Genomic DNA, 56921 nt, shown 5'->3' with positions numbered 1-56921 from the left:
GTCGTGACCTGACGGCCCGATGTGGACGGCGACCACCCAGGCGCGTGGCCAAGGGCCGTGAGCCAAGCTCCGCGGTCCTCGGCGTCAGCTCTTAGAGCGCGCGAGCTTTCCAGGCGCGCCGACGCGTCAGCGCATATCGAACAGCTCCTGGTGGAACCTTTTTTCCACCGGAATGCCCTGGGCGGCGAAATCGGCGCGCAGGGCGGAGCCGAAGCCGGCGGGGCCGCAGAACCAGATGCTGGCCTCACGCCAATCGGGCACCACCTCGCGGATGCGCGCGCCGGTCAGGCGGCCGTCGCGCCCGCTAATGAGCAAGTGCAGGCGCACATTGGCGGCCTCGGCATCCCCCGCCAGCCGGGCGAGCGCATCTTCGTCCACGTCGCTGGTGGTGTGGAAGAGGTGCGCCACCTGCCCCTGCGGCCAGTCGGGGGCATCGGTGTGCATGGCCATGTGCTTCATGCGGGCGAGGAATGGCGTGATGCCAATGCCGCCGCCGATCCAGATCTGGGTGCGGCAGTCGTCGTCGAAGGTGAAGCAGCCATAGGGGCCTTCGATGCGAACTTCCTGGCCCACGCGCAGCTTGTCCTTGAGGCGGCCGGTATGGTCGCCCAGGGCCTTGGTCACGAAGGTGATGCGTGGCTGGTCGGGGTGCCAGCCGGAAGCGATGGTGTAGGGGTGGGCACCCTCCGAGGCATCGGACATGGCGAAGGCGAACTGTCCCGGGCGGTGGCCCGGCCAGCCGTTGGGCACGTCGATGATGGTCTCGAGCGCCTTCACGCCGGGAAAATAGGTGAGCTGCGCGATGCGCCCCTTCACCTGCCGCGCGGCGCCCACACGGCGCAGCAGCACCACGACCGCCGCATAGGTGCCGCCGGCGAGCAGCAGGGCCATCACCACGCCCAGCGGCGTCATCCAGTCGGCGAACGTCAGCAGCACCACGGCATGGAACGCCAGCACCAGATAGGCCACGGCGAGCAGCCGGTGGATCTTGTAGAACCAGCGGTAGGGAAAGGCGCGGATCAGCGCCAGGACGATCAGCGCCACGGCGGCGTAGAAGGCCCACTCGCCCACGCTCTCGGCCGTGCCGCGCAGGGTTGAGAAGAAGGCTTCCACGGGGTTCTCAATGGGCGGGCGCGGGCCGCGCGGCGGGCGCTCCAGCAGGCCCCAGCCCACCGCCCATTTCGGGCCCTGGGTCCAGAGCCAGTGGACGACCGAGACGACGAGGGCGGTGATGCCCAGCCATTTGTGCAGCCGGTACATCTTGTCGAGGCCGCCCAGCCAGCGCTCGGGCCAGCGCGGGCGCAGGGCGAGCATCATGGCCACGCTCATGACGGCCATGGCGAGCACGCCGGTATATTGGACGGCCACGGTGCGCACCGGAAAAAGGCCCCGGAGCTGGAACGCTCCCGGCTCGGCGGCGATCCAGAGCACCGACATGAGGACGAGGATGCCGAAAAGGGCCAGCTTGATGTGTCGCATGTCTGCGTGTCTCAATCTCCGTGGGCGCGCGAGTCGCCTTTGACCGTGGGTCAGGCATAACCTCAAGCCACGACACCTGAAAGCACCTGATGTTGCATTGAGGGCGCTCAAGTCCGGTACCGATGCCGGGTCCTGTGCCTCGGTTTGCGCTGTCGGGGCCCGCCTCCTCGTGCCAGCTGGCGCCGCGCGTAACGGTGTCGCGCGGGCATTCAAGCCGAGGTCCGGGCGCGGGGCCTCGCATGGCCCGCGCCACCGGCCGAGGGGCTGGGAACGCCCTTGGCGGAGCGGGGTTACCGCGCGGGGCCCCTCGGCCCCGCATCGCCGCGGCCGCCGTCGGGCCATGGCGTACCGGCCATCGGTTCCGCCGCAGCCTGCGCCATCCGCATGCGGTGATGGTGACCGTCGTCATCCGCGCGGACGTGATCGTGGTGACGCGGGGCGTGGCCGCGCTCACGCATGGAGCGCGCGTCGGCGTGGCGGCTTGCGTCGGCGCGCGTGGAGGCCCCCCGCTGTCCGTGCTGCCCGCTCCGCTCATGCCGCTGCTGCCGCTCCTGGCTGGCGGGCGCCGGGGCGGTGATGTCCGATCCGGCGAGGGCGATGCCGCTGCCCGAAGCGAGGAGAAGAACACTCGCGCCGATCAGCGTGCGGGTTTTCACGTAGGTCTTCACGCGGGTCTTCATGGAAAGCCTCCCGGTTGGCGGTGTTCGGCGGCATCCTTGCGCCCGCACCTGACAGCGACCTGAACCCGGTGCCGAGGACCGTTCAGCTTCCCGTCAGCTTGGCGGTGGGAAAGCGCACGGTGGCCCGGAAGCCATCGGAGCGGCCGGGAACGGGCGAGGCCAGCTCCAGGCTCAGCCCCGCCCCGCGGCACACGGCGGCGCCGATGGCGAGGCCCAGGCCCGAGCCGTCGGCCTGGGTGGGGCCACGCTCGAAAGGCCGGGTCAGACGCTCGAGTTCGCTGGCCGGCACCACGGCGCCGGCATTGGAGACGTCCAGCACGTCCTCGGCCAGCCGCACCGTCACCGGCGTGTCGGGGGCGCGATGCTTGAGGGCGTTCTCGATCAGGTTGCGGGCCAGGATGGCGAAGGCGTCGGGATCGATGTCGGAGACCGGGCCCCCCTCGGTTGGGATGAGCACGTCAAGGTCGTCGGCCTGCTCGCTCTGGCGCGAGATCTCCTCGATCACGTGGCGCAGCACCGGGGCGAGGGGGGCGGGGGCCTCGGCCAAAAGGCCGCCGCCTTCGGCCTTGGCGAGCTGGAGCAGCTTTTCCGACAGGCGCGAGAGGCGTTTCAGCGCCGTGGCGATGGCCCGTGCGCGCTCGCGTTCCGGCCCTTCGTGCAGCTCCGCCATCAGGCGCTGGGTCTGCGCCAGAGCGGCGGCGATGGGAGTGCGCAGCTCATGGGCGCTGTTGGCGGTGAAGCCGCGCTCCGCCTCCAGCGCGCCGCGCAGGCGCTCCAGCAAGGCGTTCACCGAAGAGGCGACCGGCGCGATCTCCTCCGGCAGCCCGGACGCCGCCACGGCGGACAGGTTCCCCCGGCCCCGGGCCTCGATGGCGGTGCGGAAGGCCACCACCGGCCTCAGGGACAGGCGGATGGCGAGCCAGACGGCGACCAGCGCGATGGGCACCAACGCCACCAGCGGCCAGATGAGCGCCATTACCGCGCTGCGCACCGCGTTCTTGCGGTGGCCGAGATGCTCGGCCGTGGTGACCGAGATGGTGCCCTGCACGGCGGAGATGGTGAAGGTGCGCAAATGGTGGGTGGTGTGGAAGCCGGGGGCAAGCGCACGCGGAATGTCCATCAGGTCGGCGTCGCTGGATTGCAGCAGCTCGCGCCCGGCCGCGTCGCGCACCACGTAGGAGATGTATTCGCGGTGGGTGCCGATGGGCGCCATGCGCTGGGGGGCGTCGCCGTCCTCGCGGGAGAGGAGTTCGGAATAGGCGAGGGGCAGCACCCGCTGGGCCACCTCTTCGAGGGCGCTGTCGAACACGTCGTCGATCTCGCGGCGCAGCACCAGGCCGGCCACCGTCGCCGCCGCGAGCCAGAGCGCGGTGACCGAAACAGCGAGCCAGAGCCCCAGGCGCCGGCCCAGGCTCCAGCGGCGGGCGGGGCGGGCTGCGTTCACGCGCCCGCTCCCGGCGTGCCCAGGCGATAGCCCATGCCGCGCACGGTCTCGATGGCGTCCGCGCCCAGTTTCTTACGCAGGCGGGCGATGTAGACTTCGATGGTGTTGCTCTCCACTTCCGCGTCGAACGAATAAAGCCGCTCTTCCAGCTGGGGCTTGGACATGAGCTGGTTGGGCCGCTGCACCAGCGCCTCGAACAGCGACCATTCGCGCGCGGTGAGCGAGATGGCGCGCCCGCCGCGGCGGACCGAGCGGGCGGCAAGGTCGATTTCGAGATCGCCGACGGTGACGAGCGGGTTGGGATTGCCCGCATAGCGCCGCCCCACCGCGCGGATGCGGGCGGAGAGCTCGTAGAGGTCGAACGGTTTCACCAGATAATCGTCGGCGCCCGCGTCGAGGGCGGCGATGCGGTCGGAGATCTGGTCGCGGGCGGTGAGGACGATCACCGGGGTCACATCGCCGGCGGCGCGAATGCGCTTCAGGAAATCGGACCCGCGCCCGTCCGGCAGCATGAGATCCAGGAGCACGAGCTCGAACACGGCGGCATGGAGGGCGGCATCGGCCTCGCCGAGGCGGGTCACCCAATCGGCGCCGTGTCCATCGGCCACGAGCTGGTCACGCACGGCCGTGCCGAGAATCGGGTCGTCTTCCACCAGCAGAATGCGCATCTCTCACCTCGGCGCGGAACAGGCCAACCCGGAGCGCCCTTCGCCATGCCGTGCAGCGGGCTCTCGGCGGAACCGCGAGGGCGTGAAAAGGCTGGAGGATGTCCGGTGAATGGCCGCCATGGCATATAGTGTAGCCCGGCGGGCCGGCCATGGGGCGCGCGAATGCGCCGCGTCGTTCAGGTGGCCGTCAGCTCCGCGTGCTTCTGCTGGACGCGGGGCGTGCGAAGGAGAGTGAAGGTGAAAAGCGCAGCGTTCGCGGGCGGTCTCGCCATGGTCTGCCTCGCCACGGTGAGCCTGGGCGCCGTGGGTCTCGGCGCGGGCCCGGCGATGGCCGGACCCCATTGCGATGTGCCCCTTGCTCAATGGCAGCCGCGCGCCGCCCTTCAGAAGAAGCTGGAGGCGGAGGGTTGGACCGTGCTGTCCATCCGTTCCGACGACGGCTGCTACAAGGTGCGGGCTACCAATGCCCAGGGCCGGCGGCTCAAGGCCAAATACGACCCCGCCAGCCTGGAGCCCGTGGCCCGCGCGGATGACGCCCCGGACGACGACTGAGGTCGGCCGGGGCGGGTTTGCGGGAGTGCGTCAGCGCTGGCTTTCGGCCATGTGGGCGCGGTAGCCGCCCTGGCGCTCCAGCATCCAGCCGGGATATTCCGGCGGCAGGGCGCTCGCCGCATCCAGCGCCGCGAGCTCCTCGGTGGACAGGCGCACGCGGGTGGAGGCGAGATTGTCGGCCAGCTGGTCTGGCCGCTTCGCCCCGACGATGACGCTGGTCACCACGCTCTGGTGCAGCAGCCAGGCCAGGGCGATCTGCGCCACGCTCACCCCATGGGCCTCGGCGATGGGCCGCATGGCGTCGATCACCCCATAGCCCCGGTCGCGGTTCACGGGCGGGAAGTCGAAGGCGGCACGGCGGCCGCTGCCGGAGGCTTCGTCCGAGCGGCTGTACTTGCCGGAGAGCAGACCGCCGGCGAGCGGGCTCCACACCATCAGCCCCAGCCCCTCGGACTTCAGCATGGGCACGATCTCGCGCTCGAGGTCGCGGCCCGCCAGGGTGTAATAGGCCTGCAGCGACAGGATGGGCGCCAGCTGGCGGGCGGCGGCGATGCCGATGGCCTTGACGATCTGCCAGGCCGCCCAGTTCGACAGGCCAATGTAGCGGACATGGCCCTGGCGCACGAGGGTGTCGAGCGCCTCCAGCGTTTCCACGATGGGCGTGGCGGCGTCGAAGCCATGGATCTGGTAGAGGTCGATATGGTCGAGCTGGAGCCGCTGAAGGCTCGCCTTGCACTGGTCGAGGATGTGCTTGCGCGAGGCGCCGCGGGCGTTCGGGCCTTCGCCCATGGGGCCCAGCACCTTGGTGGCGATGACGAGATCATCGCGCGAGAGCCCCAGATTGCGGATGGCGCGGCCGAGGATGCGCTCGCTCTCCCCGCCCGCATAGACATTGGCGGTGTCGATGAAGTTGACGCCGGCCTCCACGGCGGCCTTCACCAGCGCGTCGGCTTCTTCCTGGTGGAGCTGGCCGATCTGGGCCCACATGCCCTCATTGCCGCCGAACGTCATGGTGCCGAGGCAGATCTCGGAAACGAAAAGGCCGCTGGGGCCGAGCTGACGATAACGCATGGTCATGCTCCTTATGGCGGGACAACCCGTGCCGATGACATAGGCCCGCCGGCCGCCCCGGCGCGACGCGGATCCTCGCGCTCTCTTGCCCGATTCTCTCAAAACGCCGGGCGGGGCTTTTCCCGCCCGCGCGGTGGCCTACTTTAGGGCCATGAGTGATGATCTCCTCGACCGGCCCCGCGAGCTGCTCTGGCGGCAATGGCAGCGCTTTGGCCGCGAGACGCCGCTGGAAGGGCTGCGCCTGATGGTGGCGCAGGAGCCGTCCGGCCTGTTGCACTCGGTGTATCAGGCGTCCTTCTGCGGCGTGCTGCAGGGCGCGAAGATGAGCCTTCTGGGCGAGCGCGCCTTTCGCTACGACACCGGCAAGTGCCTGATCGCCTCAATGGACCTGCCCATTACCGCCCAGATCGTCGAGGCGAGCGCGGAGCGGCCCTACATGGCGTTCAGCCTTGCCGTGGACCCGGCCATGATCGCCGACCTGCTGCTGGATGCCGTGGAGGAGCCGGCGGCCGGAAGCTTCGCCTCCATCGCGGTGTGCCGGATGGAAGCCGACCTGCTCGACCCTCTGGGCCGGCTGCTGGCGATGCTGGATTCCCCGCGCGACCTCGCGGTGCTCTCGCCCCTGATCCGGCGTGAGATGGTGTGGCGGCTGCTCAACGGCCCCCATGGCGCGATGCTGCGCCAGGTGGGGCTTGCCGACAGCCGGCTGGCGCGCATCGCCCGCGCGGTAGCCTGGATCCGCGATCATTTCGCGGAAACGCTGCGTGTGAGCGATCTGGCCGCCCTGGTGGGGATGAGCCTCGCCAGCTTCCACCGCCATTTTCGCGCCGCCACCGCCATGTCGCCCATCCAGTTCCAAAAGCAGATCCGCCTGCAGACCGCCCGGCGCATGCTGCTCTCCGACGGGGTGGAGGTGGCCAATGTGGGGTTCTCCATCGGCTATGAGAGCCCCTCCCAATTCAGCCGCGACTATCGCCGGCTGTTCGGCGAGCCGCCGGGCCGCGACGGCGCGCTGATGCGCGGCGGCGTCCTCTCATCCCTGGAGCTCTAGGGCGCTTCGAGTGGAGGGGCGCCGGTTCGGGTAAACGCAATGCGCTCGGGGGAGGCTCTGCCCCATTGCCCTCGCGTGAGAAATGGGGGGAAAGCGCTCAGCCTAAGGTCGTCCCCCTTCTGTCGCCTGATTATGCTAACCCCATAGGGCGCCTTGGATGGCGGCGAGGCGCAGGGAGCGGGCGGATGCGGGTCCTCATTACCGGAAACATGGGCTATGTCGGCTCTGTGCTCACGCGCTACCTCAAGGGAGCGAACCCGGACATCGAGCTGATCGGCTATGATGCGGGCTTCTTCGGCCATGCGTTGACGGGGGCGGAGCGGCTGCCCGAATCCGTGCTCGCGCGCCAGCATTTCGGCGATGTGCGCGCGTTTCCCGCGGAGCTGCTGGAGGGCGTGGACGCGGTGGTGCATCTGGCCGCCATCTCCAACGATCCCATGGGCAAGGAGTTCGAGGAGGTCACCGGCGCAGTGAACCGCGACGCCAGCGTGCGCATCGCCCGCCTGGCGGCGCAGAGCGGCGTGCGGAATTTCGTCTTCGCCTCCTCCTGCTCCATGTACGGCGCCACCGAGGGCAGCCCGCGCAAGGAGGGCGACCCGACCAACCCGTTGACCGCCTATGCCCGCTCCAAGATCGGCACGGAAAGCGACCTGCGTGATGGGCCGCTCGGCGACATGGTGTTCACCTCCCTGCGCTTCGCCACCGCCTGCGGCATGTCCGACCGGCTGCGGCTCGACCTGGTGCTGAACGATTTCGTGGCCTGCGCCCTCACCCGCGGCGAAATCTCCGTGCTCAGCGACGGCACGCCCTGGCGGCCGCTGATCGATGTGGAGGACATGGCCCGCGCCATCGCCTGGGCCATCGGCCGCACGCGGGAGAATGGCGGGCCCTGGCTGGCCGTGAATGCGGGCCGCGACGAGAATAACTACCAGGTGCGCGACCTGGCCGAGGCGGTGGCGCGTCATGTTCCCGGGGTGAAGGTGAGCATCAATACCGACGCCCCGCCGGACAACCGTTCTTACCGGGTGGATTTCGCCCTGTTCCGCGCATTGGCGCCGGACAACATCCCGCAGGTGTCCCTCGACCGCTCCATCGAGCGGCTGGTGGACGGGTTCCGGCGCATGGATTTCAGGGACGCGAATTTCCGCGAGTCGCCTTATATGCGGCTCAACATGCTGCGCCGGCACATGGCCGCCGGCCGGCTCGGCGCCGATCTGCGTTGGGTGGCCGGGCAGGCCTGACCGGTGATGCCGGCCGTGCCATGGCGCAGAGCGGGGCTGCACCAGGGCACCACGGGCGCGAAAGCGCCGGGCCGGATTGTTCTTCACTCTCCCCGATCACAGGGCTCGCCGATGAAGTGCCGCCACTGCTCCGCTCCCCTGGCGCACACCTTTCTCGATCTGGGCTTCGCGCCGCCGTCCAACGCCTATCTCTGCGCGGCGGACCTGCACCGGCCGGAGGTCTATTTCCCGCTGAAGGTGAAGGTGTGCGACCGCTGCTGGCTGGTCCAGACCGAGGATTATGCCGCCGCCGACGCGCTCTTCACCCCGGGCTATGCCTATTTCTCCAGCACCTCTTCCAGCTGGCTCGCCCATGCGGCCCGCTATGTGGAGAAGATGATCGGCAAGCTTGAGCTCGATGCCGGCAGCTTCGTCATCGAGGTCGCCTCCAACGACGGCTATCTCCTGAAGAACTTCGTCGCCGCCGGCATTCCGTGCCTGGGCATCGAGCCCACGGCGAGCACCGCCGACGCGGCCGAGAAGCTGGGCATTCCGGTGCTGCGCAAGTTCTTCGGGGCGGCGGTGGGGCGCCGGCTGGCCGCAGAGGGGCAGCAGGCGGATCTCGTCATCGGCAATAATGTCTATGCCCATGTTCCCGACATCAATGACTTCACCGCCGGCCTTGCCGCCGTGCTGAAGCCCACGGGCACCATCACGCTGGAGTTTCCGCACCTCATGCGGCTGATCGATGAGGCGCAGTTCGACACCGTCTACCACGAGCACTTCTCCTACCTGTCGCTGCGCACCGTCGGCCGGCTGTTCGCCAGCGCCGGGCTAAGGGTGTTCGACGTGGAGGAGCTGCCGACCCATGGCGGAAGCCTGCGGATTTTCGGCTGCCATCACGAGGATGCCCGGCCCACCAGCGCGGCGGTGCATGACCTCTTGGCCCTGGAGCGGGAGCGCGGCCTGGAGGATCTCGCCACCTACAGCGCGTTCCAGGCGCGGGCGGACCGGATCAAGGACGACCTTCTGTCCTTCCTCATCGCGCGGAAGCGGGAAGGCCGGCGGGTCGCCGCCTATGGCGCCGCGGCCAAGGGCAACACCCTGCTGAACTATGCCGGCGTGAAGCCGGACCTTCTGCCCTTCGTGTGCGATGCAGCCCCCTCCAAGCAGGGGCATTTCATGCCCGGCAGCCATATTCCGATCCTGCCGCCTTCCGCGCTGCTGGAGCAGCCCGTCGATGACGTGCTCATCCTGCCGTGGAACATCGCGGATGAGGTGCGCCGGCAGAATGCGGAGCTCGCTGCGCGCGGCACCCGCTTCGTCACGGCGGTGCCCCGGCTGCAGATTTCATGAGCGCCGCGGACGCCGGACCCGCGCAAGGTTCGTCCCGTAATCCTCGATCTCCGCGCGCGGGCGCGGCCGTTGCGGGTGCGGGGCGCACCCGGGGAAGGGCGGGGTGATGAAGGCGCTATACGAGCAAACCGGGTTGCCCGTGCTGCAGAACCGTGTCTATGCCACCGTGCGGGAGGCGCAGGCGTGCCAGCTGGGTGACGTGCGGCTGGTGCAGGATCCGGCCACCGGCCTCGTGTTCAACGCGGCCTTTCGGCCCGAGCTCGTCATCTACGACAGCAATTACCACAACGAGCAGTCCCTCAGCTCCGCCTTCGTGCGGCATCTGGAGGAGGTGCGCGAGATCATTGCCCGCCGGCTCGGCCGGGAGCGGCTGGTCGAGGTGGGCTGCGGCAAGGGCTTCTTCCTGGAGATGCTGCTGGCGGCCGGGTTCGACATCGTCGGCTTCGATGCCGCCTATGAGGGCGACAATCCCCGGATCCAGCGGCGCTTCTTCGAGCCGGGAATGGGCATGTCCGGCGACGGGCTCATCCTGCGCCATGTGCTGGAGCATATCGCCGACCCGGTCGCTTTCCTGCAGAATCTGAAGGTCGCGAACGGTGGGCAGGGGCTCATCTATATCGAGGTGCCCTGCCTCGACTGGATTCTGGAGAATCGCGCCTGGTTCGACATCTTCTATGAGCATGTGAACTATTTCCGCCTGGCCGACCTGAACAAGATGTTCGGCACCGTGGTGGAGAGCGGGCGGCTGTTCGGCGGGCAATATCTCTATGTGGTGGCCGATCTCGCCACCGTTCAGGCGCCCGCCTTCGTGCCCGGTGACGCCGTCACCGTCCCCGAGAACTTCGCCGCCTCCCTGGCGACCATGGACGGCGCGGGCGGGGCGATCTGGGGATGCGCCTCGAAGGGGGTGATCTATGCCCTGCTGCGCGCGCGCGCCGGACATCCGGTCGATCTCGCCATCGACATCAATCCGGCGAAACAGGGCCGGCACATGCCCGTCACCGGCCTGCGCGTTCATGCGCCGGATGAGGGACTGGCCCTGCTGGCACCGGGATCCACCATCTACATCATGAATCCGAACTACGCGGACGAGATCCGCGCCATGTCGCACCATGCCTACCGCTATGTCGAGGTCGGAAATGACTGAGTTCGAACAGGAAAGAGAAGCCCGCATCGCGGCCCTCGGCACGGACGCCCAGCTGCGTCAGGACACCGGGCGCTTCATGCTCAGCTCCATCAACGCCAAATATTCCTACAATTTCTCCTGGATGGGCCGGCCGATCATCCAGTATCCGCAGGATATCTGCGCGATGCAGGAGCTGATCTGGTCGGTACGGCCCGACCTCATCATCGAGACCGGCATCGCCCATGGCGGCTCGCTGATCTTCAGCGCCTCCATGCTGGCCCTGCTCGACCTGACCGATGCCATCGAGGCGGGCACGCCGATGGACCCGCGCGCGAGCCGGCGCAAGGTGATCGGCGTCGACATCGACATCCGGGCCCATAACCGCGCGGCCATCGAGGCCCATCCCATGGCCTCGCGCATCGAGATGATCCAGGGCTCCAGCATCGCCCCTGAGATCGTGGCCGAGGTCAAGCGCCGGGCGGAAGGCCACGCGCGCATTCTCGTCTGCCTCGACAGCAACCATTCCCACGACCATGCGCTGGCGGAGCTGGAGGCCTATGCCCCGTTGGTGAGCGCCGACAGCTATTGCGTGGTGTTCGACACCATCGTCGAGGACCTGCCGAAGGGCCTGTTCCACGATCGCCCCTGGGACGTGGGCAACAATCCCAAGACCGCCGTCCATGCCTATCTGAAGGGGCATCCGGAGTTCGAGATCGACGTGGCGATCCAGAACAAGCTCCAGATCACCGTTGCGCCCGACGGCTTCCTGAAGCGCGTCAAGGCCTGAGCTGACGGGGCGCCGCGGCGCCCATCCCACACCGGGGGCAAGCGGCTGGCGTCTTGGTCCCGGTTCAGGATCGGGCCCGCGTATCAGGCTCCGGCGCCGCAATGGGCCAGCAGCAGCTCGGTGAAGGCGTCCGCCTGCTCCACATTGGAGAGGTGGGCGCAATCGAGCTTGGCCACATGGGCGCTGGCGATGGACTGGGCCAGACGCAGCCCTTCCTCGGGCGGCGTGGAGGGGTCCTGGGTGCCGACGATCACCAGGGTTGGCGCGCGGATCAGCGGGGCGGTGAGGCGAAGGTCCATGTCGCGGATGGCGGCGCAGCAGCCGGCATAACCCTCGGCCGCGGTGGCGTTGAGCATGGCGCGCACCGGCGCCACGCGCTCGGGATGGGCGGCGAGGAAAGCGGGGGTGAACCACCGCATCAGCACGCTTTCTGTCAGGGCGGCCACGCCGCCGTCCAGTACGGCGTTGATCCGCTCGTCCCATACCGAGGCGAGCCCCATGTGGGCGGTGGTGTTGGCGAGCACCAGCCCCGTTACGCGCTCCGGCACCCGGGCGGCCAGCCACTGCCCCACCATGCCGCCCAGGGACAGGCCGCAGAAATGCACATGCTCGACGCTCAGCGTGTCCATGAGCTCGACCACGTCGCGCCCCAGCCGGTCCATGCCATAGGCGCCCACCGGCACGTCCGAGCGGCCGTGGCCCCGGCAGTCGTAGCGCAGCACCCGGAAGGTCTCGGCGAGTGCGGGTATCTGCGGGTCCCACATCTCCAGCCGCGTGCCGAGGGCGTGGGACAGCAGCAGAACCGGCGCGTCCGCCGGCCCGTCAAAACGGTAGGCGAGGCGGCATCCGTCTCCGAGGGTCACATGACCCAGGCTCTCATAACCCAGGCTCTCATAACCCAGGCTCTCATGGCCAATGGACTCGTCTGCCGCTGGGGGCGTCATCGTCATCCTCCACCTTGCGCCTGGGCTTCGGTGCGGACCGGAGCAGGCTGGTACCGGGAGGAAAACGCATTTTGCCGCCCGCTCCAACCCTTTTGCAGGGGAATGCGTCAGGTGGGCTTGCCGGGGTGCCGCTCGGCCGCCAGGTGGCGGTGCAGGGTCGAGCGGTGGATGCCGAGCCGCCGCGCCGCCATGGAAATGTTGCCGTTGCAAGCGGCAAGGGCGGCCTGGATGGTGGCGCGCGTCACCGTCTGAAGGTCATCCTCGCGGAGGGTGTCCGCTACGTCCGCAGGGGCATCGCGCGGGCCGTCGCGCAGATCAGCGCGCAGGTCCGCGGGCAGGGCTTCAGGGCCCAGAATGCCGCCGGGTTCGGCCAAAGCATGCAGCACCTTGAGCGTGCCCACGAACTGCCGGAAGTTGCCAGGCCAGGAATAGCGCGCCAGGGTCGCGACGCATTCGGGCGAAAGGGCGGGCGCATCGCCCTCACCCGCCAGCTCCCGCCAGAAGTGCCGCACCAGGGCCTCGCGCTCGGGCAGGTGTCGCAGCGCCGGCAGCGCCACCGTGTACTGGGCGATGCGGAAATAGAGGTCGGCGCGGAAGGTGCCGGCATCCACCAGCTGCTTCAGGTCGCGGTGGGTGGCGCAGACCAGGTGGAAATCGACGGGCACGGGCTTGCCGCCCCCCAGTGGCGTGACTTCCCGCTCTTGCAGCACCCGCAACAGGCGGGTCTGGAGCGCCAGCGGCATGTCGCCGATCTCATCCAGGAAGAGAACGCCGCCATCGGCCTCGCGCAGCAGGCCCTTGAAGCCGGCCCGGCGGGCGCCGGTGAAGGCGCCGTCCTCATAGCCAAACAGCTCGGACTCGATGAGCCCCTCCGGCAAGGCGGCGCAGTTCACCGCCGCGAACGGCCGCTGCGCGCGCTGCGAGCGGGCGTGGATCTGGCGGCTGAAGACCTCCTTGCCTGAACCGGTTTCGCCCTGGATCAGCACCGGCACGCCAGCATCAAGCAGGCGCACGGCGCGGCGCAGGGCCTCGGCGGTGGCGGCATCGAAGCAAGGCTCGGGCGACTGGCGTGACAGGGCCGCGGGCAGCGGTTCCGCCGGCGTCGCTGTCGGAGCCGGGGCGCTGACCGCGCGGCTGCCGTCCGGCTGCGCGGCGGAGGTCCGGGATGAGGCCTGGCGGGACGGCTGCTGCTCCACGCGGGCATGCAGGGTGTCGCCGCGGGTGCTGCGCACGCGCCGTACCTCCGCGCTCCGGCCCAGGCTGCCCTCGAACAGCTCGCTGTAACGGCAGGTTCCCAGGGCATCCCAGCCGAGGCTGAGCTGGGCGAGGCCCCAGCGGTTGGCGGCCACCAGGCGATAGTTCTCGAACACCAGGATGCCTTCGCGGCTGGTGCCCAGGAAGCTGGCATCGGTGTGGAAGCGCACCACGGTATGCCCGGGGAAGGCGCCCTCGAACAGGCGGTGCTCCACCTGGTTCACGGCCAGCTGCACCAGCCCCAGAGCGTGCATCTGCGCCACCGCCGAGGGGCCGGACAGGTCCAGCAGGCCCACCACCTCGCCGAAGGGATCGAGAATGGGTGCCGCCGCGCAGCTCAGGATGCCGTGGGCCTCCGCATAATGCTCGGCGCCGCGCACCTCCAGTGGCCGGCGCTCCACCAAAGCGGTGCCGATGGCGTTGGTGCCGATGGCGGTTTCGCTCCAGTTCACGCCCGGCAGCAGGGAGACCTGGGCTGCGCGATCGGCGAATTCCGCCGAGCCGATGGTGTCCAGCACCAAGCCTGAGGGATCGGTGAGGATAACGATGCTGCCGGTGACGGCGGCATCCGCGTGGAGCGCCTCCAGCTCCGGCCGGCAGCGCCGGCGCAGGGTTTCCGCCCGGTCACGGTGCTGGCGCAGCTCGCCCGCGGTGACGGGCTCGGGGGCGACGCGTCCGCCCGGCGGCAGGCCGCGCGCGGCGCAGCGCGTCCAGGAGCGCAGGATCGGCTCAGCCACGCCAGTGCAGATCGCTTCCCCGGAGAAGAAGCGCTGGCGCGCGGCAACCAGCGCCTCGTGCGAGAACAGGTGGGCGTCGCGGGACGGGATGGTCTGCAGCATCGGCACCTCGGGACGTTTTCGCTCCCAAATGACGGGTGTTGCAAAATGCGACACCTGTCGTTCCGTGTTGTTCTTATGGGCGACAGTCTCGCACGACTGTTCATGCCGCGTCCAGCTCCGGCCAAAGTGGAGTGGATCCAGCCTTGACCTGAAGTGCAGCCGCACAACAACTTACCGCACTGCAAGAATAAAAGTTCCGCATCCGGCCGGCAATTGGCACGAGGGCTGCGATAGGATGCGCGACCCACAGTGGGAGGAAACCATGAACAAGCCAGAATTCCTCAATCAGGACAAGGCCTCGCCCTTCAAGGCCCGGTATGGGAACTTCATCGGCGGCACCTTCGTGGAGCCGGTGAACGGGCGCTATTTCGAGAACATCTCGCCCATCAACGGTAAAGTGATCTGCGAAGTGGCGCGCTCCGATGAGCACGACATTGAGAAGGCTCTCGACGCCGCCCACGCCGCCAAGGACGCCTGGGGCCGCACCCCGGCCGCCGAGCGCGCGCTGATCCTGAACCGCATCGCCGACCGGATGGAGGCGAATCTCGACCTGCTCGCGCTGGCCGAGACCTGGGACAACGGCAAGCCCATCCGTGAGACCACGGCGGCGGACATTCCGCTGGCCATCGACCACTTCCGCTATTTCGCGGCCTGCGTGCGCTCCCAGGAAGGCGCGCTCTCCGAGATCGACCACGACACCATCGCCTATCACTTCCACGAGCCGCTCGGCGTGGTGGGCCAGATCATTCCCTGGAACTTCCCGATCCTGATGGGCGCGTGGAAGCTGGCCCCCGCCATCGCCGCCGGCAATTGCGTGGTGCTGAAGCCGGCCGAGCAGACCCCGGCCTCCATGCTGGTGCTGGCCGAGCTGATCGCCGACATCCTGCCCGCCGGCGTTCTCAACGTCGTGAACGGCTTCGGCCTGGAGGCCGGCAAGCCGCTCGCCTCCTCCAAGCGCATCGCCAAGATCGCCTTCACGGGTGAGACGGGCACCGGCCGCCTCATCATGGGCTATGCCAGCCAGAATCTCATCCCGGTCACCCTGGAGCTGGGCGGCAAGTCGCCGAACATCTTCTTCTCGGATGTGGCGGCGGAAGACGACGACTTCTTCGACAAGGCGATCGAAGGCTTCGTGATGTTCGCCCTCAACCAGGGCGAAGTGTGCACCTGCCCCAGCCGCGCTCTGATCCAGGAAAGCGTCTATGACCGCTTCATGGAAAAGGCGCTGAAGCGTGTCGCCGACATCAAGCAGGGCTCGCCGCTCGATCCCTCCACCATGATCGGCGCCCAGGCCTCCAGCGAGCAGATGCACAAGATCCTGAGCTATATCGAGATCGGCAAGGCGGAAGGCGCCAAGGTGCTGATCGGCGGTGAGCGCAACGCCCTGGAAGGGGACCTTTCGGAAGGCTTCTATGTGAAGCCCACCGTGTTCCTGGGCAACAATTCCATGCGCATCTTCCAGGAAGAGATCTTCGGCCCCGTGGTGTCGGTGACCACCTTCAAGGATGAGGCGGAGGCGCTCTCCATCGCCAATGACACTCTGTTCGGCCTGGGCGCCGGCGTGTGGACGCGCGATGGCTCTCGTGCCTATCGCTTCGGCCGCGCCATCGAGGCGGGCCGCGTGTGGACCAACTGCTACCACGCTTATCCCGCCCATGCGGCGTTCGGCGGATACAAGCAGTCGGGCATCGGGCGCGAGACCCACAAGATGATGCTGGACCATTACCAGCAGACCAAGAACCTGCTGGTGAGCTACAGCCCGAAGAAGCTCGGCTTCTTCTGAGCGGATCCGCGCCTTCTGGTGAAGGCGCGGCGCCAGACGTGGCCGGCGGCGGGGCGGGGATGCCCGGCATCCTCACTTTCATCCGTCCCGCCGCCGGGAACAAAGGATCACCGGCGCCGTTCTTGGGGCAGTGGACTCCATCCTGTCCCAAGGCGGCGTCTGAAACGACCCGCGGACCGGCCGCGGACAACCGCTCAAGGAGGAACGAACGGCCATGATCGAGGCCGGAGGCCAGTTTCCCCCTGGCTTCCGGCGGCCGTCGATTCGTGCCTGTCGTTGATCCGGACATCGACAGCGATCTCGCAGCCGTGGCGCTCCTTGCCGTGAGTGGTGCGGTTCGGTCTCCCCCTCACTCGGCTGCGCGCCAGCCATCCCCCACATGCCAGCCCGCGCCCGAAACGCTTGAGCACCGGGCGCTGCCAGCGGAATGACCAATTGCCGTGTTTCCCGCGCCAGGGCGCCGGTTCATGTCCGGGCCGCTGCTGCGGGGGCCTGGGGCGCGAGCGGCGGGGCCGGCCGTGCATCGTCGCGCGCGTTCCCTGTCAAAGCCGGGGGTGCCGGGGGCCTGGCCTTCGGGCCCGTCGGATGGGAACGAAAGGGAAGAGCATGACGAAGACCATGAAGGCCGCTGTCGTTCACGCGTTCGGAAAGCCCCTGTCCATTGAGGAGGTGCCGGTGCCGACGCCGGGCGCGGGGCAGATCCTGGTGAAGATCGCGGCCAGCGGCGTGTGCCATACTGATCTTCACGCCGCCGAGGGCGACTGGCCGGTGAAGCCGAAGCCGCCTTTCATTCCCGGCCACGAGGGCGTGGGCTATGTGGCCGCCGTCGGCGCGGGTGTGAAGCATGTGAAGGAAGGCGACCGGGTGGGCGTGCCGTGGCTCTACACCGCCTGCGGCCATTGCAAGCATTGCCTGGGTGGCTGGGAAACCCTGTGCGAGGACCAGCAGAACACCGGCTATTCCGTGAATGGCGGCTTCGCCGAATATGTAGTGGCGGACCCGAACTTCGTGGGCCACCTGCCGGCCAACATTTCCTTCACGGAGATCGCCCCCATCCTGTGCGCGGGCGTCACCGTCTATAAGGGCCTGAAGGTGACGGACACCAAGCCCGATGATTGGGTGGTGATTTCCGGCATCGGCGGCCTCGGGCACCTCGCCGTGCAATATGCCAAGGCCATGGGCCTCAACGTAATCGCCGTGGACATCGACGACACCAAGCTCGACCTTGCCCGCTCGCTGGGGGCCGCGCTGACGGTCAACGCCCGCACCACCGATCCGGTGGCCTTCGTGAAGAAGGAGGTGGGCGGGGCCCAGGGCGTGCTGGTCACCGCCGTCTCGCCCAAGGCGTTCGAGCAGGCGCTGGGCATGGTGGGGCGCGGCGGCACCGTCTCCCTCAACGGCCTGCCGCCGGGCGACTTCCCGCTTTCCATCTTCGATACAGTGCTGAACGGCATCACCGTGCGCGGCTCCATCGTCGGCACCCGGCTCGACCTGCAGGAGGCGCTCAACTTCGCGGGCGAGGGCAAGGTGAAGGCCACTATCCACACCGACAGGCTGGACAACATCAACACCATCTTCGATCGCATGCATAAGGGCGACATCCAGGGCCGCATCGTGCTCGACTTCGAGGGCTGACAGCGGGCGCGCCCCGGCCTGCGTTCAGGCCGGGGCGGCTCTCCGTCGCGGGGCCGTGCTGTGCATGCCGGCTGCCGGGCACTTGCCTATTTTTTGACCTCCGGTGCGCAATGGCGGGTTTTCGCCTGAAAACTGGCCTTGTCCTTGCTCCCTCCCCATCGGCTTAAGGTCCATGGAGAGTTTCGAATGTCAGACGATGCCCTGCACCCGGTCGTCGTAGCGAAGAAGACGGTCGAGGCTAACAATATGGTCTCGCTGGAGCTGGTGGATCCCGCAGGCGCGGAGCTGCCCGGCTTCACGCCCGGCTCGCACATTGATGTGACGATCCCCGGCGGGTTGGTGCGCCAGTATTCGCTGTTCAACAGCGCCGACGAGCGCAACCACTATCTCATCGGCGTGTGGAAGGATGCCAACAGCCGTGGCGGCTCGCTGGCCATGTATGAGAACGTGAATGTGGGCGACACCCTGCAGGTGAGCGCACCGCGTAACCGCTTCGCGGTGCCCAAGGGCACGGCCCGCGCCGTGCTGATGGCGCGCGGCATCGGCATCACGCCCATTCTCAGCATCGCCGATCACCTGAAGAAGAAAGAGGTTCCCTTCGAGCTGCACTATGTGTTTGCCGGCGGTTCTCCGGGCTCGTTCCAGGGCACCATCGAGGCGTCCGCCTTCGCGGAGAACACCACCTTCTATCTGGAAGGCGCGCAGCCGCCCTTCAATCCGGCCAACATCCTCGCCGATCGACCCGATGACACCGAGCTGTTCCTGTGCGGCGTGGACTGGTGGATGGACCCCATCGCCAAGACCGCGCAGCAGAAGGGCTTCGGCGTCAATCGCATCCACATGGAGCGGTTCGGCGGCAAGGCGCCCGCGCCGCTGCTGGACAAGGTCTTCTCGGTGAAGATCGCGTCCACCGGCAAGACCTATGAGATCCCCGGCGACAAGTCCGTCTCCGGCGCGCTCGAGGAAAGGGGGGTGAAGATCCGGACCTCCTGCGAGCAGGGTGCCTGCGGCACCTGCAAGGTGAAGGTGCTGGAAGGCGAGGTGGACCACCGCGACAAGCGCCTCTCCGCCGCCGAGCGCGACGAAGGCTGGATGCTGGCCTGCGTGTCGCGTGGCAAAGGCGACCTGCTGGTGTTGGACTTGTGACAGTTTGAGGAGACGCGGTTTCGCCGGCCGTGCGCACCTCGCGGCGGCCGGCCCGCATCGGTATTTCGCGACCGTCCGAAGCTGGCTGCCCGTGGTGAAAATGCGCGCGGGGGCCGGGGAAATTTTGGGCAGCGGCTCTCCCGCCGGGGCGGCCGCTGCCCCTCCCTCTCGACGACCCGGTGAGCGAGGAGGCGGCTATGGCGAGCGACGAGGACCTGTGGCAGACCGCCTGGATCATCGCGGATCAATATGGCGCCGAAGGCGTGGGCTTTGCCGCGACCATGGCGCAGAGCTTCGAAATCGGCGGCAAGAGCGAGGAGCAGCAGACCTGGCTCATCATCATGCAGCGCGTGGATGAGCTCACCCGCGACAGCGCCGGACGGCAGTAGAGCGCGCGTGGGTGCGGACGGGGCCCGATGTGCTCAGCGCGCGGCGCGCCCCTCATTGGCATTCAGCAGGGCAAGCAGGCCTTGGAGCAGCGCGGTGGGCGTGGGCGGGCAGCCGGGAATGCGCAGATCCACCGGCAGGACCGCCTCGACACCCCCCATCACCGCGTAGCTTCCCGCGAAGACGCCGCCATTGATGGCGCAATCGCCCGCCGCCACCACCCATTTGGGCGCCGGCGTGGCCTCATGGGTGCGCTGGAGCGCCTCGGCCATGTTGCGGCTCACCGGGCCGGTGACGAGCAGAACGTCGGCATGGCGGGGGGAGGCGACGAACTTCAGGCCAAACCGCTCCAGGTCATAGAAGGCGTTGGACAGCGCATGGATCTCCAGCTCGCAGGCATTGCAGGAGCCGGCATCCACCTCCCGGATGGCGAGGCTGCGGCCAAGCCGGGCCTGCGCCGCCGCCCCCACGGCTGAGCCGAGCGCCGCCACTTCGGTGGCGTCGGGCACATCTTCAGTGAGGGGGCCTGTCAACAGGCTCTTCAGCAGGATTTGGCGCATCACTCATTCCCTTGAGCGCCCGGCGATCACCTCAGGTTCGCGCCGGTCGCCCTACACATATACAATTGCACATGTTCAGCCCGTATACCCAAAATTGCCCGCTTCACCCCGTAGTTTGAAGCCGTTCCAAACAGGCGCATGGCATTTCATAGGCGGAACCGACGATGCGACATCAGGGGCGGCCCGCCGGCCGGTTGGCTCTTCCGCTCCGGCGCTAGAGGTCATGGCCCGCATAGGAACAGTTGAACGATTTGTTGCACAAGGGGAAGTCGGCGACGATGTTGCCCTCGATGGCGGCCTCGAGCAGTGGCCACTGGAACCATGAGGGGTCCCGCAGGTGGGCGCGCGCCATCCGCCCCTCGCGGTCGAGCCGCACATAGGCGAAGATATCGCCCCGGAACCCCTCCACCATGGCCACGCCCTCGCCGGGGCCGGGCTCCACGGAAGTCTGCGTGGGGCCGGCGGGCAGGGTGTCCAGCAGCCGGGTGACGAGGGAGAGGCTCTCCTCGATCTCCTGAATGCGGATCCAGATGCGCGCGTTCACGTCCCCGTCCTGGCGGCTGGGAATGGTGAAGGGCATCTGGTTGTAGGGCGGATAGGGCAGGAAGCGGCGGGCATCGAAGCTCCGCCCGCTGGCGCGCCCGACGAAGCCGCCGGCGCCGAACCGGCGCGCCAATGCCTCCCGCACGATGCCGGTGCCGACGGTGCGGTCCTGGATGGAGGTGGTGTCGTCATAAAGGCGGATCAGCTCGGGGAAGGTGGCGCGGGCGGTCTTCACCAGCGCGCGCACGGCGGCGATGCCGTCGGGCGTCATGTCGTTCGACAGTCCACCGGGGATCACCACATCCATCATCAGCCGGTTGCCGAAGGCGGTCTGCGCCGCGCGCAGGGTCCGTTCCCGCAGCACGCCGCAATGGGCCAGCATGAGGGCAAAAGCGGCGTCGTTGCAGATGGCGCCGACGTCGCCGAAATGGTTGGCCAGCCGCTCCAGCTCCGCCGCCAGGGCGCGCAGCCAGATGGCGCGCGGCGGCACGCCGATGCCGCGCGCGGCTTCCACCGCGCGGGCAAAGGCGAGCGCGAACGCCACGGTGCTGTCGCCGGAGCTGCGGCCGGCAAGGCGCGCCGCCTCCTCCACTGAAGCGCCCACCATCAGCCCTTCAATGCCCTTGTGCACATAGCCGAGCCGCGCTTCCAGGCGCACCACTGTCTCGCCATGGCAGGTGAAGCGGAAGTGGCCGGGCTCGATGATGCCGGCATGCACCGGCCCCACCGGAATCTGGTGCAGGGCGGCGCCCTCGGCGGCCAGGAAGGCATAGGGCTCACCCTCGCCCGCGGCCTGGGCCGCGCCCAACGGCGCGTCGATGCCCCAGCGGCCGTGGTCCAGCCAGGGCCGGGTGTCGGGAGCCGCCTCGGGCACATGGCCGTAGAGGTCGCGGACCGCGCGTTCCAGCCGCTGCGCCGGCGGGTGCACCTGCCCGACGGAGGGAAAGCGCCCCTCGGGGCACAGGCAGGTGGCGATGCCGGCCTCGACCGAGGCCTCGTCCAGCAGCGCCATGTGCACCGCATCCACGTCGCCCCAGAGAGACACCAGGGTGAAGCGCCCCTGGGCCAGATGCGCCGCGAGCGCCGACCACGCGCCGGGGTCGAGGACCGCGCGTGGCCACGGCCGGCAGGTGAAGCTGCGCGTTCCGGCGGCGAGGAGGGAGGTGAGAGACTGCATGCCGTGCGCTACCCCAGAAGCTTCGCCACGTGCTGGAACCAGGCCACCAGCGGCGCCGGCAGATAGAGGCCGGCGGCCAGCACCAGGGCAAGGTGGACCACCAGAGGCCCGTAGGAGGCCTTCACCGGGGCGGTTCCGGGAGTCGGTTCGCCGAATGCGATGCCGCTGAGCTTCAGCACCAGGGCCCCGAAGGCGATGAGGAGGCCGGCCACCAGCGGCAAGGCCAGCAGCATCAGCGGGAACGGCTTGGCGAAGGTGGAGGTGACCAGCAGGAACTCGCTCATGAACACCCCGCCCGGCGGCAGCCCCGCAATGGCGAGGACGCCGATGACCAGGGCCCAGCCGAGCGCGGGATGGGAGGTGGTGAGGCCACGGATCTCCGACAATTTCTGCGTGCCCTTCACCTGGGCCACATGGCCCACTGCGAAGAAGATGGCGGATTTGGTGAGCGAATGCATCACCATGTGCAGCAGCCCGGCGAAATTGGCCAGCGGCCCGCCAATGCCAAAGGCGAAGGCGATGAGCCCCATATGCTCGATGGAGGAGTAGGCGAACAGGCGCTTGATGTCCCGCCGCCGGTAGAGCATCACGCCCGCCAGCAGCAGCGAGGCGAGCCCCATGCCCATCAACAGGGGCCCCGGCGCCAGCGCGCCGGGATTGAGCGCCAGCAGCAGCTTGAAGCGCAGCACCGCATACAGCGCCACGTTCAGCAGCAGGCCGGACAGCACGGCGGAAATGGGGGTTGGCCCTTCCGCATGGGCGTCCGGCAGCCAGGCATTGAGGGGAAACAGGCCCACCTTGGTGCCGTAGCCGAGCAGCAGGAACACGAAGGCGAGGTTGAGCAAGGCCGGATCGAAGGCCTGAACGCGGGTGACCAATACGCTCCACACCATGCCGTCCTGGCCCTCGCCCACCACCGGCTGGGCGGCCATGTAGACGAGGATGGTGCCAAACAGCGCCATGGCGATGCCCACCGAGCCGAGCATGAAGTATTTCCACGCCGCCTCAATGGCTTCCGGCGTGCGATAGAGCCCCACCATGAGCACGGTGGAGAGGGTCGCGCCCTCGATGGACACCCACATGACGCCGAGATTGTTGGACACCAGCGCCATGTTCATGCCGAACAGCAGCACCTGGTACATGGCGTGGTAGACGCGCAGGTTGGCGGGCGTCATGCGCCCGGTCTCCACCTCGTGGGCGATGTAGGTGGCGCTGAACACGGCGGTTGTGAGGGCCACGAACGTGTTCAGGACGATGAACACGATGTTGAGGTCGTCCACCAGGATATAGGGCCCGCTGTCCGGCCGGTGCACCACCAGCCCCAGCGCCCCGGCGAAGGCGAGGGTGCAGGCGAGGACGTTGACCCACGCCCCCGAGCGCCAGGACGGCCACAGCGCCAGCAGCGCGGCGGCGAGCGCCGGGGTGGCGAGCAGCAGAAGGATGCTGGGAAGGCTCATGCCCGCCCTCCCCGGAACCGGTCGAGGGCGTCCACGTCCACCGTGTCGAACCGCTCACGGATGCGGAACAGGAACACGCCGAGGATGATGAAGGCGATGAGCACCGAGAACGCCACCGAGATTTCCACCACCAGCGGCATGCCCTTGGCGCCCGCGGCGGCGAGGATGAGGCCGTTTTCCATGGACATGAAGCCGATGATCTGGCTCACCGCATTGCGCCGCGTCACCATCATCAGGAAGCCCAGCAGCACCACCGAAAGGGCGAAGGCGAGGTCCTCCCGCGCCAGCGGATCGGAGGTGGCTGTCACCGGCAGCATCACCACCAGAGAGAGGCCGACGAGGCCGATGCCGGCCAGCATGGTGGGTCCGGTGGCAAGCGCCGTTTCCACCTGCCGGTGAATGCCGAGCCGCGCGACCATGCGGTGCAGGGCCACCGGAATGACCAGCCCTTTGAACAGGATGGCGATGCCGGCGGTGACGTAAAGGTGTGGCGCATCATGGGCATAAGCCTGCCACGCCACCGAGGCCGCCAGCGCCACCGCCTGCAGCGCGAACACCTTGATGAGCGCAGGCAGGCGGTCCTGGTACAGCATCATCAGGCTTATGAGCACCATGGCGCCCGCCAGGAGGTGGGCGATGTCGAACACGAAATGGGGGGACATGGGCTGCGGCATGGATCAGAGCCCCCGAGACACAAACAAGAGCAGGGTGCCGAGCAGCCCCAGCATGAGCGCCGCGCCGAGGAAGTCCGGCACCCGGAACACCCGCATCTTCGCCAGCGACACCTCGAACAGCGCGAGCAGCGTGGCCCCCACCGCCAGCTTGCCGAAATATGCGAGCAGGCCGAGCGGCATATGGGTCAGCCCCGCCCCCGCGGGCGCCAGCCCCCAGGGCACGAACACACAGGCGATGAGCGAGATGTAGAGCGTAAGCTTCAGCTGCGCCGACAGCTCGATGAGGGCGAGGTGGCGACCGGAATATTCCAGCACCATGGCCTCGTGCACCATGGTGAGCTCAAGGTGGGTGGAGGGATTGTCCACCGGGATGCGGGCATTCTCCGCCACCGCCACGATCATGAGGCCGATCAGCGCCAGGGCCAGCGACACGCGCAGGCCGACGCCCTGCAGCATCACCCCCGCCACCGTGGACAGCTGGGTGGAGCCCGCCACCAGGGCCAGGGAGAAAACCAGCATGATCATGGCCGGCTCGGCGAGGGATGAGATCATCATCTCGCGGCTGGAGCCGAGGCCGCCGAAGGGCGTGCCCACATCCATGCCCGCCAGCGCCAGGAAGAAGCGGGCGCTGCCCAGAAGGGCGGTGATGGCGATGAGGTCCGCCGACCAGGAGAACAGCAGCCCGGTGGCGAAGGTGGGCACCAGCGCCGCCGCCACCCAGGTGGCCGCGAAGATGAGGTAGGGCGCGGCGCGGAACAGCCAGGAGGCGCCTTCCGCCACCACCGCTTCCTTGCGGAACAGGCGGGCGAGATCGCGATAGGGCTGGAGCACGCTCGCGCCGCGTTTGCGGTAGAGCCGCGCCTTCAGCTTGCGCACCACGCCCGTCACCAGCGGAGCCACGGCGAGCACCACCGTCATCTGCGTGCCCTGAATGAGGAGATCGCCAATCAGGGCCATATCGCCAGCACCAGCAGCAGGAGGATGAGCGCCGAGAAGACGATGCCCAGATATTGGCGGATGGTGAGGTGCGGCAGCACATTGGCGCGCGCGGACAGCGCGTCCACCATCGTCGTGAGCGGCGCGTAGATGAGCCGCCAGGCCGGGTCGTCCCCACTCAGGCGGATGCGGGCGGGGGAAAGGTCGCCCGGCGGCGGCATGGTCACGTCCTCGCGGGCGCGGAACAGGCCGCTGGCAAACACCCTCCGGATGGGCTGGGCGAAGCTCGAGGCCGAGTATTGGGTGCGGGGATCGTTGAGCGGGAAGCCGCAATCCCAGGCCGGCGCCCGCCGCAGGGCGCGGGAAGCGAAGCGGTGGATCAGGACCGCCGCCAGCCCCGCCGAGATGAGGATGAAGACGAACACCAGGAGGCCGTTATAGCTGGAGCGGCTCTCGCCCACCGGGATGATGGAGAGCCACGCCACGTCGCCCTGCACCGGCATGCGCGCGCCCATCAGCGGTGACACCACCTGCTGCAGCGCGTCGATCACCGGCCCGGGCAGGATGCCTGCCAGCACGCAGAGCGTGGCGAGGCCGATCATGGTCCCGCGCGACCAGCGGTCCACCTCCCGCGCCTCGGCGGCGGCCCCGGTGCGCGGGCGGCCCAGGAAAGCGATGCCGTAGAGCCGGACGAAGCAGGCCGCCGCCAATGCCGCGGCGAGGGCCAGCAGCGCGCCCACCGCCGGCACCAGCAGCTTGAGGCCCCAGGGCGCCAGCTCCGGGCTCAGAAGGATGGCCTGGAAGGTGAGCCATTCGGAGGCGAAGCCATTGAGCGGCGGCAGGGCCGAGATGGCGGCGGCGCCCACCAGCATCACCGCCGCCGTGGTGGGCATGCGATGGATGAGCCCGCCGAGCTGTTCGAGGCTTCGCTCGCCGGTGGCGTTCAGCACCGCGCCGGCGCCGAAGAACAGGAGGTTCTTGAACAGCGCGTGGTTGAGCACGTGGAACAGGCCGGCGGTGAGCGCGAGCGCGCCGGCCGCCTCCAGCCCATTGCCCTTGAAGGCCAGGGCGAGCCCCAGCCCGACGAAGATGATGCCGATATTCTCGATGGTGGAGAAGGCCAGCACGCGCTTCATGTCCGCCTGCAGCATGGCCTGGAGCACGCCCAGGGTGGCGGTGATGCCGCCCGCCGCCAGCACCGGAATGCCCCACCACCAATCGGGCGGACCAGCTAGCTCGAACACGATGCGGATGAAGCCGTAAATGGCCACCTTCGTCATCACCCCGCTCATGAGGGCGGACACGTGGCTGGGCGCCGCCGGATGGGCCAGCGGCAGCCACACATGCAGCGGCACCAGGCCCGCCTTGGAGCCCGCGCCCACCAGCGCCAGCCCCAGCACCAAGGCGGTCACCAGGGCGCCATGGGGCGCGCGCTCCATGTCCGCGAAGGCATAGGCGCCGGAGGGGCCCGCGAGCAGAGCGAAGGCCAGCATCAGCATCAGCGTGCCGAAGGTGGCCATGACGATATAGACGAAGCCGGCCTTGAGGTTTTCCGCGGACTTGTCATGGGCGATCACCAGCGCCCAGGAGGCCAGCGACATCAGCTCCCAGCCGAACAGGAAGCTGTAGGCATCAGCCGCGACCAGCACCAGGTTCATGGCGCCGAGAAAGGCGGGGAAGAAGGGCAGCACCCGTTCCGGCGCATGCTCGTGCCGGCCATAGCCGATGGCATAGAGGCTCGCCGCTGCGCCGCCGAGATTCACCACCAGGGCGAATAAGGCGGAGAGCGCATCGAGCCGGAAATGGGCGCCGATCCAGGGCAGCCCCAAGGGCAGCACCAGCGTTTCGGGTGCACAGACAAGGCCGGCGAGGGCGCTCAGCAGGCCCAGCGTCGCGGCGATGAAGCTTGCGCCATAGACGAGAGCGCTGCCGCCGGGCCGCCGGGCGAGGCGCGGGGCCGCCAGCGCGATCGCCGCGAAGGCGACAATCAGGAAGAGAAGGCCGCTCAGGGGCCCGGTGGGCGTGGAGCCCAGCGCCGCCGCGGCGGCAGTTGCGCCGTCGGCCACGTCTCAGCCCTCCGTCCCTGCCAGGGGTGTGCGCGGGGTGGGCTCCTTCAGCCGCACGCCGCGCCCGCCCGCTTCGCTCGCCATATTGTCTCCGATGAGCTCGATGCCGGCGCTATCCAGGGCCGCCACCAGCTTCATGAGCGAGTCCACATTGCCGCGAATGACCCCCTCGCTGGCCTCCATCCGCTGGATGGTGGGCACCGAGAGGGTGGACAGGGCGGCCAGCCCCTTCTGGTCGAGGCCAAGCAGAGCGCGGGCGGCACGGAGCTGTGCGGCAGTGATCACGGAGGGCCGAGGCGAGTGTTGTTGAATCTATCTATATTCAACGCTACGCCTCGCGAACTCAGATTTCAACACCAATTAGTGATGTTTAAAACATCACCGGCCTTCCGCTGGCGCCCCGCCCGGAAGGAGGGGCGCCAGGGTGGTCAGGCGATCAGGCGGTAGGCCGGCAGGGTGAGGAATTCCTCGAAGCTGTCGGCCAGGGACATGTCCGAAAACAGCTTGATGGCCTCCGGGAAGCGGCCGGCGTCATAGGTGGCGGCGCCCAGCACCCCGCGCAGCTTGGCCATCTCGTCGGTCATGAGGGCGCCGAACAGCTCGCCGGTCACCGTGCGGCCGTCCTCCAGCCTGGCGGCGAGGTGGATCCATTGCCACACCTGGGCGCGGCTGATCTCGGCGGTGGCCGCATCCTCCATGAGGTTGTAGAGCGGCACCGCGCCGCGCCCGCGCAGCCACGCCTCGATATATTGCACGCCCACCCGGATGTTCTCGCGCAGGCCGGCCTCGGTGCGGGCGCCCTTGTGCATCTCCAGCAGGTCGTCGCGGGTGACATTGCAGGCAGGGCGCGAGGCGTCGCGCTGGTTGGCCTTGGGCATCAGGCGGTCGAACACCTCCAGCGCCACCGGCACGAGGTCGGGATGGGCGACCCAGGTGCCGTCGCAGCCCAGGCCCGCCTCGCGCTCCTTATCGGCCTTCACCTTGGCGAAGGCGGCGGCATTGGCCTCGGCGTCGCCCTTCACCGGGATCTGGGCCGCCATGCCGCCCATGGCGAAGGCATTGCGGCGGTGGCAGGTTTCCACCAGCAGCAGGCAATAGGCCTTCAGGAACGCCTCGCTCATGACCATGCGGCCGCGATCGGGGGTGAGGAAGCGCTCATTCTTCCCCAGCCGCTTGATGAAGGAGAAGATGTAGTCCCAGCGGCCCATATTGAGCCCGGCCATGTGGTCCTTCAGCTCGAACAGGATCTCGTCCATTTCGAACACGGCCGGCAGGGTCTCGATGAGCACGGTGGCCTTGATGGTGCCGTGCGCAAGGCCCAGCTCCTGCTCGGCGAAGGTGAAGACCTCGTTCCACAGCCGGGCTTCCAGGTGGCTCTCGGTCTTGGGCAGATAGAAATAGGGGCCGGAGCCCTGGGCCAGGGCCGCCTTGGCATTGTGGAAGACGTAGAGGCCGAAATCGAACAGCGCGCCGGACATCTCCTCCCCGTCCACCAGCACATGGGCTTCCGGCAGGTGCCAGCCGCGCGGGCGGATGATGAGCACGGCGGGCTTGGGGCCGAGCCTGTAGGCCTTGCCGGTGGTGGCGTCGGTGAAATCGATGGCGCCGGCCCAGCGGTCCTTCAGGTTGAGCTGGCCCTCGATCATGTTCGCCCAGGTGGGGGCGGAGGCGTCCTCGAAGTCTGCCATGAACACCTTGGCGCCGGAGTTCAGCGCGTTGATGATCATCTTGCGGTCCACCGGGCCGGTGATCTCCACGCGGCGGTCGAGAAGGTCGGCTGGCAGGTCGGCGATGGTCCAGTCATCGGCGCGGATGTTCGCCGTCTCGGGCAGGAAGTCCGGCAGTTCGCCCTTGTCGAAATGGGTCTGGCGCTCGACCCGGCGGGCGAGCAAAGCGGTGCGGGTGGCGTTGAACTTGCGCTGAAGGCCCGCCAGGAATGCGAGCGCCTCGGGGGTGAGGATCTCCTCGAAGCGGGGCGCCAGCGCGCCGGTCACGGTGATGCCGTCGGTGAGGGGAAGGGATGCCTTGGCGGCGGACAGAGTCATGGCGTGCGGCCTCCTTCAGCCACTTGAAGTTCGGTGGAAAGTGTCGGTTCGCGGCGACGCCGCGTGAGGGTCAGCGCGCGGCCGATACGGCGGCGCGCAAGGCTTTGGCGGCGGCCTCGGGGTCGGCGGCCGCGCAGATGGCGGACACCACCGCGATCCCGTCGGCCCCGGCGCGGATCACCTCCGGCGCGATGGCGGCGTCGACGCCGCCAATGCCCACCAGAGGCAGGCCCGTCAGCGCCCGTATGGCGGCGATGCCCGCCGGGCCGATGGCCGCGCCCGCATCCGCCTTGGTGCCGGTGGCCTTCACCGGGCCGACGCCGAGATAGTCCACGCCTGAAAGGTCGGAACCGGCATATTCCGCCGGATTGCCCACGGAGAGGCCGAGAATGCGGTCCGGCCCCAGAAGGCCGCGCGCATCGGCGGGAGACATGTCGTCCTGGCCCAGATGCACGCCGTCCGCGTCCGCCGCCACAGCCACGTCCACCCGGTCATTGATGATGAGCGGCAGACCCAAAGGCGCGAGTAGCGCCTTCAGGGCGCGCGCCTGTTCCACCAGGGCCCGGCCATGGGCGTCGGGATCGCGCAGCTGCACCAGGGTGACGCCGCCTTTCACCGCCGCCGCCACCGTCGCCTCAAGCCCGCGCGCCGCGGTGAGGCGCGGGTCGGTGACGAGATAGAGCGAAAGATCGAAGGCGCTGGCCATCACGATGAGCCCGGTTGCTGGGGACGGAAACCGCCCGCGTTCCTTTTGTGGTAACGCCCCCTGGCGGCCCTGTCCAACCCCGGGGGTGGAAATGCACTTTCGCTGTAATGGCAACAATTGCGGGGAATTGATGCCGAACTGTTGCCTGCCGGCTTTCAGCCCGGGCCGAGAGCGACGGGGCGCGGGCCGCCCAGGGCCCAGTCCACCAGCTCCACCGTGTGCACCACGGGCAGCTCGGTGCCGCTGGCGATCTGGGTGAGGCAGCCGATGTTCCCGGCGGCGATCAGGTCCGGCGCGCGGGCTTCCAGGGTTGCCACTTTGCGGGCCTTGAGGGCCTCGGCCAAGTCGCTCTGCAGCATGTTGTAGGTGCCGGCGGAGCCGCAGCACAGATGGGGGTCGATGGGCTCCACCACCTCGAAGCCCGCCCGGCGCAGCAGCTCCACGGGCGGCGCCTTCACCTTCTGCCCGTGCTGGAGCGAGCAGGCGGAATGGTAGGCGACCTTCAGGCCCCGCGGCGGCTGCGGCGGCAGTTCGAGGGTGGCGAGAAACTCGCTGATATCGCGCACCTTGGCGGCGACGCGCTCCGCCTGCTCCGCATGGGCGGGGTCCCGGTGCAGCATGTGGCCGTAATCCTTCAACGTGGTGCCGCAGCCGGAGGCGGTGACCAGAATGGCGTCGAGCCCGCCTTGCTCCATTTCTTGGCTGAAGGCTTCCACATTGGCCCGGGCGAAGCCGTGGGCCTCATCGGTGCGGCCCATGTGATGCACCAGCGCGCCGCAGCAGCCCTGGTCGGCCAGGCGCACCACCTCCACCCCCAGCCGGTTCAGCAGGCGGATGGCGGCCGCGTCGATGGAGGGCTGAAGCACGTCCTGGGCGCAGCCCTTCAGCAGCGCCACCCGCGCCCGCCGCGGCCCCTGCGCGGGATGGATGCCATCCTTCACCGCCGTCCGCGCGGTGGAGCGCGGGGCGAGGCGCAGCATGGCCGCCAGCGGCTTGAGGGCGCCGCGATCCAGCAGCCCGGCGAAGGGCCGGCCCAGGGCCGCCGCCTTCAGCGCCAGGCGGAAGCGCTGGGGATAGGGAAGGATGCGGGCGATGAGCGCGCGAATGAGCCGATCTGCCGCCGGGCGCTCATAGGTGGCTGCGATATAGCTCCGGGCCTGATCCACGAGGTGCATGTAATCGACGCCCGAGGGGCAGGTGCTTGTGCATGACAGGCATGACAGGCAACGGTCGATGGGCCCCACCTCGTCCTCGGTGGCCGGCCGCCCCGCCTCCAGCATGTCCTTGATGAGATAGATGCGCCCGCGCGGGCTGTCGCGCTCGTCGCCCAGCAGCACATAAGTGGGGCAGGTGGCGGTGCAGAAGCCGCAATGCACGCATGCCCGCAAAATGGAATCTGCCTCCGCAATGGCCGGATCTGCGAGCTGCGCCAGGGAAAAATGGGTCTGCATCAGCGGCGTCCTGGCGCGACGGGGCAAAGGAGAGCGGTGGAGGGGCGGCGGAGCCCGCGACCGGGGATAGAGCGGCGGACTGACCGCGCGGCGGAGGCGCCATGGCCGTATGGGGCACGGGGCCATTGGGCGGAAAGGGCCGCGCGGGGGATGGTGGGCTGAAGGTTCATGTCACCATCCCTCATGCATGCGGCCGCGATTGAGCACGCCGGCGGGGTCGAAGCTGTCCTTCACCCGGTGGGTTAGCGCGGCGAGGGCGCCGTCGAGGGGTTGGAATACCGCGGTTTTTGACCGTTCGGCGGCGGTGGCGCGGATCAGCGTCGCGTGCCCGCCCTCAGGCGCCAGCACGGCGCGCACGCGCTCCGCCCACGCGGCCTCGCTCGGCAGGGAAAGCCAGATGAGCCCGCCGGCCCAGTCGCAGAACGCCTCCCCGTCCAGCTCCGCGCACAGCCGCGCGGCGAGAATGGGCCCCGCCATGGGGGCGGTGGAGATGCGCCACAGGGCGCACGCGCTTGGTCCGGCGAAGGGCTCGACATCGCGCAGCGCGCGCCACAGGGGGGCGGAGACGTCGGCCTCCAGCACGTCCGTGGGGCCGAAGGGGGAGAGCGCCTGCCGCAGCATCTCGCGGCGCGCCGCCACGGAGGGGGCGACGCCTTCCAACCGCAGGGCCACCGTCTCGCGGGCGGAAAGACCGGGCAGCCGGGCCGCCACCGCCGCCGGCATCAAAGCGGCGCCGGAGACCTCGCAGGAAGAGCCCATGGCCGCGCTCAGCGCCTCGGCGGCGCGGGCGGGCGCAAGGGCGTGGAGCAGCAGGGTCTGTTCCGTTTCCGGCCGGGGCAGCACCTTGAAGGTGATCTCGGTGGCGACGCCCAGGGTGCCGAACGCGCCCGCGAACAGGCGCGGCAGGTCATAGCCGGTGACGTTCTTCACCACCCGCCCGCCGGCCTTGAACAACTCGCCTCGCCCCGACACCGCGCGCAGGCCCAAAGCGTGGTCGCGCGCCGAGCCCGCGCTGAGGCGCCGGGGGCCGGACAGGTTCACCGCGAACAGCCCGCCCACCGTGCCGGCGCGCGGCGCAGTGCCCAGAACGGGGCCGAGATCCAGGGGCTCGAAGGCCAGCATCTGGCCACTCTCTGCCAGCATGTCGTCAATATCCCGCCGCGGCGTGCCGCACCGGGCCGAGAGCACCAGCTCTTCCGGCTCATAGAGCGTGACGCCGCAGAGGGCGGAAACATCCAGCACGCGGCCAGCGCAGGGGCGGCCCAGGGCGCGCAGGGACGAGGTGCCGGTGATCTCAAGGGGGCTGGCGCTCGCGCAGGCGGCGGCCACCGCCTCCACCACATCCTGCTCGTCGCGGGCGAAAAGGGGCTCGGTCATGGTCGCGTGCGGCCTCAAAAGCGCGGCAGATCAGGGAAGGGCAGGGCGCCGCCGCTCACATGCAGCCGCCCCATCTCAGCGCAGCGGTGCAGGGTGGGGAACACCTTGCCGGGGTTCAGCAGGCCCTCGGCATCGAAGGCGCATTTCAGGCGCTGCTGTTGGAGCAGGTCCGTCTCGTTGAACATTTCCGGCATCAGGTCGCGCTTTTCGATGCCCACTCCATGCTCGCCGGTGAGCACGCCGCCCACCTCCACGCACAGGCGCAAAATGTCGGCGCCGAACGCCTCGGCTGCCTCCAGCTCTCCCGGGGCATTGGCGTCATAAAGGATGAGGGGGTGCAGGTTGCCATCACCGGCGTGGAACACATTGGCCACGCGCAGGCCGTGTTTCCCGGACAGCTCCCGCATGCGCGCCAGAACGAAGGGCAGCTGGCGGCGGGGAATGGTGCCGTCCATGCAGAGATAGTCGGGGGAGATGCGCCCCACCGCCGGAAAGGCCGCCTTGCGCCCGGCCCAGAAGCCCAGCCGCTCCTCCTCGCTTTGGGAGACGCGCAGCGTGGTGGCGCCGCAATCGCGGGCGAGGGCCTCCACAGCCCCCAGCAGGTGGGCGCATTCGGCCTCCGGCCCATCCAGCTCGACGATGAGCAGGGCTTCCACATCCAGCGGATAGCCCACCTTCACGAAGGCTTCGGCGGCGGCGATGGCATCCTTGTCCATCATTTCGATGCCGGCGGGAATGATGCCCGAAGCGATGATCTTAGCCACGCAATCCCCCGCCTGCTCGGAGGAGGGGAAGCCCACCAGCACGGCGCGCGCGGTGTCCGGCTTCTTCAGAAGGCGCACGGTGACTTCCGTCACCACCCCCAGCAGGCCTTCCGAGCCGATGACGACGGAGAGCAGGTCGAGCCCGCCAGCGTCGAGATGCTTGCCGCCGAGCCGCACGATCTCGCCGGAGATCAGCACCAGCTCGGCGCCCAGCACATTGTGGGTGGTGAGGCCGTATTTCAGACAGTGCACGCCGCCGGAATTCTCCGCCACATTGCCGCCGATGGTGCAGGCGATCTGCGAGGAGGGGTCGGGCGCGTAATAGAAGCCCAGATGCTCGACCGCCTTGGTGATGCCGAGATTGGTGACCCCCGGCTCCACCACCGCGCAGCGATTGGCAATGTCGATCTCGCGTACGCGGGTGAACTTCGCCAGGCCCAGCAGCACCGCATCCGCCAGCGGCAGCGCGCCGCCGGAAAGGGAGGTGCCGGCGCCGCGCGGCACCACGCGGATGCGGTTGTCGTGGCAATATTTCAGCACCGCCGCCACCTCCTGGGTGGTCGAAGGCAGCACCACGGCGAGCGGAAGCTGACGGTGGGCGGTGAGAGCGTCTGACTCATACGGCCGCATGGCCCGCTCGTGGTCGATCACCGCGCCCGCGCCCACAATGGCCCGCAGGTCCGCGACGATGGCCGCGCGGCGGCCCATGACGCCGGCGTCCGGCTCCGGCATGGCGAGGCGCGGCGCCCCTGCGGCCTCGATCGTCGCTCCCATTACGGCGTTTCCCGTTCCGATGTGTTTGGAGCAAGTATAATCCCTGCCGCGCGAAAATCCGTCGCCGATTGTTGCCGCGGCGGCTAAAGTGAGTTGGAGAACTGGAAAAATCGCGCCCCTGCCGCCCATGATCGACAATCTGGCCGACCTTGAGATTTTCGCCCGCATCGTCACCGCCGGCAGCCTTTCCGCAGCGGGGCGGGAGCTGGGGCTGTCCCCGCCGGTGGTGTCGAAGCGGGTGCAGCGGCTGGAGGAGCGCCTCGGCACCCGCCTGTTTCAGCGCACCACCCGCAAGGTGACCCTGACCGAGGCGGGGGAGGGCTTCTACGAGCGCGTGGTGGCCATCCTCGCCGCGGTGGAGGAGGCGGAGAACCAGCTCACCCATGGGTCGGCGGAGGCGAGGGGCCTGCTGCGCGTGTCCGCGCCCACCTCGTTCGGGCGCATGCATATCGCCCCCCATATCGGCCCGCTGCTGGAGGCCAATCCCGGCCTCACCATCGACCTGGAGCTGACCGACGCGTTCGTGGACATTGTGGGCGAGGGGTTCGACCTCGCCATCCGCATCGCGGACCTGGATGATTCGAGCCTGGTGGCGCGGCGCCTAGCGCCCGTGCACCGGGTGCTGTGCGCCACTCCGGATTATCTCGCCCGCGCGGGCGAGCCGGCCACCATCGCCGATCTCTCGCGCCATGTGCTGCTGGCCACCCACAGCCAGGACCCCTGGCGGCTGGAAGGCCCGGACGGGCCGGTGACGCTGCGCATCGGCGCACCCCTGCGCACCAATTCCAACGAGGTGGTCCGCGCCGCCGTCCTGGCCTCGGTGGGCATCGCCCTGCGCTCCACCTGGGACGTGGGGCCGCAATTGCGGTCCGGGGCGCTCAAGGTGGTGCTGCCGCAGTGGCGGGCGTCCCACCGGGTCGGGGTGTTCGCCGTTTATCCCTCGCGCCGGTTCCTGCCGCGCAAGGTGCGCCTGTTCATCGATCATCTCGCGGCGCAATACGGCCCGGTGCCAAGCTGGGACGAGGGGCTGGACGCCCTGCTTGGCGGCATGGCGAAGGCTTCAGGGGCTGGCGAGGGGTGAAAGCGGGTTGGCCGGCGCGCCGTGACAGGCCATAAAGGTTGTCCCTCCGCTTCATCGTGTCCCCATGCCCCGCTCTGCCCACACCCAAACCACGCTCACGCTCGCGGGCTGCCTTGATGGCGCGCGCACCATCTTTCCGCTCATGCCGGGGCTGGTGGTGTTCGCCATGGCCTTCGGTGCCGCCGCCGCCCAGAAGGGGCTGAGCCTGGCCGAGGCCGGCCTGTTCAGCGGCCTCGTGTTCGCGGGCCTGGCCCAGATGGTGGCGTTGGAGGGCTGGTCCACCCATTGGACGGCCGCTTCGCTGCTGGCGCTCGGCTTCCTCACCATGACGGTGAACATGCGCCACGTGCTGATGGCGGCCTCGCTTCGGCCCTGGTTCGCGCCGCTGCCGGCGTGGCAGTCCTATTCCTCGCTGGTGCTGCTGGCCGACAACAACTGGGCGCTCGCCATGCGCTACCACGCCCAGGGCGGCTGGGATGTGGGCTATTTCATCGGCGCGGGGTTCGTCACCTGGGTCATCTGGGTGCTCGGCACCCTCGCCGGCCATGTGGTGGGCGGCGGCATTCCCGATCCGAAGGCCGTGGGGGTGGATCTGGTGGTGCCCGCTTTCTTCATCGCCATGCTGCTGCCCAACTGGCGCGGCCGGCGCGAGGCGGTGGGCTGGGGCGTGGCGGCGGCGGTCGCCATCGTCGTGTCCTTCCTGCTGCCGGGCTGGTGGTTCATCGTCATCGGCGCGCTGGCCGGTGCCCTGGCCGGAGGCTTCACCGATGAGCGTTGATGGGGGCACGCTGCTCGCCATCCTGGTGATGGCCCTCGCCACCGTGTTCAACCGCACGGCGGGTTTCTTCCTCATGCGCCTCATCCCGGTCACGCCGCGGGTGCGCAAGGTGCTGGATTGCCTGCCCGGATCGGTGCTGGTGGCGCTGCTGGCGCCGGGCGCGGTGCATGGTGACAAGGGCATGATTGCCGGCCTTGCCGCCGCCGTGATCACCGCGAAGCTGGTGCGCAACGACATCATCCCCGTAGCCGCCGCCATGGCCGTGGCCGCCGCCACCCGCGCCTTCCTGCCCTGAGCCCAGCCTTCTGTCCCAAGCCACCTGAGCCCAGCGACCTGGGCCTAGCTACCTGGGACCAAGTCTTCTGAGGCCAAGCCCTAGGAGCCCGGGTCACCCGATCCTTGAGCTGCCGGATCCCAAGATGCACCTGGCTCAGGAGCACGCGATCTCAAGGGCAAGCGATCTCAAGGGGCACGCGCGTTTGTCTGGTAAGCATGGTGGGCGGGGACCCTAAGGCATGCGCCCAGGGGGCGCGCCCCGGTCGAATCTCCCCGGCATCTGCCAAGCGCGCCGGCGGATGCCGGGCGCATCGCCGCGCCCTTACGGAATAAGAAAGCGCTCCAGGTCATTGAAGGCGGCGCATCTTGGGCGGGCACCCGCTTCCAACTCGCTCTAAACGGCCGGGGCGTGGATGGGCATGCCGGAAAAGCCAAGGGCCGCAACCTCCACCGGGAGGCGCGGCCCTTTATCTGGATGGCGGGGGCGGAAGTCCTGTCCATTCCCAAAGGGAATGCCGTCCGCCCCTTCGAACTCACATGGCCTTTTGGCTGGAGGCCGCCGCTGCGCGCTCGCCGGAGGTGGTGGCGGAAGCAGGCGTCGCCGGGGAAGCCGCGGCCTGGGAGGAGGGCGCGACCGCAGGGGCGGCAGGGGCCGGCTTCGGCTTCGGCCGCGCCTTCAAGGACTGGACCGAGGCGATGACCTCCGAATGGAGGGCCGGCGACTTCTCGATATTGAAATGATCGAGCGCGGCGACGCTGTCGAGATTGCGATTGACGAGCCGGCCACGGAAGCCGGGCCCGGCGGTGAGGCGCTTCCCGTAGCCGTTGTTCGACTGGTAGTAGTTCACGAACTTGCCGGAGGCGGCGCCCACGCTGGTGACCCCGACCGGATCGAAGGTGACCACCAGCTTGGCCGGCGTGCCGAGGGCGGTCAGCCGCTCACCGGCCTCAATCGCGGCATCGGCGCCGAGGGAATGACCGATGATGATGATGGGCGAGCCGCGATCGGCCTTGCTCACGGCCGAGGCCTGGGCCGCGACCTGCTCCCACTGGCCATATTCATAGACGGTGGCGGGAATGCCGCGGGCATTGAGCTTGGCCGCGAGATCATCCATGCCATAGGAGAAGACGTTGGCGAGGCCGCGCATGAGGTAGACGTGCGGGGTGCCTTGAGCGGCAGCGGGTCGTCCGGTGACGGTGAGGAACAGCGCTGCGAACAGCGCCACGGCGAAGCGCAAGCTCAATGGCATTTGGGCACCCTGGATCGTGTTGATCGAGTTCTGCCGCCAATTTGGCCGGGCGGCAACCCAAGTTTGGTTAACGCTGGCAACAGTTGGACGGTCGCGGCATTTTGCCAGCCACCCGTTGCGCGAAGGCATCATGTTCCGAAGGGTGAAGGCCGCTTAGCCGGCTTCCCCCACCAGCAGAACATGCAGGCTGCGCGGCCCGTGGGCGCCCAGCAGCAGGGTTTGCTCAATGTCCGCCGAGCGGGACGGGCCGGTGATCCAGTTCACCTCGCGCGGGAGCGGCCCTTCGGGGAACAGCGCGCGGATGCGGGTCCACAGGGTCTCGTAATCGCCAGCCACGTCGCGGGCATCCACCACCACAAGGTGATGGTCGGGCAGGAAATTGAGGGTGGTCGGGTTGTCCGGGCCCGAGAGCAGCACCAGCGTGCCTGATTCGGCCACCCCGCCCAGGGCATGGGACAGGCCCACCAGCTGGCGCCCGTCGGACGGGCCGATCCAGACATCGAGCTGGGGCTCGTTCTGCCACGGCAGGGCCGCCAGGCGCGGGTCGGCGCCGCGCAGCAGGGTGGCCGGCAGGTTGCGCGCGCGCAGATAGGCGGCGATGGCGCCGGGCACCTCCGCAGTGGAGGGCAGGTGGTCAAGGGTGGCCGCGGCGGCCACCACCTTGTCCTTGAACAAAGCGAGCCGCTCGGCTGGCGCAAGCTGGCCGCGCGCGGGCACCACGCCGGCCGGGTGGCCCTTCAGCCGGTCATCCACCGCCTGGCGGCGGGGCGCCTCCCCGGAGGTGACGCCAAGGGAGCGGCGAACGGAGGCAAGAACGATATCGCGGGACGTGCTCATGCCGCGTTGCTCCGGCTGGAGGCCTTGCGGGCGCGCCACTGGGCCTGGAAGGTGTCGCCCTCGGGGGCGGGAAAATCGCGATATTTCGTCCATCCGCCCGCCAGCGGCAGGCTGGAAAAGCGGCCCTTGCTCCGCCCCAGCAGCGACAGCGCCGCCATGGCGAGGCGGGTCGCTGGCCGGTAGAGCCAGCCGCGGGTGGCGAAGAAGCTCCACACCTTCAGGCCATAGCGCTGGGGCGCGGGGGTGAGATGGCGCTCAAACTCCTTCTCCCGCCAATGGCGCATGAGCTTGGGCAGGGGAATGCGCACCGGGCACACTTCCTCGCACCGGCCGCAGAAGGTGGAGGCATTGGGCAGGTTGGCGCCCTTCTCCACACCGATGAGGGACGGGGTGAGCACCGAGCCCATGGGGCCGGGATAGACCCAGCCATAAGCATGGCCGCCGATGGCGTGATAGACCGGGCAATGGTTCATGCAGGCGCCGCAGCGGATGCAGCGCAGCATCTCGCGCAGTTCGCCCTCCAGCATGGCGGAGCGGCCATTGTCCAGCAGCACCACGTGGTATTCGCCCGGCCCGTCGCCATCCTGCGGCCGGCGCGGGCCGGTGGAAAAGGTGGTGTAAACGCTCATGTCCTGCCCGGTGGCCGAGCGGGCGAGCACGCGCAGGAGCTGGGTGGCGTCCTCCAGCGTGGGGACCAGCTTTTCCAGCGAGGCGAGCACGATGTGCGCCTTGGGCAGGGTCTGGGTGAGGTCGCCATTGCCCTCATTGGTCACGAGCACGGAGGTGCCCGTTTCGGCGATGAGGAAATTGGCGCCGGTGATGCCCACATCGGCCACCAGGAACTTCTGGCGCAGCTCACCGCGCGCCTCCGCCAGCAGGGAGGTGGGCTCGGTGAGGTCGCGGTCTGCCGGCAGGTCGGTATGGACGCGGCGGAAGTCCGCTTCCACCTGCCGTTTGTTGAGGTGGATGGCCGGGGCGATGATGTGGGACGGCGTCTCATGCCGGATCTGGATGAGGTATTCGCCGAGATCGGTCTCGACCGGAATGATGCCCTGGGCTTCCAGGTGGTCGTTGAGGCCGATCTCTTCCGAGATCATGCTCTTGCCCTTGGTCACCGTCTTCGCGGAGAGGCGCTTGCAGATGTCGGTGATGATGGCGCGCGCGTCCGCCGCGTCCACTGCGTAATGCACGTGGCCGCCGGCCTCGCGGACCTTCTCCTCGAAGCGCTCCAGATAGAGGTCGAGATGGGCCAGCGTGTGGTTCTTGATGTCCCGTGCGCTGTCGCGCAGGGCATCGAATTCCGGCATCGCGGCGGCGGCCGCCGCGCGCTTGCCGATGAAGCCGGGGCCCACCTTGGCCAGGGCTTCCTGCAGCTGGGCGTCCTTCAGCGCCTCTGCCGCGTTTTCCTTCAGCTGGGGCGAGGTGATGGCGATGCTCATGGCCTCTCTCCTCAATCCTTTTTCGCGACGCCGATGGCGGGTCCGTCGCCCATGCCGGCGAGCACTTCGGCCACATGGCGCACGGCGATCTGGTGCCCCTCGCGCTGCAGCTTGCCGGCCATGTTCATGAGGCAGCCGAGGTCGCCCGCCAGCAGGGTGTCGGCTCCCGAGGCCACGACATTGTCCGCCTTCTTGCCCACGATGGCGTTGGAGATGTCGGGATATTTCACGCAGAAGGTGCCGCCGAAGCCGCAGCAGGTGTCCGCATCCGCCATCTCATTGAGGGTGAGGCCCTCCACCGAGGCGAGCAGCGTGCGCGGCTGGTCCTTCACCTTGAGCTCGCGCAGGCCCGAGCAGCTGTCGTGATAGGTGGCGACGCCCTCATAGCGGGCGGTGACGGAGGTCATCCCCATCACGTCCACCAGGAAGGAGACGAGCTCGTAAACCTTGGCGCAGAAATGCTCGGCGCGGATCATCCCATCCGGCTCGCCGGCGAACAGCTCGGCATAATGGGTCTTCATCATGCCCGCGCAGGAGCCGGAGGGAGCGACCACGTAATCGAAGCTCTCGAAGGCGGCGATGGTCTGTTCCGCCAAAGCGCGGGCGGTGGCGCGATCGCCGGAATTGAAGGCGGGCTGGCCGCAGCAGGTCTGGCGCGGCACGTCCACCTCGCAGCCGGCCTCCTCCAGCAGCTTGGCCGCCGCGAACCCTACCGACGGGCGCAGCGTGTCCACGAGGCAGGTGCAGAACAGCCCCACGCGCGGCGGGCGGGCGTGTGCGGAAGAGGCGGGACCGGTGAAGGAGGTCATGGCAGCTCGGCGCTCTGGCGTTTCGAGTGAGGCGGTGGGCGGTTCACGAAGACGCGGTCCGCAAAGATGCGATCCTTTGGGGGAACAAGCCCCCCCGCGTGGGCGCCACCAGCGCGCCTTTGGCCGGCGCGCTGCCGCTCACATTGGAACGATCCTATACCACCTCGCCGCCGGCGGTGGAAACCATGGGGGTCAGCCCACCAGCTCGAACCATTCGTCCTCGGTGATGACCTTCACGCCCAGGGCCTGGGCCTTTTCCAGCTTGGAGCCGGCGCCGGGGCCGGCCACCACCAGATTGGTCTTGGCGGAGACGGAACCCGCCACCTTCGCCCCCAGCCGCTCAGCCATGGCCTTGGCCTCGTCACGGGTCATGCGCTCCAGCGAGCCGGTGAACACCACGGTCTGGCCGGAAACGGGGCTTGCCGCCGCCACCGCCTCCATGGGCTCCGGCGTCACATGAGCGAGAAGGGCCTTCAGCACCTCGCGATTATTGGGCTCGCCGAAGAACTCGATGACCGCTTCCGCCACCACGTCGCCGATGCCGTCGATGGCGATCAGCTCCTGCCATGCGGCATTGCCCTTGGGATGGACCTCGCCGGGCATTTCGGCGGCGAGCGCCACCTCTTCCAGTGCCTCCACGGTGCCGAAATGACGCATGAGGCGCTTGGCGTTGGTCTCTCCCACATGGCGGATGCCGAGGGCGAACACGAACCGATCCACCGCCACCTGCCGCCGCGACTGGATGGCCGCGAACAGGTTCTTAACGGAGGTCTTGCCCCAGCCCTCCCGGTTCTCCAGCCGCTGGAGCGAGGCGGTGTTGCGCTCCTCCAGGGTGAAGATGTCGGCGGGGGAGCGGATGAGCTCCCACTCATAGAGGGCCTGCACCTGCTTCTCGCCCAGCCCTTCGATATCGAAGGCGTTGCGGGACACGAAGTGGCGCAGGCGCTCCACCATCTGGGCCGGGCAGATGAGGCCGCCGGTGCAGCGGCGCACCGCGTCCATCTTGCCGGTCTTGGTATCCACCTCACGCACGGCATGGGAGCCGCAGACGGGGCAGAGGGTGGGGAACACATAGGATGTGGCCCCTTCGGGCCGGCGATCCTCCAGCACCCGCACCACCTGGGGGATCACGTCGCCGGCGCGCTGCACCACGACCGTGTCGCCAATGCGGATGTCCTTGCGTTGGATCTCGTCCTCATTGTGCAGGGTCGCGGAGGAGACGACGACGCCGCCCACCGTGATGGGCGCGAGCTTCGCCACGGGGGTGAGCGCGCCGGTGCGGCCCACCTGGATCTCGATATCCTCCAGCAACGTCACGGCCTGCTGCGCGGGGAATTTGTGGGCGATGGCCCAGCGCGGCGAGCGCGACACGAAGCCGAGCCGGCGCTGCAGCTCCAGCGCGTTCACCTTGTAGACGACGCCGTCAATGTCATAGCCGAGGGTGGCGCGGCGCTCCTCGATGCCGTGATAATGGGCGACCAGCTCGCGGGCGGATTTCACAACCACCGTCAGCGGATTGGTGGGAAAGCCCCAGCGCGCGAAGGTCTCGACCATGCCCATCTGTGTGTCGGCGGGCAAAGTGGTGGCCTCGCCCCAGGCATAGGCGAAGAATTTCAGCGGCCGGGCGGCGGTGACGGAAGGGTCGAGCTGGCGCAGGGATCCGGCGGCGGCATTGCGCGGATTGGCGAACATCTTTTCCCCGGCGGCCTCCTGGCGGGCGTTCAGCGCCTCGAAATCGGCCACCGCCATATAGACCTCGCCGCGCACATCGATGATGTCGGGCACATCGGCGCCGGTGATCTCCTGGGGGATCTCGGTGATGGTGCGCACATTGGCGGTCACGTCCTCGCCCTCGGACCCATCTCCGCGTGTGGCGGCGACGGTGAGGCGACCCTGCACATAGCGCAGGGAGCAGGAGAGGCCGTCAATCTTGGGCTCGGACGTGAAGGCGACTTCCTCGCTCTCGCTGAGGCCCAAAAAGCGCTTCACCCGGCCCACGAACTCCTCAACCTCTTCATCGGTAAAGGCATTCGCCAGCGAGAGCATGGGCACCTGATGGGTGACCTTGCCGAACTTCTCCACCGGCGCGGCGCCGACCTTCCTCGACAGGCTGTCGGCGCCCACGAGGGCCGGGAAGCGCTGCTCAATCTCCTCATAGCGCCGGCGCAGGGCATCATAGTCCGCGTCCGAGATGAGGGGGGCGTCTTCGCGGTAATAGGCGGCGTCGTGGCTGGCGATTTCCAGGGCGAGAGCCTTGTGCTCGACGGCCGCCTGATCAGCGGTGAGCTCCCCGGCGGCGACGGAGCGGAAGGTCTGCGGGCTGGACGTGGTCATGCTGTTCCCTCTGGTGCCCCTTTCTGGCAAAGCCGAAAGAACGCGGCAATATCGCGAGGCGAGTCTTGCACGTTTTGGCCGCGCGCCAGGGGAGGCCATGACGGATCTTGCGGTTTTGGGCATCGATGCCGCCTGGACCCCGTCCAATCCGAGCGGCGTTGCCGTGGTGTCGCGGGAGGGCCGTCAGTGGCGTCTGAACCTGGTCGCCGGCTCTTACGGTGCCTTTCTTGAAGCCACCGGGGAATCCGCCTCGCTGACGGCGGCGGCTGGCCGGCTGGCGGGGGCGCCGACGGCCGTGGTCGCGGTGGACATGCCCCTGTCGCGTGCGCCTATCACGGGCCGGCGGGCGGCGGACGACGCGGTGTCACACGCCTATGGCACCCGGAAGTGCGCGACACACACGCCGAGCGCGACGCGGCCGGGCGCCGTGGGTCGCGACCTTCAGGCGCGCCTGATGCAAGACGGCTACGCTCTGTGCACCACCCGTGTTTCGCCGCCTTGCCTCATCGAGGTCTACCCCCATCCGGCGCTGCTCAGCCTGACCGGAGCGCGCGAACGGCTGCCCTACAAGGCCGGCAGGACACGGAGCTACTGGCCGGGTCTGCCGATCGCGGAGCGCCGGGTGCGCCTGCTGGAGACATGGCGCGTCATCACGCGGAAGCTGGAGGAGCGCATTGCCAGCGTTCTGTCGGCGCTGCCGTTGCCGGATGCGAGTGCGCGCGGAGCCGCCTTGAAGGCCTACGAGGACCAGCTTGATGCCGTCGTTTGCGCGTGGGTGGGCATCGAGGCGCTGGAAGGGCGGGCCCGACCATATGGCGATGAGACCGCCGCCATATGGATTCCCGATGAAACCCCGACCGCCCCCTGACGGCGGTCGCTTCGTGCGGTCGCAGGGGGCCTTACACGTCCACGCTGGCGCGCAGGGCGTTTTCCTGGATGAATTCGCGGCGCGGTTCCACCACGTCGCCCATCAGGCGGTTGAAGAGGTCGTCGGCCGCGTCCACTTCCTTCACCTTCACCTGCAGCAGGGTGCGGGCGTTCCTGTCCAGGGTGGTTTCCCAGAGCTGCTCCGGGTTCATCTCGCCCAGGCCTTTATAGCGCTGCAGGGAGAGGCCCTTGCGGCCGGCGTCGGTGACGGCGTCGAACAGGTCTACCGCGCCGTGCAGGAGCGCCTCGTCACCCTTGCGCTTCAAGATGGCGGCTTCGGTGAACACCCCTTCGAGTTCCTGCGAGAGGGTGTCCAGCCGGCGCGCCTCCGGCGAGGTGATGAAGGCGGCATCAAGCCGCGCCACTTCCTGCACGCCCCGCACCATGCGGGAGAAGGTGAAGCCGGTCTCGTCCGCGGTACCGGTCCAGCTGCGCTCGGTTTCTTCCGCCAGGGTGTTGAGGCGCTCGGCCACGCGTTCAGCGGCGCGGCCCGCATGCTCGATGTCGGAGGCCACGGCGGTGGAGAGCGCGCCCGCCAGGGCGGCCTGTTCGGCCACCGCCCGGTTGTAGCGGGGGTGCAGAGCGTGCAGCGTGCCGCGGAAGTGGCGCGCCACCTCCAGCAGCTGCGCCAGGTCGGCGCCGATGCGCACCTCGCCATTGGCCACCCGCAGGGAGGCCTCCTCCAGGCCGGCGGTGGTCAGGTAATCCTCAAGCGCCTTCTCGTCCTTGAGGTAGGTCTCGGACTTGCCGCGGGTGACCTTGTAAAGGGGCGGCTGGGCGATGAAGAGGTTTCCCGCTTCCACGATCTGCGGCATCTGCCGGAAGAAGAAGGTGAGCAGCAGGGTGCGGATGTGGGCGCCGTCCACGTCCGCGTCGGTCATGATGATGATCTTGTGGTAGCGCAGCTTCGAAAGGTCGAAGTCGTCGCGGCCGATACCGGTGCCGAGCGCGGTGATGAGCGTGCCGATCTGCTCGGAAGACAGCATCTTGTCGAACCGGGCGCGCTCCACGTTCAGGATCTTGCCGCGCAGGGGCAACACCGCCTGGAAGGCGCGATCTCGGCCCTGCTTGGCGGAGCCTCCTGCGGAATCGCCCTCGACCAGGAACAGTTCGGACTTGGCCGGGTCGCGCTCCTGGCAGTCCGCGAGCTTGCCGGGCAGGGAGGCGATGTCGAGCGGGCTCTTGCGGCGGGTCAGGTCACGCGCCCGGCGGGCGGCCTCGCGGGCGGCGGCGGCTTCCACCACCTTGCCGATCACCGATTTGGCCTCACCGGGATTTTCCTCAAACCAGGTGCTCAGCGCGTCGCCCACCAGGCTTTCCACCACCGGGCGAACTTCCGAGGACACCAGCTTGTCCTTGGTCTGGGAGGAGAATTTCGGATCCGGCACTTTCACCGAGAGCACTGCGGTGAGGCCTTCGCGGCAATCCTCGCCGGTGGGGTCCACCTTCTCTTTCTTGGCGATGCCGGAGGCGGTGGCATAGCCAATCACCTGCCGGGTCAGCGCCGCGGCGAAGCCGGTGAAATGGGTGCCGCGATCACGCTGCGGAATGTTGTTGGTGAAGCACAGTACGTTCTCGTGGTATCCATCGTTCCACGAAAGCGCCGCCTCCACGGTGATGCCGTCACGCTCGGCGCGGATCACCACGGGCTTGGGGATGAGGGCGGTCTTGGAACGGTCGAGATACTTCACGAACTCCTCGATGCCGCCTTCATAGTGCAGCTCCTCGCGCTTCGGCTCGGGGCCGCGCGCGTCGGTCAGCACGATGAGGACGCCGGAATTCAGGAAGGCCAGCTCGCGCAACCGGTGCTCGAGGGTGGCGTAGTCGAACTCGATCTTGGTGAAGGTCTCGGGGCTCGGCAGGAAGGTGACCTTGGTGCCGCGCGCGTGCTCGGGCGCGTCCCGCACCACCTTCAGGGGGGCTTCCGCATCGCCATGGCGGAAGCGCATGAAGTGTTCCTTGCCATCGCGCCAGATGGTCAGGTCAAGCCAGGTGGAAAGGGCGTTCACCACCGAAACGCCCACCCCGTGCAGGCCGCCGGAAACCTTGTAGGAGTTCTGGTTGAACTTACCGCCCGCGTGCAGCTGGGTCATGATGACCTCAGCCGCCGAGACGCCCTCTTCCGGGTGCAGGTCGGTGGGAATGCCGCGCCCGTCATCGGTCACGGTCACCGAGCCGTCGGCATTGAGGGTGACAGTGACCTCATGGGCCCAGCCGGCCAGGGCCTCGTCGATGGCGTTGTCCACCACCTCGTAGACCATGTGATGCAGGCCCGAGCCGTCGTCGGTGTCGCCGATATACATGCCCGGACGCTTGCGCACCGCATCCAGGCCCTTGAGAACCTGGATGGATTGGGCGCCGTAATCGTCGGGGGACTGTGCGGGCACGGGTTCGGCCATATCGGGTCTCGAATCGGTTAGCAGCTTGTTGCGAATCTAGCGCAAACACGCGGTTATTTGGTGGCGACGCTCACCGCCGCCCCGGCCAGGGCGGCGCCGCAGACGCGGTTCAAGGCGCGCATGGCGCGGCGCGAGGCGATGAAGCGCCGCGCGCGGTCCGCCAGATGCACATAGGCGGCCAGGACCAGGGTCACGATCACCAGTGCGAGGGCACTCATTTCGCCGAAACCCAGAGCCGAGACGGAAGTCAGATCCATCAGGGTGGGCAGCAGGGCGAGATAGAACGCCATGGTCTTCGGATTGCCCAGGGAAAGGGCCAGGCCCGCGCCATAAAGGCCGAGCCCCGATTGCGGCGCGGGCGCCGGAGCCTCATCGGCGGCCGGAGCCGGAGCCGTCCAGAGGCGCCAGGCCATATGGAGCAGATAAACGGCGCCGGCGAGGCGGATCACAAAGAACAGGTTGCCGAGCGAAGCCGCCAGGGCCGCAAGGCCCAGGGCCGCGCAGCCCAGCCACAGCACATCGCCGCAGGCCAAGCCCAGAATGAAGGCAAGCGCACCCTTGCGGCCGCGGGCGAGCGTGCGCGTCACCACGGCTACCACTGCCGGACCGGGGCTTGCGGCGCCCAGTGCCAGCACGGCCGCGAAAAAAGCGAGGCTTGCCGGTTCCATGCCCTCTAGTGCGCTGCGCGGGCCGGAACGTCAAGCCTCCTGCCCCGGTACGCGCCGATGCGATCAGGCGCGCACGGCGGCGCTGGCGCCTTCCAGCTGGCCGATGGCGAGCAGCCGGGTGTGAAGAGCCATCTTGTCGAGGCTCGCCACCGGCAGGGCATCGAACACGGAGATGCGGGTCTTCAGATAATGGAAGGCGCGGTTGAAGGCGGCTTCCTTCTCGACGCTCGTGCCTTCCACCAGCGCCGGGTTCTCGATGCCCCAATGCGCGGTGATGGGGTGCCCGGGCCAGTCGGGACATTCCTCGCCGGCCGCGTCGTCGCAGACGGTGATGATGAAATCCATCTGCGGGGCATCGGGCTTGGCGAACTCGTTCCAGCTCTTGGGCCGCACCCCCTGGGTGGGATAGCCGAAGCGGTGCAGGGTGAGGATGGCCAGCGGGTGCACGCCATTGCCCGGATGGGTGCCGGCGGAAAAGGCGCGGAAGCGCCCGTGCCCGTCCTTGTTCAGGATCGCCTCGGCCATGATGGAGCGGGCAGCGTTGCGGGTGCACAGGAAAAGCACATTATAGACGTGTCCCGTGGCCGCCGTGTCCGACATCGCTTCCCCCTGGTGTTCGTGCTCTGAAGCGGCCATTCGCGTCGCCGCGGTCGGCGCAAGCCGCCTGTTCGCAGCATATAGCGCTGCTCTTCAACGTATTTGTGTCATTCGCGATCCGGGTCCTCGGGGCGCACGATGCGGACGCTGTCGCCGATGCGGACCTCGCCCGAGCGCACGACCTTCGCATAGGTGCCGCAATCGGCGTGGCCATAGGCCTGCACCAGGGCCTTCACCACGTTGAGGTCGCGCGCGGCCCGCTCGGGGTTCACATTGACGGCGGCGCAGCGTTCCGTGCGCTTCAGGATGGCCAGCCGCGCCCCGCCCATGTCCAGCTCGCGGCCTTTCAGCTCCAGCTCGGCATTGGCAGGCCAGCCCTCGAGGTGGATGTTCATGCGGAAGCGCAGCGGGCTCAGCTCCGCCCCCATGCGCTCGGAAAGATCCCGCACGCTGGCGAGATTGAGCAGCGAGACAAAGCCCGAGCGCAGGGAATCGGTGAAGCGGAACCCCGCCGGCGCCGTCAGCACGCGCAGCGGGCCGCGGGCCTCCTCGCCCATATAGAAGGTGAGGAAGGCGGCGATATGGGCGCGCCCTTCCTCCGTGGAGAGGTCGCCGCAGGCCGCCTCCACGCCTTCCATCCACAGGCTGAGCATGCAGCTCGCCTCGTCATAGCGGCTCTCCAGCGCGGCGAGGCGGGTGTCGCGCATGAGCATGAGGAAGGCGGTCTTCTGCCGGTAGGAGGGGGCGGCGGCATCGAAGCCGCTGGGGCCGTTCTCCACGGCATAGAGCCGATCCACCGGAAAGAAGGCGCCGGCCGTGAGCCGCACCCTCTCCACCGGCTCGGGCGAAAGGCCCTTCACCGGGTGGCGGTAGAGCGCGGCGACGGTGGCGGGCGCAAGGTCCGTCACGGTGGGGGCGAGGGGAGATGGGGCGTCGATGGGCATGGCGGAGCCTCGGGGCAAAGCTGCCTGCGGTTCCCATCCGGCGGCGCGCGCGTCAACCCGTTTTCCTCTCCGGCAACATGGGGATCAGGGGCGGGGCTCGGGTGCGATTCTGGGGCAAATCCAGGGGCAAGCGGGGACGGGGCTGTTATTCTCGATTTCGTCGCCGACCCCTCTTCCGTTGCCGCCAAGTCACACCCACATGAGCTTCGGCGCAAGGAAGGCCACGGGAAACCGGGGAGGCCTCGCGCGGCGGTTGCCGGGGATACCGGGGCCGCGCCCCAGCGTGTTCCGCATGCTTCGCCAGAAGGTGACGGGACGCGAGAAGGAGGAGATACATGAATTTCGACATCTACACCGAGCGCGCGCGTGGCTTCGTCCAGTCGGCCCAGTCGCTGGCGGTTCGGGAAGGCCATCAGCAGTTCGTGCCGGAGCATCTGCTCAAGGTGCTGATGGATGATCCCGAGGGCCTGTGCTCCGGTCTCATTCAGCGTGCGGGCGGCAATCCCACGCTGGTGCGCGCCGATGTGGAAGCGGCGCTGAACAAGCTGCCGAAAGTTTCCGGCGGCTCGGGGCAGGTCTACCTTTCCCAGCCCATCGCGAAGGTTTTCGAGACCGCCGAGCAGGCGGCCAAGAAGGCGGGTGACGGCTATGTCACCGTCGAGCGCATGCTGCTCGCCCTCGCCATCGAGAAGGACACCGAGGCCGGCAAGATCCTGGCCAAGTCCGGCCTGACTCCCCAGGCTCTGAATTCGGCCATCGAGGCCCTGCGCAAGGGCCGCACCGCGGACACCGCCACCGCAGAGAACGCCTATGACGCGCTGAAGAAGTATGCCCGCGACCTGACCCAGGCCGTGCGCGACGGAAAGCTCGACCCGGTGATCGGCCGCGACGAGGAGATCCGCCGCACGATCCAGGTCCTGGCGCGCCGCACCAAGAACAATCCCGTGCTCATCGGCGAGCCCGGCGTCGGCAAGACCGCCATTGTGGAGGGCCTCGCCCGCCGCATTGTCGATGGCGACGTGCCGGAGAGCCTGAAGGGCAAGAGCCTGCTCGCCCTCGACATGGGCTCCCTCATCGCTGGCGCGAAGTATCGCGGCGAGTTCGAGGAGCGCCTGAAGAGCGTGCTCAATGAGGTGCAGTCGGCCGAAGGCGGCATCATCCTGTTCATCGACGAGATGCACACCCTGGTGGGCGCCGGCAAGACCGATGGCGCCATGGATGCGTCCAACCTCCTGAAGCCGGCATTGGCCCGTGGCGAGCTGCACTGCGTCGGCGCGACCACCCTCGACGAGTATCGCAAGCATGTGGAGAAGGACGCGGCCCTGGCCCGTCGTTTCCAGCCCGTCTTCGTCTCCGAGCCCACGGTGGAGGATACCGTCTCCATCCTGCGCGGCCTGAAGGAGAAGTATGAGCTGCACCACGGCGTGCGGATCACCGACTCGGCGCTGGTTTCGGCGGCGGTGCTCTCGAACCGCTACATCACCGACCGCTTCCTGCCCGACAAGGCCATCGACCTTGTGGACGAGGCCGCCTCCCGCCTGCGCATGCAGGTGGATTCCAAGCCCGAGGAGCTGGACAATCTCGACCGTGAGATCGTCCGCCTGCGCATCGAGCAGGAGGCCCTGAAGAAGGAGACCGACACCGCTTCCAAGGACCGCTTGGCCAAGCTTGAAAAGGAGCTGGCGGAGCTGGAGGAGAAGGCGGCCGTCCTCACCTCCAAGTGGAAGTCGGACAAGGAGAAGCTGGGCGAGGCGACCACCGTCAAGGCCAAGCTCGACCAGGCCCGCGCCGATCTTCAGACCGCGCAGCGGCAGGGCGAGTACCAGAAGGCCGGCGAGCTCACCTATTCGGTGATCCCGGAGCTGGAGAAGCGCCTGGCCGAGATGGAGAAGGTGGGCGCGGCCGGCGGCATGGTGGAAGAGGCGGTGACACCCAACCACATTGCCGGCGTCGTCTCCCGCTGGACCGGCGTGCCCGTGGACAAGATGCTGGAAGGCGAGCGCGAGAAGCTGCTGCGCATGGAATTGGAGCTGGCCAAGCGCGTGGTTGGCCAGTCGGAGGCGGTTGCCGCCGTCTCCACCGCCGTGCGCCGGGCTCGCGCCGGGCTCCAGGACCCGAACCGGCCCATCGGCTCGTTCCTGTTCCTCGGCCCCACCGGCGTCGGCAAGACGGAGCTCACCAAGGCTTTGGCGGAGTTCCTGTTCGACGACGAGACCGCCATGGTGCGCATCGACATGTCGGAATACATGGAGAAGCACTCCGTGAGCCGGCTCATCGGTGCCCCTCCCGGCTATGTGGGCTATGACGAGGGCGGCGCCCTCACCGAAGCCGTGCGGCGCCGGCCCTATCAGGTGGTGCTGTTCGACGAGGTGGAGAAGGCCCATCCGGACGTCTTCAACGTCCTGCTGCAGGTGCTCGACGACGGGCGCCTGACGGACGGGCAGGGGCGCACGGTGGACTTCCGCAACGTGCTCATCGTCATGACCTCCAACCTCGGGGCCGAGTTCCTGGCCGATCCGCGCCAGCCCATGGGCTTCAAGGTGGACGGCAAGGAAGAGGTGGTGTCCGACGAGGAGGCCTATGATCTGGTGATGAATGCGGTGCGGCATCACTTCCGCCCCGAATTCATCAACCGCATCGACGAGATCGTCATGTTCCACCGCCTGAAGCGGGACCAGATGGACACCATCGTCGATATCCAGATGGGCCGCCTCAGGAAGCTGCTGGAGGATCGCAAGATCACCCTGGAGCTCTCGCCCGAGGCGCGGCACTTCCTGGGAGACAAGGGCTACGACCCGGCCTATGGCGCGCGCCCGCTGAAGCGGACCATCCAGAAACTGGTGCAGGACCCGCTCGCCGAGAAGATCCTCGCCGGCGACATCCTGGATGGCACCACGGTTCATATCGGCCTGGAAGACGGCCACCTCACCTTCCTGGGCGAGGCGACCGGTGTGGAAGAGGCGGCCTGACCCGGCGGCTGAGCTGTAAGGCTGAAGATAACGAGGCCCTCCCCTGCGGAGGGCCTTTTTTTCGCCATGGCCACGGTGTCGCGACGGCCAAGGCGTCTCGAGCGCAGGGAATTGCGCTTGGCGTGGAGACAACGGCTTAGTCAGGCTGTTGAAGATGGTCTGGCCGGACACGGACGATGCCCATCGCGATGGAGCTTCTGCCGGCGCCGGAGATTTTCGAGCGCGGCCTGCCCGACACGCGTCTTGAACGACACGCGTTCTGGCCGATGGACGGGGCCCCGCCGGTTCCGCCACTCGCAGCGAGATTCGCCATGGCGGAAAGTGCGCTGCGGGCATTCCGCCGGTCGCTGGAAGACGCCACCCGCTTCCCCTGCGTTGCCATCGCCTCTCGTACGGGCGACGCTCGTTCGCGACTGGGACCGGACGGGCCGCGCCGCCGCTTTTGCGAGCCGGGCGACCATTTCCGCCGGGGCGCGGCGCACCGCTTGCCCGCAAACGCGCTCCGCCCTCGGGCATCCGCGATGAGCCTTCATCCCCGCGCGACCACATGGATGAAGCGGCGTTGGACCGCATCCTCAGGAACGTGCCGGCCGGCGCAGCCTCTTTCCGGGCGGCACGAGCGGGATCGCATGCTGCCCACATCCTCAGGTGTCGCGTTATTTGCCGCGCGCCGTCGCGAGCAACTCCTGCGCCCGTTTCGTGGCCTCTTGGAAGAAGGGCTGGGACGGCGCCTCCTTCACGAAGCAGGCGCGATAGGCCGCCGCGCCTTCCTCCTCCACCTTGGTGGATTCCTGCCAGCGCGGATCCTGGTCGTTCTTCGACTTTTCGGCGGCGACGATCAGCGCCTTGGCCTTGTCCTCAAAACTATCCCAGATCTTGTCGCAGGCCGGGAAGGGGGGAATATCCCCCTTCACCTCGGTGGCACCCACCACCACGCGCCCGTCGGCCACGCGGGTGAAGACGATAGTGTTGGGCGCATCGTTCTGGGCGCCCGTCTGGGTGAACAGGCCGAGGGCGGCATTGACGCTCTCCCCCGTCCCGGTCGCCACCGGCAGGTCCATGTATTTCACGAAGGCCGCATCGGCACCCATCACCGCATTGTAGAGCGGCCCGGAGCCCATGGCGTCGCCCATGCCGGAGCGCAGGGCGGCGGGGGCGTCCGGAGCCTTGCCGCGGTTGCCGAGCCAGTTGAGAAACACCGGCTCGGGCGAGATGAAAACGCGGGTCAGATAATCGTCGCTGGAGAATAGCAGGCCGTCCGGCTGCTGCGATTCCAGGAATTCGGGAATGAGCGTGGTGGGCAGGAAGATGGGCGTGCTTTGTGTGCCCGGGAACGACACCGGACCCAGCAAGGCTTCCATGCGCGCCTGGAGATCCTTGACGGCGGCGGCATTGCGCCTGTCCACCGCGTCCTCGCTCTCACCGGCCCGGACCGCGCCGGCGATCTCAGCCGCGAGCTTGTCGCGGGCCGCGATGTAATCTTCGACTGTGGCTGCCCCCGCTGGCGTCGCGATGCTTGGCAAGAGCGCAAGGCCCGCCACCAGGGTTGCCGCCGCCAGACGGGCCAGGCCACGCCGGCAGAGCTGGGGGGCGGGGCGATGCTGTGCGATCCGGCTCATGTCGGCCTCCTGGCGCGTTCGAGAAAAGCGGGCAGAGTTCGAAAAAGGGAATCATCGCCGCGGCGCCGCGGCCTTTGCCGTTCCGGCATTCTGGCCCGACCCGCGCGAAATCCAAGCGCTGAGGGGACCATATTCCGCCAGCTCCCCGCCGCGCCATTGACGCAGCGGGGAGCGGCTTTGTCACCGGCCGCGCAGGGTGTCGAGAAAGGCTTCGGCGCGCTTGGTCGCCGCGGCGAGGGCGGCTTGGCTTTCCGGGGCCTTTGCAAAGCAGGCCTGGAAGGCGGCGGCGCCTTCCTCCTCCAGCTTCGACAGCTCCGCGAAGCGGGGATCCTCCAGGTCGCTTACCGTCTCAGTCGCCTTCAGGAGCGCCTGAATTTTTACATCGTAGGGCTTCCAGACCTGCGTGCAGGCGGCCGGCACCTTCGCGTCCAGGGTCACCGGCATCATGCCCAGAACGGCCCGTCCATCGGCCACCCGCACCACTACGATGGTATTGGGCGGGGTGTCGGCCGGGGCTTCATCGGTGTAGAGGCCGAGATTGGCATAGGCCGTTTCCCCCGGCGCGGCGGTCACGGCAAGGGCGGTATAGGGAATGAAGCCGCCGCCCGGATTAACGAGGCTGTTGTTGACCAGATAGGCGGTATTGGGAAGCGCCTTGAGGCCTCCTCGCGCCGCGGCGGGAGCGTCCTTGTCCTTGGCGCGCGCGGTGAGCCAGGCTTGCAGCACCGGCTCCGGCGTCACCACTACGCGGGTGGTTTCGTTCTTGTCGGTCAGCGCCATGCCGTCGAGCTGGGTGGTGCCCAGGTCGTCGCCATAAACGAAGACGTCGAGGGTATAAGTGGGGTTGCCCAAGCCCTTCAGCTTAAGGGGCCCAACCAAGGCTGACATGCGCTTGGCCAGATCCTGGCGCGCGGCTTCTTCCGCCTTGATGACATCGTCATCGCCATTCTTGCCCGCATTCGCCGCGGCAAGGGCCGTGGCGATGGCCTTGTCGCGGACCGCGAAATAATCATCCACCGGGGCGGCCGTTGCGGCGAGCGGCTGGCACACGAAGGGGAGGGCGGCGGCAAGCAGGGCGGCGCAAAGGGTGCGGCGGGCGAGGCGGGTCATGGGATGCTCTTGTCAGGATGCAAGGCGTCCATTCTCGCTTCCCGGAGGCGAACAGGAAATGACTTTCCTGCACCACACGGCCCGAAACGCGGCGGCGTGGCGCCGCGCCCGGTGCACTTTCCCCGCCTCCTGCGAAGCGGGATCCGCCGCGCGCGAATGGGCCTCAGTTGCTCGCTTCGCGCGCCGGTTTGCCGGAGGCGGAAACGCCAGCCACCTTGGGTGGCACCGGCCCGTGGTTCATCAGGGCATCGATGCGTTCGCGCTCCTTGCCGAACTCCGCCAGGAACTTGCCCGAAAGGGCGCGCCCGCGCGGCAGCTTGATGCGCATGGGATCCACGAAATTGCCGTTGATCTTCACTTCGTAGTGCAGATGCGGGCCGGTCGACAGGCCGGTGGAGCCGATATAGCCGATGAGCTGCCCCTGGCGGACCTGCATCCCCTCGCGAATGCCACGGGCAAAGCCCGATTGGTGCGAATAGGTGGTGACATAGCCGTTGGCGTGCTGGATCTCCGTGTGCTTGCCATAGCCGGATTTCCAGTTGGCATAGATGATGGTGCCATTGCCGGCGGCATAGATCGGGGTGCCGATGGCGTCCGCCCAGTCAACGCCCGTGTGGAGCTTGGAGTAGCCCAGGATGGGATGTCGGCGATAGCCGAAGGGAGAGCGCATGATGCCGCCGCTCAGCGGCTTTCTCACCAGGAACTTCTTCGCGCTCTTGCCGTCCTCGTCATAATAATCGATGACGCCATCATCCGATGTCTGGAAACGGTAGTAGCGCTTGGTGTCATTGCCGAGGGTAAGAGCCGCGAACAGCACCTCGTTATTGCCCGAGGGGTCGTCCGAGTACAGCACCTCGAAATTGTCACCCGAGCGCACACGTTTCTGGAAATCAACGTCGAACGAGTAGACCCGGATGAGATCCGCGATCACCGAGCGGGGCACCTCGTTGCGCAGGGCCGTTTCATAGATGCTCTCGTAGAGGCGCACGCCCGGCCCGCTGTCGTCGTCCGCATCCTCGGAAACGCCGGCCATCTCCGTTTCGGCGGGCTCCGGCACGTTCACGAACTCGTTGCGGTCGGACAGCGCAATGGTGCCTTCGTGACCCGAATCGCTGAAAAGCGAGACGCGCAGCGGCAGGATCCGGCTGCCCTCCTGCTGCAGCAGCATGCGCAGCCGCAGCCCGTCTTTCACAATGCCATCCTTGCCGCGCTTGAATGCGGCTGCCAGCGCGCGGGCATCCTCCTTTGACACGCCCGCATCGGTGAGGATGGAGACGATGGTGTCTCCCTTCTTCACCACCACGGTCGTGTCCGACCAGTCATTGCCGCCAGACGTCTCCGCCGAAGTCTTGGGCACGAAGCTGATATTGTCGCGGGGGGCCGGTGCTGCGGCGGCACCAAGATCCTGCCCCACGCTGGCGTAGGACAGATAGGGCGCATTGGGTGAGAAATGCGCGCTGGTACCGACGATCGCCTCCGGCAGCACGCCCGGCTGGCTGCGCGCCAGCTCCGCGATCTCCCGGACCTTAACCAGCACGCTCTCCATGGGGACGGTGGCGCCCAGCTTCGTATGGGGCGGAACCGAAGTCAGCTCGCGCATCACCACCGTCACCTCGCCGGTCGGCTCCGCCTGCGGGGCGGCTTCCTCCCTGGCCGTGGAATCGGCCACCAGCTGCGCGGGGTTGAAACGGGGAATATTGGCCGACACCGACGTGGTCGACATGGCTAAGTTGGCGGCCACGCGCGTGAAGGGCCGCACCTTGATGATCTCACGGTCGCCCACCTTGGTGGCCGTGGAAACCCGGAACGTCTGCCGCGCGTTCGAGCTGTCGCTCAGCAGCGACATGCGATCGCCCTTCCGGGAAGCATTCGTGGGCCGCTCACCGACAGCCAGCGCGTTGCGCAGGGTGGTGCGAATCTTTTCCGGCATAAGCGCCAGGCGGTGTTCACCATCGAGCGCGGCATAGACCGCGCCTCCCATCAGGAACGAACCGCACAGTGCCGTCAGCAGCGTCGCAGCGAACCAGCGCACCGAAACACGGCGCCGATCGATCTCTTCCTCGTCGCCATCGACGCCAAGCGGCGGGTCCTCACCGAGACCGGCCGCGCTTCCGGAATCGCGCCAAGCGGCTGCTGATCGTCGTTGATACATTCCGTCCCTTCAGGTCGCTGCGGCGCACCGTTTCGTCCCGCGACGCATCTCTTGCAGGTGCGCGGACAATGCCTCTCGACACTGCCCTCGTCAACGCAACCCCGGCATCGTCAAGCAGGCCGGATGAGATCCTCGACTCGCGGCGAAAGCATGGCGCGGCCTCGTAACGCGTTGCCGCATCGTCCCTTCGCACGCCCGCCGATGCCCTCTGTCTCCGTGCCTTCCACGTTTTCGTGAACGCTCTTCGGCCTTCGGAAGGTGCTCAGAAAATAGAGAACGCGCGCGCGCGTGAACCGCCGACCCTGACCTCGATTTCCGAAAGTTCGCGCGACCGCCTGTGGCGCAAGCTGACCCGCTGAGAATTTTTCCACAGCGGCAAACTCGTTGCAGGTGCGTACTTTTGGTGCTGTGCAGCCGCAATTTGTCCACACCGTCATTGGCGTTTCATTTTTGCGAGCTAGGCAGTGTTGACAGCGGGCAGGGTGTCCCCTATAAACCGCCCATCGATGACGCGCTGACGCCGCCGACGCAAACCGGCGGTTGAAAGCGCGTCTCCGACGCTTCTCACGACTTGACTGGCGTGAAATCGCCGGCTAAAAAGCCGGAGGATGAAGTGTCGCCCCTGTCGGGGGCAATAGGTTGAGGGCTGCCGGCTCTCGTGCTGTTTGACAAGTTGGAATGAAGAAAGAGAAACGTGGACGGCGTAGTCCTTGCGGATCTCTGCTCTGAGAGGGGCGGGGATTATTAAGAGACTAGGCGGTCTAACGAACTCCGGAGCTT

General features: G+C 68.2%; 46 protein-coding genes. 15 read left to right on the top strand and 31 right to left on the bottom strand.

The window, feature by feature from the left end:
- Positions 1 to 126 precede the first annotated feature (126 nt).
- From L0966_RS16865 to L0966_RS16850, 4 genes are all read right to left on the bottom strand, one after another.
- A complete protein-coding gene (locus tag L0966_RS16865) occupies positions 127 to 1479 on the bottom strand; it encodes a ferric reductase-like transmembrane domain-containing protein (RefSeq protein WP_234053133.1) in 1353 nt (450 codons plus the stop codon).
- A 290-nt stretch (positions 1480 to 1769) separates the two neighbouring features.
- Positions 1770 to 2159 carry a hypothetical protein gene (locus tag L0966_RS16860; protein WP_234053132.1) on the bottom strand — a complete coding sequence of 130 codons (390 nt, stop codon included), beginning with the start codon at positions 2157 to 2159 and terminating at the stop codon, positions 1770 to 1772.
- A gap of 82 nt (positions 2160 to 2241) precedes the next feature.
- Positions 2242 to 3603, bottom strand: coding sequence for a histidine kinase dimerization/phospho-acceptor domain-containing protein (locus tag L0966_RS16855; protein ID WP_234053131.1), 1362 nt, complete (start codon positions 3601 to 3603; stop codon positions 2242 to 2244).
- Complete coding sequence (locus L0966_RS16850) at positions 3600 to 4271, bottom strand: response regulator transcription factor (protein ID WP_234053130.1); 672 nt, start codon at positions 4269 to 4271, stop codon at positions 3600 to 3602. The genes L0966_RS16855 and L0966_RS16850 overlap by 4 nt, the downstream gene beginning before the upstream one ends.
- 237 nt (positions 4272 to 4508) lie before the next feature.
- Here L0966_RS16850 and L0966_RS16845 point away from each other — a divergent pair, with 237 nt between their 5' ends.
- Complete coding sequence (locus tag L0966_RS16845) at positions 4509 to 4823, top strand: PepSY domain-containing protein (RefSeq protein ID WP_370640787.1); 315 nt, start codon at positions 4509 to 4511, stop codon at positions 4821 to 4823.
- Between the two features lie 30 nt (positions 4824 to 4853).
- Here the strand turns inward: L0966_RS16845 and L0966_RS16840 are convergent, their stop codons facing one another.
- On the bottom strand, positions 4854 to 5894 hold the full coding sequence (locus L0966_RS16840; RefSeq protein ID WP_234053129.1) for an aldo/keto reductase: 1041 nt from the start codon (positions 5892 to 5894) through the stop codon (positions 4854 to 4856).
- A gap of 151 nt (positions 5895 to 6045) precedes the next feature.
- Here L0966_RS16840 and L0966_RS16835 point away from each other — a divergent pair, with 151 nt between their 5' ends.
- From L0966_RS16835 to L0966_RS16815, 5 genes are all read left to right on the top strand, one after another.
- Entirely contained in the window at positions 6046 to 6945 is a 900-nt protein-coding gene (locus L0966_RS16835; protein ID WP_234053128.1) for an AraC family transcriptional regulator, read from the top strand.
- Positions 6946 to 7130: 185 nt separating this feature from the next.
- Positions 7131 to 8186, top strand: coding sequence for an NAD(P)-dependent oxidoreductase (locus L0966_RS16830; RefSeq protein WP_234053127.1), 1056 nt, complete (start codon positions 7131 to 7133; stop codon positions 8184 to 8186).
- A gap of 111 nt (positions 8187 to 8297) precedes the next feature.
- A complete protein-coding gene (locus tag L0966_RS16825) occupies positions 8298 to 9521 on the top strand; it encodes a class I SAM-dependent methyltransferase (protein ID WP_234053126.1) in 1224 nt (407 codons plus the stop codon).
- 106 nt (positions 9522 to 9627) lie between these two features.
- Positions 9628 to 10668 (top strand): class I SAM-dependent methyltransferase, encoded by a 1041-nt coding sequence (locus L0966_RS16820; RefSeq protein ID WP_234053125.1) that lies wholly within the window; start codon positions 9628 to 9630, stop codon positions 10666 to 10668.
- Entirely contained in the window at positions 10661 to 11434 is a 774-nt protein-coding gene (locus tag L0966_RS16815) for a cephalosporin hydroxylase family protein (protein ID WP_234053124.1), read from the top strand. The genes L0966_RS16820 and L0966_RS16815 overlap by 8 nt, the downstream gene beginning before the upstream one ends.
- Positions 11435 to 11517: 83 nt before the next feature.
- Here the strand turns inward: L0966_RS16815 and pcaD are convergent, their stop codons facing one another.
- Together pcaD and L0966_RS16805 are read right to left on the bottom strand one after the other, a co-directional pair.
- Positions 11518 to 12378: a 3-oxoadipate enol-lactonase gene (gene pcaD, locus L0966_RS16810; RefSeq protein WP_234053123.1), complete on the bottom strand. Its 861-nt coding sequence runs from the start codon at positions 12376 to 12378 to the stop codon at positions 11518 to 11520.
- 107 nt (positions 12379 to 12485) lie between these two features.
- Positions 12486 to 14471 carry a sigma-54-dependent Fis family transcriptional regulator gene (locus tag L0966_RS16805; RefSeq protein WP_234053122.1) on the bottom strand — a complete coding sequence of 662 codons (1986 nt, stop codon included), beginning with the start codon at positions 14469 to 14471 and terminating at the stop codon, positions 12486 to 12488.
- A gap of 262 nt (positions 14472 to 14733) precedes the next feature.
- Here L0966_RS16805 and adh point away from each other — a divergent pair, with 262 nt between their 5' ends.
- The 4 genes from adh to L0966_RS16785 all read left to right on the top strand — a co-directional run bounded on the left by adh (position 14734) and on the right by L0966_RS16785 (position 19424).
- A complete protein-coding gene (gene adh / locus L0966_RS16800) occupies positions 14734 to 16254 on the top strand; it encodes an aldehyde dehydrogenase (RefSeq protein ID WP_234053121.1) in 1521 nt (506 codons plus the stop codon).
- 606 nt (positions 16255 to 16860) lie between these two features.
- Entirely contained in the window at positions 16861 to 17889 is a 1029-nt protein-coding gene (gene adhP, locus L0966_RS16795; protein WP_234053120.1) for an alcohol dehydrogenase AdhP, read from the top strand.
- A 186-nt stretch (positions 17890 to 18075) separates the two neighbouring features.
- Entirely contained in the window at positions 18076 to 19035 is a 960-nt protein-coding gene (locus tag L0966_RS16790) for a PDR/VanB family oxidoreductase (RefSeq protein WP_234053119.1), read from the top strand.
- A 197-nt stretch (positions 19036 to 19232) separates the two neighbouring features.
- A complete protein-coding gene (locus tag L0966_RS16785; RefSeq protein WP_234053118.1) occupies positions 19233 to 19424 on the top strand; it encodes a hypothetical protein in 192 nt (63 codons plus the stop codon).
- A gap of 33 nt (positions 19425 to 19457) precedes the next feature.
- Here the strand turns inward: L0966_RS16785 and L0966_RS16780 are convergent, their stop codons facing one another.
- From L0966_RS16780 to L0966_RS16725, 12 genes are all read right to left on the bottom strand, one after another.
- The gene (locus tag L0966_RS16780; protein WP_234053117.1) at positions 19458 to 19982 is read right to left on the bottom strand and encodes an NADH-quinone oxidoreductase subunit B family protein; all 525 of its coding nucleotides are present in this window, start codon (positions 19980 to 19982) and stop codon (positions 19458 to 19460) included.
- Between the two features lie 214 nt (positions 19983 to 20196).
- On the bottom strand, positions 20197 to 21702 hold the full coding sequence (locus L0966_RS16775; protein WP_234053116.1) for an NADH-quinone oxidoreductase subunit C: 1506 nt from the start codon (positions 21700 to 21702) through the stop codon (positions 20197 to 20199).
- A gap of 8 nt (positions 21703 to 21710) precedes the next feature.
- Positions 21711 to 23159, bottom strand: a complete 1449-nt coding sequence (locus tag L0966_RS16770) for a hydrogenase 4 subunit F (protein WP_234053115.1) — start codon at positions 23157 to 23159, stop codon at positions 21711 to 21713.
- Positions 23156 to 23833, bottom strand: a complete 678-nt coding sequence (locus tag L0966_RS16765) for a hydrogenase-4 component E (protein ID WP_370640788.1) — start codon at positions 23831 to 23833, stop codon at positions 23156 to 23158. Before L0966_RS16765 ends, L0966_RS16770 begins: the two co-directional genes overlap by 4 nt.
- Positions 23834 to 23836: 3 nt before the next feature.
- A complete protein-coding gene (locus L0966_RS16760; RefSeq protein WP_234053114.1) occupies positions 23837 to 24790 on the bottom strand; it encodes a respiratory chain complex I subunit 1 family protein in 954 nt (317 codons plus the stop codon).
- Positions 24781 to 26835, bottom strand: a complete 2055-nt coding sequence (gene hyfB / locus L0966_RS16755; RefSeq protein WP_234053113.1) for a hydrogenase 4 subunit B — start codon at positions 26833 to 26835, stop codon at positions 24781 to 24783. Before hyfB ends, L0966_RS16760 begins: the two co-directional genes overlap by 10 nt.
- A 3-nt stretch (positions 26836 to 26838) precedes the next feature.
- Positions 26839 to 27120 carry a transcriptional regulator gene (locus L0966_RS16750; protein ID WP_234053112.1) on the bottom strand — a complete coding sequence of 94 codons (282 nt, stop codon included), beginning with the start codon at positions 27118 to 27120 and terminating at the stop codon, positions 26839 to 26841.
- A 143-nt stretch (positions 27121 to 27263) separates the two neighbouring features.
- Positions 27264 to 28880, bottom strand: a complete 1617-nt coding sequence (gene aceB / locus L0966_RS16745) for a malate synthase A (RefSeq protein WP_234053111.1) — start codon at positions 28878 to 28880, stop codon at positions 27264 to 27266.
- Positions 28881 to 28950: 70 nt separating this feature from the next.
- Entirely contained in the window at positions 28951 to 29586 is a 636-nt protein-coding gene (gene thiE, locus L0966_RS16740) for a thiamine phosphate synthase (protein WP_234053110.1), read from the bottom strand.
- A 155-nt stretch (positions 29587 to 29741) separates the two neighbouring features.
- On the bottom strand, positions 29742 to 31037 hold the full coding sequence (glcF, locus tag L0966_RS16735) for a glycolate oxidase subunit GlcF (protein ID WP_234053109.1): 1296 nt from the start codon (positions 31035 to 31037) through the stop codon (positions 29742 to 29744).
- A gap of 171 nt (positions 31038 to 31208) precedes the next feature.
- Positions 31209 to 32414, bottom strand: a complete 1206-nt coding sequence (gene glcE, locus L0966_RS16730; RefSeq protein WP_234053108.1) for a glycolate oxidase subunit GlcE — start codon at positions 32412 to 32414, stop codon at positions 31209 to 31211.
- Positions 32415 to 32428: 14 nt separating this feature from the next.
- A complete protein-coding gene (locus L0966_RS16725; protein ID WP_234053107.1) occupies positions 32429 to 33952 on the bottom strand; it encodes an FAD-linked oxidase C-terminal domain-containing protein in 1524 nt (507 codons plus the stop codon).
- Positions 33953 to 34079: 127 nt separating this feature from the next.
- Here L0966_RS16725 and L0966_RS16720 point away from each other — a divergent pair, with 127 nt between their 5' ends.
- The 3 genes from L0966_RS16720 (at position 34080) to L0966_RS16710 (ending at position 36106) form a co-directional block, all read left to right on the top strand.
- On the top strand, positions 34080 to 35033 hold the full coding sequence (locus L0966_RS16720; protein ID WP_234053284.1) for a LysR family transcriptional regulator: 954 nt from the start codon (positions 34080 to 34082) through the stop codon (positions 35031 to 35033).
- Positions 35034 to 35097: 64 nt separating this feature from the next.
- Positions 35098 to 35811 carry an AzlC family ABC transporter permease gene (locus L0966_RS16715; RefSeq protein WP_234053106.1) on the top strand — a complete coding sequence of 238 codons (714 nt, stop codon included), beginning with the start codon at positions 35098 to 35100 and terminating at the stop codon, positions 35809 to 35811.
- The gene (locus L0966_RS16710; RefSeq protein WP_234053105.1) at positions 35801 to 36106 is read left to right on the top strand and encodes an AzlD family protein; all 306 of its coding nucleotides are present in this window, start codon (positions 35801 to 35803) and stop codon (positions 36104 to 36106) included. Before L0966_RS16715 ends, L0966_RS16710 begins: the two co-directional genes overlap by 11 nt.
- Before the next feature lie 514 nt (positions 36107 to 36620).
- On the opposite strand, the gene L0966_RS16705 is transcribed toward L0966_RS16710, so the two are convergent.
- The 5 genes from L0966_RS16705 to ligA form a co-directional block, all read right to left on the bottom strand.
- Positions 36621 to 37337, bottom strand: a complete 717-nt coding sequence (locus L0966_RS16705) for a hypothetical protein (RefSeq protein WP_234053104.1) — start codon at positions 37335 to 37337, stop codon at positions 36621 to 36623.
- 153 nt (positions 37338 to 37490) lie between these two features.
- Positions 37491 to 38174: a lactate utilization protein gene (locus L0966_RS16700; RefSeq protein ID WP_234053103.1), complete on the bottom strand. Its 684-nt coding sequence runs from the start codon at positions 38172 to 38174 to the stop codon at positions 37491 to 37493.
- Positions 38171 to 39613, bottom strand: coding sequence for a LutB/LldF family L-lactate oxidation iron-sulfur protein (locus L0966_RS16695; RefSeq protein ID WP_234053102.1), 1443 nt, complete (start codon positions 39611 to 39613; stop codon positions 38171 to 38173). Before L0966_RS16695 ends, L0966_RS16700 begins: the two co-directional genes overlap by 4 nt.
- 11 nt (positions 39614 to 39624) lie before the next feature.
- On the bottom strand, positions 39625 to 40422 hold the full coding sequence (locus L0966_RS16690; protein WP_234053101.1) for a (Fe-S)-binding protein: 798 nt from the start codon (positions 40420 to 40422) through the stop codon (positions 39625 to 39627).
- Between the two features lie 192 nt (positions 40423 to 40614).
- Positions 40615 to 42756: an NAD-dependent DNA ligase LigA gene (gene ligA, locus L0966_RS16685; RefSeq protein ID WP_234053100.1), complete on the bottom strand. Its 2142-nt coding sequence runs from the start codon at positions 42754 to 42756 to the stop codon at positions 40615 to 40617.
- 97 nt (positions 42757 to 42853) lie between these two features.
- Here ligA and L0966_RS16680 point away from each other — a divergent pair, with 97 nt between their 5' ends.
- Positions 42854 to 43624, top strand: a complete 771-nt coding sequence (locus L0966_RS16680; RefSeq protein ID WP_234053099.1) for a DUF429 domain-containing protein — start codon at positions 42854 to 42856, stop codon at positions 43622 to 43624.
- A gap of 31 nt (positions 43625 to 43655) precedes the next feature.
- Here the strand turns inward: L0966_RS16680 and gyrB are convergent, their stop codons facing one another.
- The 4 genes from gyrB to L0966_RS16660 all read right to left on the bottom strand — a co-directional run bounded on the left by gyrB (position 43656) and on the right by L0966_RS16660 (position 48291).
- Complete coding sequence (gene gyrB / locus L0966_RS16675; RefSeq protein ID WP_234053098.1) at positions 43656 to 46082, bottom strand: DNA topoisomerase (ATP-hydrolyzing) subunit B; 2427 nt, start codon at positions 46080 to 46082, stop codon at positions 43656 to 43658.
- A 53-nt stretch (positions 46083 to 46135) separates the two neighbouring features.
- Positions 46136 to 46750: a LysE family translocator gene (locus tag L0966_RS16670; RefSeq protein WP_234053097.1), complete on the bottom strand. Its 615-nt coding sequence runs from the start codon at positions 46748 to 46750 to the stop codon at positions 46136 to 46138.
- 63 nt (positions 46751 to 46813) lie between these two features.
- Positions 46814 to 47350, bottom strand: a complete 537-nt coding sequence (locus tag L0966_RS16665; protein WP_234053096.1) for an arsenate reductase ArsC — start codon at positions 47348 to 47350, stop codon at positions 46814 to 46816.
- 104 nt (positions 47351 to 47454) lie between these two features.
- Positions 47455 to 48291: an MOSC domain-containing protein gene (locus L0966_RS16660; protein ID WP_234053095.1), complete on the bottom strand. Its 837-nt coding sequence runs from the start codon at positions 48289 to 48291 to the stop codon at positions 47455 to 47457.
- A 335-nt stretch (positions 48292 to 48626) separates the two neighbouring features.
- On the opposite strand from L0966_RS16660, the gene clpB reads away from it, so the two are divergent.
- Positions 48627 to 51260, top strand: a complete 2634-nt coding sequence (gene clpB, locus L0966_RS16655; RefSeq protein ID WP_234053094.1) for an ATP-dependent chaperone ClpB — start codon at positions 48627 to 48629, stop codon at positions 51258 to 51260.
- 656 nt (positions 51261 to 51916) lie between these two features.
- Here the strand turns inward: clpB and L0966_RS16650 are convergent.
- From L0966_RS16650 to L0966_RS16640, 3 genes are all read right to left on the bottom strand, one after another.
- Entirely contained in the window at positions 51917 to 52879 is a 963-nt protein-coding gene (locus tag L0966_RS16650) for a hypothetical protein (RefSeq protein WP_234053093.1), read from the bottom strand.
- Between the two features lie 180 nt (positions 52880 to 53059).
- Positions 53060 to 53989: a hypothetical protein gene (locus L0966_RS16645; RefSeq protein WP_234053092.1), complete on the bottom strand. Its 930-nt coding sequence runs from the start codon at positions 53987 to 53989 to the stop codon at positions 53060 to 53062.
- A 163-nt stretch (positions 53990 to 54152) separates the two neighbouring features.
- A complete protein-coding gene (locus L0966_RS16640) occupies positions 54153 to 56141 on the bottom strand; it encodes a M23 family metallopeptidase (protein WP_234053091.1) in 1989 nt (662 codons plus the stop codon).
- Positions 56142 to 56921 lie beyond the last annotated feature (780 nt).

This window comes from Xanthobacter sp. NM-59 (assembly GCF_021401125.1).
Classification (GTDB): domain Bacteria; phylum Pseudomonadota; class Alphaproteobacteria; order Rhizobiales; family Xanthobacteraceae; genus Xanthobacter.
Note: the sequence above shows the minus strand (reverse complement) of the source record. Positions and strands in the feature narration are given on the sequence as shown.

Excerpts from the sequence above, each read along its gene's own strand:
- L0966_RS16865 (WP_234053133.1), bottom strand. The coding sequence starts at position 1,479 with ATGCGACACATCAAGCTGGCCCTTTTCGGCATCCTCGTCCTCATGTCG.
- L0966_RS16700 (WP_234053103.1), bottom strand. The coding sequence starts at position 38,174 with ATGAGCACGTCCCGCGATATCGTTCTTGCCTCCGTTCGCCGCTCCCTT.
- L0966_RS16770 (WP_234053115.1), bottom strand. The coding sequence starts at position 23,159 with ATGAGCCTTCCCAGCATCCTTCTGCTGCTCGCCACCCCGGCGCTCGCC.
- adhP (WP_234053120.1), top strand. The coding sequence starts at position 16,861 with ATGACGAAGACCATGAAGGCCGCTGTCGTTCACGCGTTCGGAAAGCCC.
- clpB (WP_234053094.1), top strand. The coding sequence starts at position 48,627 with ATGAATTTCGACATCTACACCGAGCGCGCGCGTGGCTTCGTCCAGTCG.
- L0966_RS16710 (WP_234053105.1), top strand. The coding sequence starts at position 35,801 with ATGAGCGTTGATGGGGGCACGCTGCTCGCCATCCTGGTGATGGCCCTC.
- L0966_RS16705 (WP_234053104.1), bottom strand. The coding sequence starts at position 37,337 with ATGCCATTGAGCTTGCGCTTCGCCGTGGCGCTGTTCGCAGCGCTGTTC.
- L0966_RS16690 (WP_234053101.1), bottom strand. The coding sequence starts at position 40,422 with ATGACCTCCTTCACCGGTCCCGCCTCTTCCGCACACGCCCGCCCGCCG.
- L0966_RS16840 (WP_234053129.1), bottom strand. The coding sequence starts at position 5,894 with ATGCGTTATCGTCAGCTCGGCCCCAGCGGCCTTTTCGTTTCCGAGATC.
- L0966_RS16680 (WP_234053099.1), top strand. The coding sequence starts at position 42,854 with ATGACGGATCTTGCGGTTTTGGGCATCGATGCCGCCTGGACCCCGTCC.
- L0966_RS16665 (WP_234053096.1), bottom strand. The coding sequence starts at position 47,350 with ATGTCGGACACGGCGGCCACGGGACACGTCTATAATGTGCTTTTCCTG.
- L0966_RS16660 (WP_234053095.1), bottom strand. The coding sequence starts at position 48,291 with ATGCCCATCGACGCCCCATCTCCCCTCGCCCCCACCGTGACGGACCTT.
- L0966_RS16720 (WP_234053284.1), top strand. The coding sequence starts at position 34,080 with ATGATCGACAATCTGGCCGACCTTGAGATTTTCGCCCGCATCGTCACC.
- glcE (WP_234053108.1), bottom strand. The coding sequence starts at position 32,414 with ATGACCGAGCCCCTTTTCGCCCGCGACGAGCAGGATGTGGTGGAGGCG.
- L0966_RS16805 (WP_234053122.1), bottom strand. The coding sequence starts at position 14,471 with ATGCTGCAGACCATCCCGTCCCGCGACGCCCACCTGTTCTCGCACGAG.
- L0966_RS16775 (WP_234053116.1), bottom strand. The coding sequence starts at position 21,702 with ATGCAGTCTCTCACCTCCCTCCTCGCCGCCGGAACGCGCAGCTTCACC.
- L0966_RS16695 (WP_234053102.1), bottom strand. The coding sequence starts at position 39,613 with ATGAGCATCGCCATCACCTCGCCCCAGCTGAAGGAAAACGCGGCAGAG.
- L0966_RS16650 (WP_234053093.1), bottom strand. The coding sequence starts at position 52,879 with ATGAGCCGGATCGCACAGCATCGCCCCGCCCCCCAGCTCTGCCGGCGT.
- L0966_RS16830 (WP_234053127.1), top strand. The coding sequence starts at position 7,131 with ATGCGGGTCCTCATTACCGGAAACATGGGCTATGTCGGCTCTGTGCTC.
- L0966_RS16860 (WP_234053132.1), bottom strand. The coding sequence starts at position 2,159 with ATGAAGACCCGCGTGAAGACCTACGTGAAAACCCGCACGCTGATCGGC.
- L0966_RS16820 (WP_234053125.1), top strand. The coding sequence starts at position 9,628 with ATGAAGGCGCTATACGAGCAAACCGGGTTGCCCGTGCTGCAGAACCGT.
- pcaD (WP_234053123.1), bottom strand. The coding sequence starts at position 12,378 with ATGACGCCCCCAGCGGCAGACGAGTCCATTGGCCATGAGAGCCTGGGT.
- L0966_RS16785 (WP_234053118.1), top strand. The coding sequence starts at position 19,233 with ATGGCGAGCGACGAGGACCTGTGGCAGACCGCCTGGATCATCGCGGAT.
- aceB (WP_234053111.1), bottom strand. The coding sequence starts at position 28,880 with ATGACTCTGTCCGCCGCCAAGGCATCCCTTCCCCTCACCGACGGCATC.
- L0966_RS16780 (WP_234053117.1), bottom strand. The coding sequence starts at position 19,982 with ATGCGCCAAATCCTGCTGAAGAGCCTGTTGACAGGCCCCCTCACTGAA.
- L0966_RS16825 (WP_234053126.1), top strand. The coding sequence starts at position 8,298 with ATGAAGTGCCGCCACTGCTCCGCTCCCCTGGCGCACACCTTTCTCGAT.
- L0966_RS16645 (WP_234053092.1), bottom strand. The coding sequence starts at position 53,989 with ATGACCCGCCTCGCCCGCCGCACCCTTTGCGCCGCCCTGCTTGCCGCC.
- gyrB (WP_234053098.1), bottom strand. The coding sequence starts at position 46,082 with ATGGCCGAACCCGTGCCCGCACAGTCCCCCGACGATTACGGCGCCCAA.
- L0966_RS16760 (WP_234053114.1), bottom strand. The coding sequence starts at position 24,790 with ATGGCCCTGATTGGCGATCTCCTCATTCAGGGCACGCAGATGACGGTG.
- L0966_RS16850 (WP_234053130.1), bottom strand. The coding sequence starts at position 4,271 with ATGCGCATTCTGCTGGTGGAAGACGACCCGATTCTCGGCACGGCCGTG.
- L0966_RS16815 (WP_234053124.1), top strand. The coding sequence starts at position 10,661 with ATGACTGAGTTCGAACAGGAAAGAGAAGCCCGCATCGCGGCCCTCGGC.
- L0966_RS16640 (WP_234053091.1), bottom strand. The coding sequence starts at position 56,141 with ATGTATCAACGACGATCAGCAGCCGCTTGGCGCGATTCCGGAAGCGCG.
- glcF (WP_234053109.1), bottom strand. The coding sequence starts at position 31,037 with ATGCAGACCCATTTTTCCCTGGCGCAGCTCGCAGATCCGGCCATTGCG.
- L0966_RS16835 (WP_234053128.1), top strand. The coding sequence starts at position 6,046 with ATGAGTGATGATCTCCTCGACCGGCCCCGCGAGCTGCTCTGGCGGCAA.
- L0966_RS16790 (WP_234053119.1), top strand. The coding sequence starts at position 18,076 with ATGTCAGACGATGCCCTGCACCCGGTCGTCGTAGCGAAGAAGACGGTC.
- L0966_RS16765 (WP_370640788.1), bottom strand. The coding sequence starts at position 23,833 with ATGCCGCAGCCCATGTCCCCCCATTTCGTGTTCGACATCGCCCACCTC.
- L0966_RS16670 (WP_234053097.1), bottom strand. The coding sequence starts at position 46,750 with ATGGAACCGGCAAGCCTCGCTTTTTTCGCGGCCGTGCTGGCACTGGGC.
- ligA (WP_234053100.1), bottom strand. The coding sequence starts at position 42,756 with ATGACCACGTCCAGCCCGCAGACCTTCCGCTCCGTCGCCGCCGGGGAG.
- L0966_RS16715 (WP_234053106.1), top strand. The coding sequence starts at position 35,098 with ATGCCCCGCTCTGCCCACACCCAAACCACGCTCACGCTCGCGGGCTGC.
- L0966_RS16725 (WP_234053107.1), bottom strand. The coding sequence starts at position 33,952 with ATGGGAGCGACGATCGAGGCCGCAGGGGCGCCGCGCCTCGCCATGCCG.
- thiE (WP_234053110.1), bottom strand. The coding sequence starts at position 29,586 with ATGGCCAGCGCCTTCGATCTTTCGCTCTATCTCGTCACCGACCCGCGC.
- adh (WP_234053121.1), top strand. The coding sequence starts at position 14,734 with ATGAACAAGCCAGAATTCCTCAATCAGGACAAGGCCTCGCCCTTCAAG.